General features: G+C 37.4%; 44 protein-coding genes, 1 rRNA gene and 1 riboswitch. Of the genes, 3 read left to right on the top strand and 42 right to left on the bottom strand.

Features of this window, described 5'->3' with window-relative positions; all coding sequences use genetic code 11:
• Positions 1-102 precede the first annotated feature (102 nt).
• The 31 genes from EJN67_RS09615 to xylB form a co-directional block, all read right to left on the bottom strand.
• On the bottom strand, positions 103-2,469 hold the full coding sequence (locus EJN67_RS09615) for a hypothetical protein (protein WP_129724114.1): 2,367 nt from the start codon (positions 2,467-2,469) through the stop codon (positions 103-105).
• Entirely contained in the window at positions 2,462-2,605 is a 144-nt protein-coding gene (locus EJN67_RS14060) for a hypothetical protein (RefSeq protein ID WP_165000830.1), read from the bottom strand. The genes EJN67_RS09615 and EJN67_RS14060 overlap by 8 nt, the downstream gene beginning before the upstream one ends.
• 316 nt (positions 2,606-2,921) lie before the next feature.
• On the bottom strand, positions 2,922-4,001 hold the full coding sequence (locus EJN67_RS09610) for a mannose-1-phosphate guanylyltransferase (RefSeq protein WP_129724113.1): 1,080 nt from the start codon (positions 3,999-4,001) through the stop codon (positions 2,922-2,924).
• Between the two features lie 10 nt (positions 4,002-4,011).
• A complete protein-coding gene (locus EJN67_RS09605) occupies positions 4,012-4,959 on the bottom strand; it encodes a GDP-mannose 4,6-dehydratase (protein ID WP_129724112.1) in 948 nt (315 codons plus the stop codon).
• Positions 4,956-5,939: a GDP-mannose 4,6-dehydratase gene (gene gmd / locus EJN67_RS09600; protein WP_129724111.1), complete on the bottom strand. Its 984-nt coding sequence runs from the start codon at positions 5,937-5,939 to the stop codon at positions 4,956-4,958. Before gmd ends, EJN67_RS09605 begins: the two co-directional genes overlap by 4 nt.
• A 30-nt stretch (positions 5,940-5,969) precedes the next feature.
• Positions 5,970-7,019 carry a DUF3048 domain-containing protein gene (locus EJN67_RS09595; RefSeq protein ID WP_129724110.1) on the bottom strand — a complete coding sequence of 350 codons (1,050 nt, stop codon included), beginning with the start codon at positions 7,017-7,019 and terminating at the stop codon, positions 5,970-5,972.
• Between the two features lie 78 nt (positions 7,020-7,097).
• Positions 7,098-7,997, bottom strand: a complete 900-nt coding sequence (locus EJN67_RS09590; RefSeq protein ID WP_129724109.1) for a lysylphosphatidylglycerol synthase domain-containing protein — start codon at positions 7,995-7,997, stop codon at positions 7,098-7,100.
• Positions 7,998-8,032: 35 nt separating this feature from the next.
• A complete protein-coding gene (locus tag EJN67_RS09585) occupies positions 8,033-9,034 on the bottom strand; it encodes a glycosyltransferase (RefSeq protein ID WP_129724108.1) in 1,002 nt (333 codons plus the stop codon).
• Positions 9,019-9,177: a hypothetical protein gene (locus tag EJN67_RS14055; RefSeq protein WP_165000829.1), complete on the bottom strand. Its 159-nt coding sequence runs from the start codon at positions 9,175-9,177 to the stop codon at positions 9,019-9,021. Before EJN67_RS14055 ends, EJN67_RS09585 begins: the two co-directional genes overlap by 16 nt.
• The gene (locus EJN67_RS09580) at positions 9,152-10,141 is read right to left on the bottom strand and encodes a glycosyltransferase family 2 protein (RefSeq protein ID WP_129724107.1); all 990 of its coding nucleotides are present in this window, start codon (positions 10,139-10,141) and stop codon (positions 9,152-9,154) included. Before EJN67_RS09580 ends, EJN67_RS14055 begins: the two co-directional genes overlap by 26 nt.
• A 32-nt stretch (positions 10,142-10,173) precedes the next feature.
• Positions 10,174-12,222 (bottom strand): glycosyltransferase family 39 protein, encoded by a 2,049-nt coding sequence (locus EJN67_RS09575; RefSeq protein ID WP_129724106.1) that lies wholly within the window; start codon positions 12,220-12,222, stop codon positions 10,174-10,176.
• Positions 12,223-12,250: 28 nt separating this feature from the next.
• Positions 12,251-13,426 carry a glycosyltransferase family 4 protein gene (locus EJN67_RS09570; protein ID WP_129724105.1) on the bottom strand — a complete coding sequence of 392 codons (1,176 nt, stop codon included), beginning with the start codon at positions 13,424-13,426 and terminating at the stop codon, positions 12,251-12,253.
• A 9-nt stretch (positions 13,427-13,435) separates the two neighbouring features.
• Positions 13,436-14,506, bottom strand: a complete 1,071-nt coding sequence (locus tag EJN67_RS09565) for a glycosyltransferase family 4 protein (protein ID WP_129724104.1) — start codon at positions 14,504-14,506, stop codon at positions 13,436-13,438.
• Between the two features lie 23 nt (positions 14,507-14,529).
• Entirely contained in the window at positions 14,530-15,711 is a 1,182-nt protein-coding gene (locus EJN67_RS09560; protein ID WP_129724103.1) for a glycosyltransferase family 4 protein, read from the bottom strand.
• 10 nt (positions 15,712-15,721) lie between these two features.
• A complete protein-coding gene (locus EJN67_RS09555; protein ID WP_165000828.1) occupies positions 15,722-17,014 on the bottom strand; it encodes a class I SAM-dependent methyltransferase in 1,293 nt (430 codons plus the stop codon).
• Between the two features lie 17 nt (positions 17,015-17,031).
• Positions 17,032-18,324 (bottom strand): ABC transporter ATP-binding protein, encoded by a 1,293-nt coding sequence (locus EJN67_RS09550; protein ID WP_129724101.1) that lies wholly within the window; start codon positions 18,322-18,324, stop codon positions 17,032-17,034.
• Positions 18,325-19,101, bottom strand: a complete 777-nt coding sequence (locus tag EJN67_RS09545; protein ID WP_341538803.1) for an ABC transporter permease — start codon at positions 19,099-19,101, stop codon at positions 18,325-18,327. It abuts the gene before it with no gap.
• A 79-nt stretch (positions 19,102-19,180) separates the two neighbouring features.
• On the bottom strand, positions 19,181-20,590 hold the full coding sequence (locus EJN67_RS09540; protein WP_129724100.1) for a sugar transferase: 1,410 nt from the start codon (positions 20,588-20,590) through the stop codon (positions 19,181-19,183).
• Positions 20,591-20,594: 4 nt separating this feature from the next.
• Positions 20,595-21,698, bottom strand: coding sequence for a glycosyltransferase (locus EJN67_RS09535; RefSeq protein WP_129724099.1), 1,104 nt, complete (start codon positions 21,696-21,698; stop codon positions 20,595-20,597).
• On the bottom strand, positions 21,695-22,846 hold the full coding sequence (locus tag EJN67_RS09530; RefSeq protein WP_129724098.1) for a glycosyltransferase family 4 protein: 1,152 nt from the start codon (positions 22,844-22,846) through the stop codon (positions 21,695-21,697). The genes EJN67_RS09535 and EJN67_RS09530 overlap by 4 nt, the downstream gene beginning before the upstream one ends.
• 2 nt (positions 22,847-22,848) lie before the next feature.
• Positions 22,849-23,997, bottom strand: a complete 1,149-nt coding sequence (locus EJN67_RS09525; RefSeq protein ID WP_129724097.1) for a glycosyltransferase family 4 protein — start codon at positions 23,995-23,997, stop codon at positions 22,849-22,851.
• A 178-nt stretch (positions 23,998-24,175) separates the two neighbouring features.
• Positions 24,176-24,349, bottom strand: a complete 174-nt coding sequence (locus EJN67_RS09520; RefSeq protein WP_129724096.1) for a DUF362 domain-containing protein — start codon at positions 24,347-24,349, stop codon at positions 24,176-24,178.
• Positions 24,350-24,418: 69 nt separating this feature from the next.
• On the bottom strand, positions 24,419-25,315 hold the full coding sequence (locus tag EJN67_RS09515; protein ID WP_129724095.1) for a PSP1 domain-containing protein: 897 nt from the start codon (positions 25,313-25,315) through the stop codon (positions 24,419-24,421).
• The gene (gene holB / locus EJN67_RS09510) at positions 25,308-26,306 is read right to left on the bottom strand and encodes a DNA polymerase III subunit delta' (protein WP_165000827.1); all 999 of its coding nucleotides are present in this window, start codon (positions 26,304-26,306) and stop codon (positions 25,308-25,310) included. The genes EJN67_RS09515 and holB overlap by 8 nt, the downstream gene beginning before the upstream one ends.
• Positions 26,307-26,345: 39 nt before the next feature.
• Entirely contained in the window at positions 26,346-26,801 is a 456-nt protein-coding gene (locus EJN67_RS09505) for a YaaR family protein (protein WP_129724093.1), read from the bottom strand.
• Complete coding sequence (locus EJN67_RS09500; RefSeq protein ID WP_129724092.1) at positions 26,798-27,127, bottom strand: cyclic-di-AMP receptor; 330 nt, start codon at positions 27,125-27,127, stop codon at positions 26,798-26,800. The genes EJN67_RS09505 and EJN67_RS09500 overlap by 4 nt, the downstream gene beginning before the upstream one ends.
• Positions 27,128-27,327: 200 nt before the next feature.
• Positions 27,328-28,128: a MetQ/NlpA family ABC transporter substrate-binding protein gene (locus EJN67_RS09495; protein WP_129724091.1), complete on the bottom strand. Its 801-nt coding sequence runs from the start codon at positions 28,126-28,128 to the stop codon at positions 27,328-27,330.
• 23 nt (positions 28,129-28,151) lie between these two features.
• A complete protein-coding gene (locus EJN67_RS09490) occupies positions 28,152-28,793 on the bottom strand; it encodes a methionine ABC transporter permease (RefSeq protein ID WP_129724090.1) in 642 nt (213 codons plus the stop codon).
• Positions 28,794-29,798 carry a methionine ABC transporter ATP-binding protein gene (locus EJN67_RS09485; protein WP_129724089.1) on the bottom strand — a complete coding sequence of 335 codons (1,005 nt, stop codon included), beginning with the start codon at positions 29,796-29,798 and terminating at the stop codon, positions 28,794-28,796.
• 116 nt (positions 29,799-29,914) lie between these two features.
• A riboswitch (SAM riboswitch) is annotated at positions 29,915-30,013 on the bottom strand.
• A gap of 113 nt (positions 30,014-30,126) precedes the next feature.
• Complete coding sequence (gene xylA / locus EJN67_RS09480; RefSeq protein ID WP_129724088.1) at positions 30,127-31,443, bottom strand: xylose isomerase; 1,317 nt, start codon at positions 31,441-31,443, stop codon at positions 30,127-30,129.
• Between the two features lie 12 nt (positions 31,444-31,455).
• Positions 31,456-33,000, bottom strand: coding sequence for a xylulokinase (gene xylB, locus EJN67_RS09475; protein WP_129724087.1), 1,545 nt, complete (start codon positions 32,998-33,000; stop codon positions 31,456-31,458).
• 291 nt (positions 33,001-33,291) lie between these two features.
• On the opposite strand from xylB, the gene EJN67_RS09470 reads away from it, so the two are divergent.
• Positions 33,292-34,452 (top strand): ROK family transcriptional regulator, encoded by a 1,161-nt coding sequence (locus EJN67_RS09470; protein ID WP_129724086.1) that lies wholly within the window; start codon positions 33,292-33,294, stop codon positions 34,450-34,452.
• Positions 34,453-34,488: 36 nt separating this feature from the next.
• Here the strand turns inward: EJN67_RS09470 and EJN67_RS09465 are convergent, their stop codons facing one another.
• The 10 genes from EJN67_RS09465 to EJN67_RS09420 all read right to left on the bottom strand — a co-directional run bounded on the left by EJN67_RS09465 (position 34,489) and on the right by EJN67_RS09420 (position 44,381).
• Positions 34,489-35,322, bottom strand: coding sequence for a sugar phosphate isomerase/epimerase family protein (locus EJN67_RS09465; RefSeq protein ID WP_129724085.1), 834 nt, complete (start codon positions 35,320-35,322; stop codon positions 34,489-34,491).
• Between the two features lie 150 nt (positions 35,323-35,472).
• Positions 35,473-36,474, bottom strand: coding sequence for a GGGtGRT protein (locus EJN67_RS09460; protein WP_129724084.1), 1,002 nt, complete (start codon positions 36,472-36,474; stop codon positions 35,473-35,475).
• A 26-nt stretch (positions 36,475-36,500) separates the two neighbouring features.
• Positions 36,501-37,193 (bottom strand): iron-sulfur cluster assembly scaffold protein, encoded by a 693-nt coding sequence (locus tag EJN67_RS09455; protein WP_129724083.1) that lies wholly within the window; start codon positions 37,191-37,193, stop codon positions 36,501-36,503.
• 76 nt (positions 37,194-37,269) lie between these two features.
• Positions 37,270-37,953, bottom strand: a complete 684-nt coding sequence (locus EJN67_RS09450) for a dTMP kinase (RefSeq protein WP_129724115.1) — start codon at positions 37,951-37,953, stop codon at positions 37,270-37,272.
• 34 nt (positions 37,954-37,987) lie between these two features.
• Positions 37,988-39,421: an aminotransferase class I/II-fold pyridoxal phosphate-dependent enzyme gene (locus tag EJN67_RS09445; protein WP_129724082.1), complete on the bottom strand. Its 1,434-nt coding sequence runs from the start codon at positions 39,419-39,421 to the stop codon at positions 37,988-37,990.
• A gap of 22 nt (positions 39,422-39,443) precedes the next feature.
• The gene (locus EJN67_RS09440; RefSeq protein ID WP_165000825.1) at positions 39,444-39,917 is read right to left on the bottom strand and encodes a hypothetical protein; all 474 of its coding nucleotides are present in this window, start codon (positions 39,915-39,917) and stop codon (positions 39,444-39,446) included.
• 3 nt (positions 39,918-39,920) lie between these two features.
• The gene (locus EJN67_RS09435; protein WP_129724080.1) at positions 39,921-40,874 is read right to left on the bottom strand and encodes an acetylxylan esterase; all 954 of its coding nucleotides are present in this window, start codon (positions 40,872-40,874) and stop codon (positions 39,921-39,923) included.
• A gap of 122 nt (positions 40,875-40,996) precedes the next feature.
• Positions 40,997-42,598 (bottom strand): extracellular solute-binding protein, encoded by a 1,602-nt coding sequence (locus tag EJN67_RS09430; RefSeq protein ID WP_243641277.1) that lies wholly within the window; start codon positions 42,596-42,598, stop codon positions 40,997-40,999.
• A gap of 48 nt (positions 42,599-42,646) precedes the next feature.
• Positions 42,647-43,537 carry a carbohydrate ABC transporter permease gene (locus EJN67_RS09425; RefSeq protein ID WP_129724078.1) on the bottom strand — a complete coding sequence of 297 codons (891 nt, stop codon included), beginning with the start codon at positions 43,535-43,537 and terminating at the stop codon, positions 42,647-42,649.
• A gap of 49 nt (positions 43,538-43,586) precedes the next feature.
• On the bottom strand, positions 43,587-44,381 hold the full coding sequence (locus EJN67_RS09420; RefSeq protein ID WP_243641276.1) for an ABC transporter permease subunit: 795 nt from the start codon (positions 44,379-44,381) through the stop codon (positions 43,587-43,589).
• Between the two features lie 255 nt (positions 44,382-44,636).
• Here EJN67_RS09420 and EJN67_RS09415 point away from each other — a divergent pair, with 255 nt between their 5' ends.
• Entirely contained in the window at positions 44,637-46,448 is a 1,812-nt protein-coding gene (locus EJN67_RS09415; protein ID WP_129724077.1) for a sensor histidine kinase, read from the top strand.
• Positions 46,433-47,821: a response regulator transcription factor gene (locus EJN67_RS09410; protein WP_129724076.1), complete on the top strand. Its 1,389-nt coding sequence runs from the start codon at positions 46,433-46,435 to the stop codon at positions 47,819-47,821. Before EJN67_RS09415 ends, EJN67_RS09410 begins: the two co-directional genes overlap by 16 nt.
• 71 nt (positions 47,822-47,892) lie before the next feature.
• On the opposite strand, the gene rrf is transcribed toward EJN67_RS09410, so the two are convergent.
• A 5S ribosomal RNA gene (gene rrf / locus EJN67_RS09405) occupies positions 47,893-48,009 on the bottom strand.
• Positions 48,010-48,078 lie beyond the last annotated feature (69 nt).

Genomic DNA, 48,078 nt, shown 5'->3' with positions numbered 1-48,078 from the left:
TGTTAGAAGTGAGGGATATCGGCGATATCCCTTTATTAAAGTTACTCTTTTTTAATAATATGAAGGTCAATGATCATGGTTACATATTAGCACAGGGCGACTTCAATGGGAATGCCTGAGTAGTAACGTTACAGATTTAACTGCTGAAGCAGGAAGAGCTACAACATTACCAGAAGCATCTTTAGCAACTACTTCAATAGCTTTTGCATAGCTGCTAGTATAATCAGTACCACCTACTGCAAATAAAGTTGGAATTTCTTTAATTTCATAAGAAGTGACATCAGCTTGAGCTTTAGTAGTTACTTGTACTTCAAAAGAGCCACCAGCAATAGCAGTATTTGATACATCTCCTGTATTAGAAACAAGCTGTAAAACAACAGTTTCAGTACCAGCAGTTGCCTTACCAGTAAGAGTTACAGTACTTGTAGTGCCATCAGCAGTAACTACACCAGCAGATGCAAGAGCAGTACCAGCTACGTCACCAACAGTATGTTGAACATCTACTGAAGTTTCAGAGCCATCTTTTACATAAACAGCAATACCTTCATTATTTTTTAATTTATAATCACGACCATATTGGTCTTTTACAACTACTTTAGAAGGGTCGATTGTTGAAACTGAACCTTCAGTTAATACAGTAGCTAAATCTTTAACTCCTGTAATTTTTGCTGGACGAGCAGCTTCTTGAATATCGATAGAGAATTTAGCTACCTTTGTACCGATAGTTGCAGTAATCTCAGCAGTTCCTGCACCAACGCCAGTAATTTCAATCTCTTTTCCGTTCCAAGCTACAGTTGCAACACTAGTGTTACTAGAAGCTAAAGTAATATTTGATGTATTTAAGTTTGCTGTAGAAATTGTTCCGCCAAATTGGTCATATACAACAAATGGAACTTTTACTTTTTCACCAGCAGCAACTAGTTTTGTAGGAGCCGTTAATACGATTGAATCCTCAGTTGCAGGAGCAGAAACTTGTACATCAACAGACGTAACGTCACCTGTTTTCACGTTAACTGCAGTGATTTTTGTTGTACCTGATCCAGCAGCAACGAATGATGCTTTTCCTTCAGAGTCAATTGTAATTGAATCAACGTCAACTACTGATGGATTTGAAGATGTAAATAAATAGTCACCAATTCTTTCTTGGTTATCGACACTATCAGCGTTAGCAGCTGTAGCAGGTAATTTTACGTCTACACCATATTGGTCTTTAGCTGTGTATGGTAACTCAATTGTTTCACCAACAGTTATACGTTGTTTACCTTGTAGTGGTGAAGGAGCTGCCAATTGTAAAGTTGATAAAGCAGAAGCTTCTTCAACTTTCAATGTTTTAGTAGCTGTTAATCCTTTGTAAGAAAGAGTTAATAGGATTTCATCGCCAACACCAATTGAAGCACCAGTTAAGTCAGCTTGGAATTGAGTCTTACCAGCGACAGGGCTAAATGTTACAGGTCCAGCAGTGTTAGTTGAATCTTTAGCAGTTTTGTCATAACCAGTAGCGACTACGTTACTAGATACTACATTCATTACTTCACCATATTGGTTTCTAACTTCGAACGCTACTTTAGCATCAGCGACTTTTTGAACTGACTCAGTTAAGATTGTTAATGAAGTTTCTTTTTCTGCTTCAACTTTTACAGTTGCAGAATTAGAACCTTCTTCAAATTTCCCACCATTTACAACAACTGTGTATTCACCAGCAACTAGTGGAGTTGGTGATGAAAGTATAGCTGATTTTTTATCTTCACTAAATGTAACATCTAAAACAACTACCGCAGAGCCACGTTTTACAGAGAAAGTAACTCCTTCTGTATCAATAGCACGGTTAAATTCTACTTTTAAGCTTTTAGAGGTAATAGCACTTACTGACTTAACTTTTAGTTCGTCTTCCTTCTTAATTCTTACACGAACAGCTTCTAGACGTTTTGATAGACCTTTTGTTCCTGCGAACTCACCGTCTTTTGCCCAAACGTCACCTTTATCAGTCTTGTTAACACCCCAACCGAAGGATTGCATATGAACCTGATACTCTACTGAGTAACCTTCGTATGCTTTACCAGTCTCGGTATTAACTAAACGAATCTGAATACCTTCGATTCTCTTAGCTTTACCTCTGCTGCCAATTTCTTTGTCGCCTCTTATCCACTTGTCAGCCTCAGCAGGCATATCACCATAAGATTGACCATGAACTCTATACTCGATAGCCATATCTTTAGGAGCACCTTCTAATTTAAGTGCAAATTCTTCTAGCCTCTTTGCTTTACCGGTAGTACCGAATTCTAAAACACCCTTGTCATCGGTTTCAAATTCTCTATCACCAAATGACTGGATATGTGCTTTAGTTGAAATCTTGATATCCTTGTCGATAACATAATCTTTGGTGTCAGCAGCAAATGCTACACTGCTCAATAATGTGCCTATCAAAAGCACGAATACTAACACTTTGGAAACGCGTTTCTTGTTAACCAAGTAAATTCACTCCTTTTTTAGTAGTTTGTAGTTTAATTGATTGTGCATATAGATTGGAACTCTTCCTTTGAATTACCAAATAGGCTTTGTGTGCCTCAGCCTCTTTGTAATCACCACCCCTTTCACAAACTATCAAGTTTGCGACTCCTCTTACCCCGCCATATTTTAAGCCGCCAATGTGTTCCGTTGTATGTAGTTTCTACCTACAAGGCCAAGCATTGCACATATAACCATGCTTTACTATTTATTATACACTATCTAGCTTTTGCGTCAATAGTTTTTTGGCCAAAATCTTCCTCATTTTCATTGTGCAATATGCACTATTCAAACTTATTCCATAATGCCTGACATTTCCCTTTGGTGTCTTTCCAATTCTCGTCCATGTCATATACTGCCAAAAAAAATGGATATAATGTACAATACAGTATCATTATATCCAACACATAGAAAAATTACAATACCCTTTGGAAACTTTCATCATTTTGTAACTTTTGTACCAGATCCTTTATATCCTGCACCCTGTCCTTCTTGCATACCAGTATGCTATCCTTAGTACTCACTATTACCACATCCTCCAGCCCTATAGTGGCAATTAGCTGGCCTTCACTGTATACCACAGAGTTCTTTGTATCTATCCCCACATGATCTCCATGTACCACATTGCCATCTTCATTGGCTTCTAATATATCCTCTAGGGAGTCCCATGTGCCTACATCACTCCAGCCAAAGTCCCCGGGGATAACGGCTACATTATCTGCCTTTTCCATTATACCAAAGTCTATGGATATCTTTTCGAGTTTGGGGAATACATCTTTTAGATATTTATCTTCATCTCCCGCCCCCATATGGTCATATATCTTCATCATCTCTCCATACATCTCAGGGAGATATTTTTGAAAATTATCAAGCATTGTGGATATCTTAAATACAAACATACCGCTATTCCATAGATATTCACCTGAATCCATATATGTCTTTGCCAGCTCTTCATTGGGCTTTTCAACGAACTTATCCACATGATAGATGCTGCTTGATTCAAATTCAGCCCTTTGACCCTTCTTTATGTATCCATATCCCGTACTTGGAAATGTGGGAACTATCCCCATAGTAACTATCTTTTTATTTTCATATGCATACTCCGATGCATACCTAAGTATCTCACGAAATCTTTTTTCATCCTTTATATAGTGGTCAGATGAGAGCACGCACACCACCACATCACCATATATCTTTTTTATCTTTAATATAGAATAGAGTATGCATGGTGCGGTATTCCTTGGGCATGGCTCTGCAAATATATTCTCCTTATTAAGTCTCCCCTTTACCAGATCTGTAAGGAGAGGCCTCTGCTCTTCATTGGTTATTATGTGCATATCTTTATTCTCAATAAACGGTACACAACGATCTATTGTAAGGTTTATCATTTCACGATCATCTATTAGCTTTAAAGCCTGCTTTGGATAAAGTCTCCTTGAAATAGGCCAAAACCGCGTCCCACTCCCGCCTGCCATTATAAGTCCTACTGCTTTCATTTCTATCACCTCACGCTATATTTTGTCTGAAGTATTCAAGTACATCAGACAAAGTCTTATCTAACTGTATCCTAGGTTGCCATCCTACCTGCGTTTTTATCTTAGTATTATCACATATGAGAATAGGCGTGTCCGACGGTCTCAAACGATTTTGGTCCATAACAACCTCTATATCCACGCTGGACATCTCAAGAAGCTTTTTTAATATCTCCCTTATTGAAAACCCCTTGCCCGATCCTATATTGTATGCCTCTCCCCTTTTACCTTTGGTTATAAGACAAAAATAACCTTCCACCACATCCCGCACATCGGAAAAATCCCGTATTGCATCTAAGTTGCCTACCATCAATACCGGATCCATAGTCTTATTTTCCATAAGTGCTATACGATGAGCAAAATCAGGTATTACAAATATGGGCTGCTGTCTTGGGCCTGTATGATTAAACGGTCTTGCCATTACTATGTCCATATCATAGGCATCTGCATATACCTTCCCTAGCATCTCCTGGGATGCCTTGCTTACAGCATAGGGATTTACAGGATTTTGAGGCATATCCTCTCCTATTGGTACATCTCCAGCCCTTATCCGCCCATACTGCTCGCTAGAGCCTATTATAAGTACCCGGGCAGCAGGATTTACTGCTCTCGTGGCATCTAAAAGGTTTATAGTGCCCCCCATATTTATCTCCATTGTAATATCCGGCCTTTTCCATGAAGCTGAAACAGAACTTTGGGCAGCCAAATGAAATACCAAATCAGGCCTTGCATCCTCTATAATGCTATATACTCTATCCTTATCCCGAAGATCCACATCCATAATATTGGCATACTTATTGATATGGGGGAGCACTTGCTCCCCCTCTAATTTTGTCCCATATAGTTCTATATTCCTGTCGAGAAGCATTTCACCTAAATATCCGCCTACAAAACCTGAAATACCGGTTACAAGGGCCTTCATTTTGATAGGCCTCCGTCTATCTCGGCTTGTACACGTTTTAGATCTTCATCTACCATCATGTGTATCATCTGTTCAAATGATACCTTTGGCTTCCAACCAAGCTTCTCCTTTGCCTTTGTAGCATCGCCTAAGAGTATCTTTACCTCTGCAGGGCGGAAAAACTTTGGATCCACAACTACGTGATCTTTATAGTCAAGATCTACATAACTAAATGCAGTCTCCAAAAGTTCCCGTACAGTACGGGTCTCTCCTGTAGCTATTACATAATCATCAGGCGCATCCTGCTGTAACATCAGCCACATAGCATATACATAATCCCCTGCAAAACCCCAATCCCTCTTGGAATCTAGGTTGCCCATGCGGATCTCATCCATGAGCCCCAGCTTTATGCGTGCTACACCATCGGTTACCTTTCTGGTAACAAACTCAAGTCCCCTTCTAGGTGATTCATGGTTAAAGAGTATGCCAGAGCATGCAAACAGATCATAGCTCTCCCTATAGTTTATAGTTATCCAATGACCATATACCTTAGCAACTGCATATGGGCTTCTGGGATAAAAAGGGGTAGTCTCCCTTTGAGGCATCTCCTGTACCTTACCAAACATCTCACTGGTAGATGCCTGATAATATCTTGCATCGGGCTTTACCATACGAATGGCTTCAAGTATATTGGTAACCCCAAGGGCATCTATATCAGCAGTAAGTATGGGCTGCTCCCATGATGTCTGAACAAATGACTGGGCAGCCAAATTATATACCTCATCGGGCTGTGCAATCTCCACTGCCTTGATAAGGGATGGTAGATCCGTCATATCTGCATATATAAACTCTATCTTATCCTTCAAATGTGCTACAGTACCATAATGATTATCACTGGATCTGCGCCTTATACCATATACCTTGTAGCCCTTTGATAGTAAAAGTTCTGCAAGATATGAACCATCCTGTCCGGTTATACCAGTTATTAACGCACTTTTCATATTCATCTACTCCTTTTTTTCTTAAATTTGTTATTTAAGTTGTATAGAGACTTCCATATCGTCAGGTACTATCTCTATCCATGTATTACCCGGTTTTAGTGTAATGGGGATATTCTCTTCATTATAATATACAGTAGGTTTCTCCGCATTTTTGCGGGACCATGTACCTTCATAGTACCTGCCATCTATAAAATAGGCAGCCCGCCCCTTGCCAAACACCTTAACATCCCTATATCCAGCACCTGGTTCCAATATGGAATGCTCTGCATACTGCACTATTATATTTTTATTGGAGAGCTGCTTGCCCGTCTCCTGGTCTATACTAGCCCTGCCTCCGTTATATCTCATATTCTGGCCTTTTTCATCATCATATATATACTCTACCTTCGAATAGGAATCATTAAATGGCAAGACAATCTTTTCATATGCTAGTCCACCATCTGGATAATCATCAGAAAAGCTAAAGCCCCTTGCCGTTTGGTCAAAGTCTATTTTGTCCTGGCATTTTAGTGCATCTATATATACATTGTGTGGTGCCTTCCTGGATTTGTCCCTCCAGAAGGGCTTGTTCGTATTAAGGCCATTTAAACGTTTTACATTTATTTTATCAAACTGTTCCTCTGCTATAAAGGACTGACCATAATGCACGAGATATGCGTCCCATTCCTGCGCCAGTTGCATGTAATAGTGACGTACACTCCTTATAGGGCCTACCTTGTTCGGCATATTTGACAGAAATAGTGCCATAAATCTTGTAATTCCACCTTCTGCATGTACTTCATACACTATATCCGCCTTTGAAAGCCCCGATTGTGGTCTAGCCTTTGGTGAATTCTCTATCATGATGGCAACCGGCTTATATGTACCCTCATATGGAATACCTGTTAAAGGACATATATTACCACCCTTTATATCCACAGTTTCCACTACCTTGTCCCCATCATCCTGCGAAATACTATCCTCTATTGTGTCAGTGTTATCTATATCCATCATATCCTTATCAGCCTCTACATATGGCCTGCTGCATGCAGCAAGCATTATGGATAGACTGAGTATTACCCCTAATTTCATATACTTCATGTCTACGCCCTATCCCCTCCCTTAAAAATAGTATAATCATCTGGCAAGTTTCTTTAATTATACCCTATATATAGATACCTATTCAACCTGATTTTTTCGCTTGTCCACAACAATGCCAACTACAAATGCCAAAAGATCCCCAATTATAGATGCCAATCTGTGGATAAGTGCAGCCATCAAGGTGGCCTCACGACCATAGGCAGGTGATAGCATGAGTATCATTATGGATTCCTTTACACCCAATCCCCCTGGAGCCCCCGGGGTTATGAATCCCGCAAACCATGATAAAACCGATGCCGTAAATATGGTCATCGCATTTTTTAATGTCATTTCATAACCCAATACTCCCTTGTATATACCGATTAGTATGGCACCCATTATGATGAATGTAGCAGTATATATAAAGAAGGTCTTTAGAAACAGCTTTAGAAAATCAAGTGTAAAATATCTCTTTATCTTATCTGCATATTTTGGCTTGGTAAGAATGTATATTATAATACCTACCAGTAAAATTATTAATATGGGGATCAAAATACCTAGACCCTTTTTGTTTAAAGCATCATACGCCTTTTTAACCACATCAATAAATGCCTGATGTGCAAATATGGCAGAAAATATTGCAGCACTTAAGAATATAAGTATTACCTCCAATATACTGCTTAAAAGGATATTCCCATGTTTCCAGCCCAGCTTGTTTCCCAATACATTACGACTTGCATAATGCATCACATTTCCAGGCAGGTATTTTGCCACATTGGCCTTTGTGTATACCGGCATTGTTATATGATAATCTATATGGCTACCATTTATAAACTGCAGTATAAGCCCCCAGCCATAGGCACCTATACATACCGATACTACAAATGCAATTGAAAATAAAAATACATAAAAAAATGACTTAGCAGGATCCTCAAAATGTATATTTGTAATATCAAGCTTTGTTATCTCCCGGGCTATAAATATAAAAGAAATGATCATTAGTATTAGCCCTATAAGCTTGCTCTTTTTTATCTTTATGGTCTACACCCCCTGTACACTTTAAGTATTTTGTCCCTAAGGGCTACAGGACTCCCCATCTCTACAAAGTATACCCCTTCCATATTTTCATTAAATAGTTCACGATTTGCTGCATTTTCTCCCAGCACCACCGGCTTTTCCATAGCCCTGTATATATATGTCTTACCCGCTATGGTACGCCTTGCCTTGTCTATATCCTTATTAAAGTGGCCGGATAGGCACAAATCTGCCATGGCTATATGCTGTGCCAATTCCTCCTGGGATAGCCAGTTTATAAACTCTATATTCTTTAAATGGCTATATTTTTTATAGGTATCGTCATTTATGGGACCTATCATTATAAAATATATATCATTAATATCCTCCATCATGGATGCACACTCTAGTATAACCTCTACACCCTGAAGCGGTAATATGCTGCCAAAGTATAATACTATATACTTGTCTTTAAGCTCCTCAGGGCGTTTAACCTCCATGGGATAATATATGGAAGTATCAGCCTTTAGATATAAAACCTCCATCTTTTCCATGGGGGCATTATGTATCTTTGCAAAATATTTGGCATCAGCCTTTGTATCAACTATTATATGATCTGCCTTTTTGATGGTACGATCATCGTACCATTTTACGATTTTGGCCCTAAGGCTATTTTCACCGAATTTTTTTCTATCAAATACCAATGTATCATAAAGTGATATGAAAAAATCCACTATCAATGTTTTGTCCTTAAAGAGGGAATGAAAAAATGGCACTATGGTCTGGGGCAAAAAGCCTACAAATACCACATCAAAATCATCTTTGTCAATATGCCATATATCCCATACCGCCTTCATTATGCGCCTTCCATAGCCCTTATGGGTGCTGCCGATTACAGTTACATCGGCAGCATATTCCCTTATTATGTCTATCTCCTGCTGTAGCCTGAGATAGTCCATATTTTTTGTAGCTATATATAATACCCTCTTGCCCTTTACAATATCTACTAAGCTATTTGCCATATTATCTGCTCCCTATATCCCATCTCAGCAGGCTTATATTTTCTATACGCTAGCCTGCCATTTAAAAGCAATAGAGCTATTATGGCAACTGGTATTATTACAAATATAAAGATATTTTTAAGCGTCTTCTTTTCGTTCTTCATCTTTTCCTTGACTCCTTAATACTACTCCGTCGTATTCCATCTTTTTTAACCTGTATAATAGTTCATCATTTATACGTCTGTTGGCAGCAATACCATCTGCTAATAGCCCAAGTACCCCTAGTTGAAATCCGGTAATGATATTTATAGCAGCCAGTATGAGGGATTGAACATGTCCTGCCCCTTCACCGTTAAAAAAGAAATATAGATATCTACAGCCTATTATAAAACCTATTAAAAACATTATAAATCCTAAGTTTAGGAATATCTTCAGAGGCTTGTACATGGTATAGGTCCTTATAATCGTAGAACCGGATTTTCTCACATACTGCCACATGCTCTTAAACAGCCTTGATTCCCTAAGTTTTTCGTTTGTACCTATAGGCACATTGGCAATGGCTTCCTTACGCCTGCCAGCTTCTATCAATGTTTCCAAAGTATATGAGTATTCTGATATTACATTTAATTTTAAGGCAGCCTCCCTACTATATGCCCTAAAACCACTGGGGGCATCTGCTACATTGGTCTTTGACGCCCTTCTAACCACGCCACTGCCCCATCTTTGCAACTTTTTCTTGGTAGGTGAAAAATGTTCTATGGTATCTGTCTGCCTATCCCCTACCACCACTTCAGCCTTGCCGTCAAGTATTGGCTTTATAAGCTTGGGTATATCATGGCCATTGTATTGATTATCACCATCGGTATTTACTATTATATCGGCTCCTACACGAAGGCAAGCATCTATTCCCGCCATAAAACCCTTTGCAAGTCCTCTATTATTGGGAAATCTCACTATATGGTGTACTCCCAATTTCCTTGCCACCTCTACAGTTCGATCACTGCTCCCGTCATCTATTATTAAATACTCTATCTCGTCCACCCCTGGAATGGAAGTGGGCAAATCGCCTATGGTCATAGGCAAAGTCTTTTCTTCATTATAACATGGTATCTGAATAATCAGCTTCATGGATAACCTCCTCCTTAGTGTATTTAAAATAATTATTTAGCAGTTAATATATAAAGATCTCCATTGTATTTCCTATCTATAATTTGTTTAGGGTATGCCCCCCTCACCTTTTGTAGATACTTTCCGTTAAATTCTAAATGATAGACCTTTTGTATATCAAGTCTGTCCTCCATATTTTCGGGCAGCCACCCTATAGTATACACCTTGCCAAAATGCTTTACCATATCATATAGTGCATCCTGATTGTAATCTCCCCTTACCTCATACACAGGCTTATCATATACTATCCTAAGGGGTGTTGCCAGTTGACCTGAATTGGTTATAAAGACTTCATCCCCGGGAATATGCTCTGCCAAATCATCAAATTGTCCCTTGTAATCCCGAAGCATGGGAGTTTTTATAAATATGACGGATTGATACAAAAAAAATGTCAACATAAAGGATGTAAATACCCATAAAAGCACCCTTCTATGGGAAGTAGATGACCTACTTATCCTCTCCATCCCTGCCATTGCAAATATTATTATGGAAGGTATACTTACTGCTATCCACCTACGTGAAGCCCATATGTGATCAGGTGTAATACTGGGCTTATATATATATCCCACTATATTTGCCATGGCAATAACTATAAATACCACATAGGCATTTATATTAGTTTCCTTTATAAGAAGTATTACCCCTAATATGGCCATAAGTGTGATAGCCTCAGGTATATACCAGCCAAATTCCACCATGGCATTGGCAGTAAAATGCTCTTCTGAATTTATATCCGTACCAATCGGTAGAATATACGGTCTAACAAAATATGCATATAGAAATAATCCTATTAGCAGAACCACTAAAATAGCAGCGATATGATGTCGTTTTATATATAAAAATCTTTTATATCTATTTCTTATCTCATGCTTATCCCCTTTGTCCTGTTTTTTGAATATATAGGCAATAATCACAACCAAAGCAGCTACTATGAATAATAAAACATTTATCATTACAAGGGGTTTTAGCGATGCCCTATGCCACAAATCATCAAAATATGGATAGCTATAAAAATACGCATATGTCAAAGACAATAGGGCTGCCAAAGCGTATGACAAGCCAAATTCAAAGGCAAACCGGAGCTTTTCCCTACTTATTATGGCCATATATATGACAAATACAAATACCCCTATGCCAAAAACATGGCAATCTATACGATTTAGGCAGTTAAGCCCCAATATTATACCACTTAGCCATGTAAAACTCCGTCTATCTTTTTTATAGGCAAATACCAGCAAAAACAGAGCGAAAAAGAGTAAAAACTGGGATAATACCTCTGTTTGAGTTATCCTTGCATTCCAAATCTGAGATGGGTTAAACGCCAGTGCAACTGTCGCTAAAAATGCCACTTTTTTATCCAGTAACTGCGTACAGAAAAAATATATCGCTAAAAGTGATATTATTCCTATGGCACCATTCATTCTAAACATCACAGGCATACCGCCTATATCATAGCCTATGGCCAACACAGTAGGAAAAAGGTGCATAAACTGCGGTATCAATCGCCCCGGCTGACTAGAAAGACTATATTCATATCCTGAATAATAACCTGGATAACCCAACCTTAGCACATCACCTACAACATCATAATTATCAGTTAAAAAATCATCATGTATATGTAGTCCTCCAGTCCGTGATATGTATACCCCTAAGGAACTATATACTCCCTGATCCCGCCCACCTATAATATAATAAGTGGGATAAGCAAGATATAAATAGGATATAAGTACAAAAAAGATCAGTATAATAATATTGAACTTATCATGCCTTATAAAACCTGATGGTACTTGCCACCTCCCGCCTTTTCGGGACATAATAATAACAAAAATCGCTGTAATTATTAGTAAGATATCTAACCTTAAAAGGGAGTACTTATTAAATAAAACTAACAAAAAAGCCTCAACCCATACTATAATAACCGCAAATGATAAGGCAGAAAACAGTACCTGCCCCATATCTTTGAATATTTGTTTTTTCCCTATAATGGGTATTAAAAACAAAAACAATATAACACATAATACCAAAAATAAAACTACATCCATGATATCCCTCTCCTATGTTTATGTATTTCTACAACTCATCTATAAGAGCTTTATACTTATCCATCACCCTGTCCCATGTATAATGGAATGATACATAAAAGAGTCCATTTTTACTCATCTTATTGTATATATCAGTCTTTTTTAAAAGCACATTTATGCACTCTGCAAACTCATAATAGCCCCTATAATAAAACCCGGCGTTGCTCCTTATACAATGCCCTTTTAAGACATCACACCTGCCATTTACCAGTATCGGCACTCCAAGTCCTAGGCTCTCTAGCACTGACATAGATAAGCTCTCAAAATAAGACGGAAGCACCAATAATTTAGCTCCCGCCATACCATCATACTTGTCCTCTTCGCTTACAAAGCCCAAAGGCAGTATATCCTTATGCTTCGGTATATCCATGGCAGGCTTACCCATCATGACCAGCTTTAAATTTGATTGATGCTCCCTTTTATACCGTATGAAATATTCAAAAAGCTCGTCACATCCTTTTGACTGATCTATCCTACCTGCATATACTATATAATCATCATCTATTCCATGTTTTTCCCTAAATCTTTGAGGGTTTACATCCTGTGGCACATCTATGCCTATTCCCACCACATCAGAAGGTTTGTAGTCATTGTTAAACTTTTTGTTTACAAATGCCTTTTCTTCCTCTGTAAGATACACCATTGCCCGAGGAAGATGAAATAGTGGATAAAAAATATCCAGATATATAGGCGGTTCATCATGTGCAGTGGATATTAACATGGACTTCTCCGGTACCTGCTGCAATCCAAAAAAAGTCGTATAGTAAAGATAAGTCATAAATATAAATACATCATATTTATCCCTATTATACTTTATGTAATCTATAAGTCTTGGACAATGAGGACCTTGCAGCTCCATCCACCTAATCTCATCACCTACATTATCAAAACTCCTATGACCATATACTTTTGCTGATAAAGCGTCAAATGCCCTCCGTTCCCTCTTTTTATCTACTGCAAACCTTCTGACCCTTATACCGTTTACACTATATAAACCTTCCTTGTATTTATTTTTCCACTCGTTATAGTCTACAACACAGGTGGTCAAGACCTCTACATCATAAAAGCTTGATAATTTCTCAGCTACTTGCCTACAATATTGTTCCGATCCACCGTTTACCTCTTCTCCATACCTTTGAACCACAAACGCTAATTTTTTTCTCATATTATACACCTAGTTCCCAAGTATACTCTGTATATGTCTTTTGAACATATCTGAAATATTATCGTATGAAAAATACTCCAATCTACGTCGTCCATTATGAACAAGCCTATCTTTAAGAGTCTTATCATTTACAAGCCTATTGATCAGTTCAGCAGTCATTATATAATCCTTTTTATTTATAAGTATGCCCGCTCCATCTAGGGTGTACGGTATGGCTGCTGCATTATAGGCTATTATGGGCACATTAAAATACATACTCTCTATAAGGGGTACACAAAACCCTTCATGTTCACTCATACATAAAAACACATTCGCTACCCTGTAATATGCTAATATATGGCTAAATGGTACCTTCCCGGTAAAATACACATCTTCAATATCGAGGGCATTTACAAGGTCTAAAAGGGCATTATAATACCTCTCCATTCCCTCATATGAACCTACCAGAAACAATCTTGCCCCTGGATTTATATATTTCTTATAGTAATAAAAAGTTTTTATTATATCTTCCTGCCTTTTATTAGGCGCAATACGCCCTACAAATAGTATGTTTACGTTACCGTCTGTATATTTCTCCATAATATCCTTATCAGCCTGTCTTTCATAGTCACTATATGGAATAAGTATGGGTAAATGCTCTACTTTTTCATATCCCAGATCCAAAAGCTCTTTGCAATTGTACTCCGAATCTCCAAATACATAATCAAAAGAATCATTCAAAATATTCAGCTGTTCTCGCCCAGCCTTTACAATTTTGTAATCCCTCAAACTATAGTGCATCATATATTCTGGAGGTGTTATATTATGATATATCATAATCTTCTTATCTACCTTTAAATCCCTTATCTTATAGTTAAGATCAGTACCAGTAGACATGTGGTATATAACTGCATTTTTTTCGCCAGTCGCCTTATAATCATCTACATTATACACACTGTGGCGCAAAGATTCACCAATATTCTGGGCATATATCTCCGACTTATACCCCATACTATGCAGTATCTCCTTAAGGGCCAATGCATGATTACTTACTGCATCTCCATATACAATTGTTGGCATTATTTGGTCTACTCGCCACATATAAATTCCTCCACCTATCTATTTTACAGTCCTTCTATAAAAGTCTTATATTTTGCTGTTACTACATCCCATGATAGATTTTTTTCTACAAAGCCCTTGCCCTGCTTTCCCAGCCTCGCGGCTATATGTGTATTTTTTATAAAAAAATTTACACATGCTTCAAACTCATAGTAATTCTTAAAATACAGTCCGCCATTCGATTGTATACAAAAATCCTTAGTAACATCACATTTTGCACTTACCAAAACGGGGGTCCCCTCTATCCAACTCTCCATAATTACTATGGAAAAGCTTTCGTTATGGGATGGCTGGCACAACAGGGTTGCTGCCCCATATGCATCATACTTGTCCTCTATTGGCACAAACCCCAGATCCCATACCCTATCTTTTATAGCCTCAGGTATATCTATGCTCCCGCCTCCTATAAGCACTAAATCAAGATTTGCCCCTGGATTCATGGCCAAAAACGCCTGAAAATACTGTAAAAGGGTATCTACGTTTTTCCCAGCATCCTTCCTACCAGCATATAGTATAAAGGGATTTTTTATCCCATATTTCTTTATAAATCGCTCCCTATTACCCTTTGTTTTGGTATCAATCCCTACACCTATTACCTGCCTTTTTTTATCACCTATATCATAGAGCCTTTCAGCCAGTTCCATCTCAGGTCGGGATAAAAATACCATTCCCTGTGAACATTTAAATATTTCTTCGATACCTTTCAAATGGGCATAGCTCTCATCATGCAGACAGGGAATAAGGATACTCTTTTCCGGACAGGCCTTTACCCCATAATACGTAGTACCAAACATATATGGTATAAATATAAATGCGTCATAGTCTCCCTGCATTTCTCTTATGTATTTATAGAGGGCCTCACTATTTACCATCTCACGGAAGAATATCTCCTCTTCTTCCAATGTAACCGGCATACCCTTTATGAGTTTTGCATTTACCCTATCAAATGCCTTTGTATCCCTTTTTGTTACCTTAAATCTCTTAATAGGGATCCCTTCTATAATCTCAACCCCTGGTCTATAGTAATTTACATTCCAATCACTTGCAAACTTCTCAACACAAGTAGTCAGTATTTCTACCTCTACCCCCGCATCCTTCAAATGAAATGCTATATCCCGGCAGGCAGCCTCTGCTCCCCCAGGAATTTTTAATCCAAACCACGGAGGTACAAATGCTATCTTCTTCATATCATCATCCCTATTTCCAACCTATTATAGCATAGTCCTGATTGCTAAATAAAAGGTTATTTAGTCTATCTATACCCTTATTAAATTCATCTGCGTTACTTATTCCATTTCCCTTAATCTGCGGAAGTTTTTCCTTTATCTCTGAGAGATATATAGTTTCAACATTTCTAAACCCTTGAGTCTGCATTATAAATTCCAAAGTCAAAGGATGAACAGGTTTTACATGGGAAGGATCTACATAAAACGCATTGGCAAATACGGATAAACACATGGGATTTACTGTCTCTGCTATAAATACCCCACCTTTTGCTAATTTTTCATAGGCCATACGTATTATGCGTACCATATCAGCAGGAGATAGGTGTTCTACCACCTGTCCCATGTATATACCCTCCACTTCCCCTTGCTGTATTTCCTTTAAATAACTTAAAGCATCTATCTTTTCCACTGGTAAGCCCTGTTCTTTGCAATAGATTACCATATCATCATTTAAGTCTATTCCCTTTACGTCAGTCTTACCTTCATCCATGAGAAGTTCTATGAATTCACCTCGTCCACAACCAATATCCAATATATGCTCTTTATCTTCAAAATATTTAAGGTATACCCTTTGTCGATCCTTTATCTCCTCACGACTGCCCCTATGCATCTGTTCAAATAGAAAATAGTCTATATCTGCATCCTCATATTGCACCTCAGGAATTGACGATGTCCCATTCTCTATACGCCCTTCTCTCTTTAAGGCACCTTCTATGCGCCTTACCCGCTCTGAAGTTATAAGGGATATTTCCTTTTGCTTTTGCATGCCTTTATTTATTCCGCGTATATTATCCTCTACAGCCTGCATACGCCTAATAGTATCCCCTGCATTTAGTTCCTGCTGCAACCTGCCTATTTCCCCTTCCAGCTGGGCTATTCTAGCCTGAGTTTCATCTTGACTGCCTTTTATACTATTTATAACCCGTACAATAGCAGCATTAAATGTTCGCTGTTTATCAACAATGGGGTTTATGTACCATCTAAGACACTTTCTAATCGCCTTTTTAAAGAACACTATAATAGGCCCCAAAACCTTTCTATGGGACGTAATAGGCCTATCTGCCACTACCTCCCATTCACTATTTATCGTCAGCATATCATCCTGTATACTTTCACCAGGCATACCGCCCTGACCTACAAAGGATAGTACATTAGGAAAGTCCTCTTCATGTATACCCCGTTCTTTAAGGCTCTTTCTTATGTCCGCCATTATCTCCTGAACATCTACGGTATCATCCCTTATTTCCAAAAAATCATCACTCATTTTATCACCCCGCATGTTTATTTTAATATCCATTCATGCCCTAGCCTTGCTACTCCTACATCCTTTATGGGAGACACCACCATAAATTCATAAATACCCCTTCTATAGTCATACGCCCTCCCATCTTTTGCATGAGCAGCAACATCTATGAAATATCTACCTTCAACTAAAGTCATCTTATCAATTACAAAATCTATAATACCCTCGTCCTCTATCTCTTCTATCTCTATACCGTCTATATCTGTATTAGTCCCATAGCAATGTATATCATCTTGATTTGTTATACCTATACCAAATACGTGCTCATCTACTGGTCTGTGGCGTTTATAGGATATACGTATACACACCCTATCACCCCAGTTTACACTGTGTCTTTCTGTTCCCCCATCATCTACCATCGTTACATTAATTATCTCTATATCACGACTACCCCAACGCTTCGCATTGTCTACCCATTTTACCCCATCGTCTTCGTTAGATTTGGCTTCAGCACTCTTAAGAGGCTGCTTACCCTCATCATTCTTCTGTTGTTTCCCCTGATCTTCATGCTGTCCATGCTCCTTTTCTATGGCAATCTCCCGTTTTCTATTCATGTACTGCATATAATCATCTATTACCTGCTTGGTATTACCTATAGCCTTTACCTCGCCCTTATTGAGCCATACTGCCATATCACACATATTTTCTATGCTAGATAGATCATGGGATACTATTACTATTGTAGTACCTTCCCTTTTTAGCTCCTTCAGCTTGTTAAAACATTTTTTCTGAAAATTCACATCACCAACTGCCAATATCTCATCTATTAGGAGTATGTCGGCCTTTACGTTTATAGCCACTGCAAAGGCTAGGCGCATATACATACCTGAGGAGTATGTACGCACAGGATTGTCTATAAACTCTTCAAGCTCTGAAAATGCTATTATATCATCCAGCTGTGCATCTATCTCTTCCTTTGTAAGTCCAAATATAGAGGCATTGGTATATATATTCTCCCGCCCTGTCATATCCGGGTGAAACCCGGCTCCCAGTTCCAAGAGACTCGCCACCTTGCCTGTCATCTCTATAGCACCTTTATTGGGATATATTATTCTGGTAAACAATTTAAGCAGGGTACTTTTCCCTGAGCCGTTTTCACCTATAAGACCTACAGCCCAACCCTTTTCTATATCCAGCGTTACGCCTTTTAATACCCATCTGTCCTCATATCTATTCCTCTTCCTGAATAATACCTTCTCCTTTAAGGTAGTACCCCTATCGTAATATATCCTGTACTTTTTCCATACATCTTTCGCTTTTATGACTACCATCTAGATCTCCTCCGCAAAATTCTTCTGTAATCTATCAAATACTTCAAAACTGAATATAAGAAGCAATAAGCCTATGAGTATACTAATCCCTATCATCTTAATATCAGGTGCCACTCCGTAATAGAGTATATCCCTGTAGGGCAATATTACATGGGTTACTGGGTTTAGCATAAACAGCTTAAAATATTTTGCAGGTATCATCTCAACCGGAAATACTATGGGCGTAAAATAAAACCACGCCATAAGTATTATACCTAGGAGATGTTCAAGATCTCTAAAATATACATTAAGGGCAGAGAAGAGTATGGAAAAACCCAATGTAAGTATGTACTCAGCCAACATTACAAGGGGTAAATATATTATAGTCCAGTTTATGCCAATACCAGATATTAAAACGGCAATTAGTACTATTACAAAAGAAAAAAGCATGTTCATAAATCCGGAATTAACCACTGCCATAGGCAGCACTACCCTAGGAAAATATATCTTCTTTACCAGTTCCTTGTTCCCAACTATACTGCTTGTGCTAAGCTGTACCGATGTAGAAAAAAATATCCAAGGTACTAATGCCACAAACAAAAACATATAGAATTTATCTATATTCATACGCATTATGGTAGAAAATATCACCGTATAAACCACAAGCTGCAATAGGGGATTTACAAATGTCCATAGAAAACCTAAAAAGGAGCCCTTGTATCTAGTACGCAAATCCTTTTTAACCAGGCTTCTAAGCATCTCCCTGTAACTATATACATCCTTTATATCCTTTATCATATAAAAAGTTTCGCCACCTTTACTTAAACAACTTATAATTTTATCATATAGCCATATAAAAGTAAACAAATGTAAAATATTACATGCCCGTCTTATTAAACACCGCACCTATGGTCTTGAATATTATCTTTAGATCAAGGGCTATGGACCAGTTGTCTATATACTTTACATCCAAAGCTACTATTTCATCAAAATCCTCTATTTCATTGCGTCCACTTACCTGCCACATCCCCGTTATGCCGGGTTTTATGCTAAGACGCCTCCTATGCCAATTTTCATAATGCTCCACCTCTTCAAGGGTGGGGGGACGTGTCCCTACCAGGCTCATATCGCCCTTTAGTACATTATAGAACTGGGGAAATTCATCTAAGCTATATTTACGCATGAACTTACCTATCTTGGTTATCCTTGGATCATCCTCTATCTTAAATATGGCACCCTTCATCATATTAAGATGCTCCAGTTCCTTCTTGCGTTCATCGGCATCCTGGTACATAGATCTAAATTTATAGAGCTTAAATACCCTGCCATTTTTGCCCACCCTGGGTTGGGAATAAAATACCGGACCCGGAGATTCCTTTTTTATAATGGGTGCAAATATTACAAACAATATACCTGTTATTATAAGTCCTACTATAGCCCCTATAATATCGAGTATCCGTTTCAATAAAAGGGCGCCCTCATCTAGTGTCACCGTATAAAATGTAAGCAGGGGTATATGACCTAAATAGCTCACCTTGGTTTTTGATATCTTGAGATTGTATAGATCCAAAAGCATATGCACCGTTATGCCCATCTCTTCACAATCTGCAATATATGGTTCTATCTCGCTTATATAATCCTTTGGCAGTATAAATATAACCTCATCTATGGGCTGATTCTTTATATAATTCCCCAGCCAGTCAATTGGCCCTAAACACTGTATACCTTCAATGGTGTCCCTACCATTATCTATGCTAAAATACCCTGCTATGCTTACCCTTATATCCTCTTCCAGCTCCATAAGGCGCAAAAATTTTACTACACCTTCATCAGTGGAAACGAGGGCTAATCTGCTTCCACGCACCTTGTCCCGCTTTTTCATATAAAGGTGCCTTAAAGTTAATTTTTCTACTAATAGGAATGTAAAATTATATACTATAAAAAAACCTACAAATAAACGACTAAAAAGGGCGTGTTTGGTTATAAATATTGCAGATGCTAATATGAGAGAACCTACTATAACGGTCTTCATAAGGGCACCTATTAGTTTTTTTATATCACCGTGTATAACCCCATTATATAGTCCAAACTGCTTTAGTATTATGGGCCAAGTGGGTATTATCACCCACAATAACCATGTGTACTGTTCAAAATCATATAGCTTTCCGTGTTTATGAAATATATCAAAAGTCCTGGTATAATACGCAAGTATAAACGATATTATGGTCAAAATAACATCCAGGAGCATTATCCATCGCTTTCGTATAGAATGTTTTGGTGCTAACATAATTTCACCACTCTTCTGTATTAAAAATACGATACTTGTCCATCACAAAATCCTCCAATTGCTTTTTAAATGCCCCTTTATCAAATTTAAGGGCATTTTCCCTTATTGCCTCTGGGTTAAACTCCAGCCCCTCCAGCCTGTCCACCGCATCAGCTAGATTATCTGCATCCTGATCGTAGAAGAACACACCGGTTTTACCGTCTATTACCGTTTCCAGTGCACCACCCTTACCATAGGCTATAACCGGCTTTCCAAAGGCCTGGGCTTCTACTGGAGTTATACCAAAATCCTCTTCACCAGGAAATACAAAAGCCCGACACCTTCTAAAATAATCTATCTTTTCCTCATCTGATATCCTACCTACAAACTTTATATTAGGATTAGCCATAGCCTTTAGATTGTCAAGCTCCGGCCCTTCTCCCGCCACCACCAATGGTTTGTTCAGCTTATTAAATGCCAAAACTGCTAAGTCTATCCTTTTATATTTTACCAACCTAGATAATACTAGATAATAACCTTCATCTGATATCCCTTTCTCCATACCTATACTGGTATCCACCGGTGGGTATATCACATAAGACCCCCGCCTATAGTGTTTTTTTATCCGCCTTGCTATATTATGGGAATTAGCTATAAAATAATCCACCCTGTTTGCCGATACTACGTCCCATATGCGAATTTTATGTAGGGATCTCTTTATATACCCCTTAGCTATTGGATTGACCCCTGCCATATAGTCAAAATACATATCCCAGGCGTAGCGCATGGGCGTATTGCAGTAACATATATGAAGGGTATTGGCATCGGTGATTACACCCTTTGCACAGCTAGTCGACGAAGATATCACCACGTCATACCCATTTAAATCAAAGCTCTCAAACGCCTTTGGCATATAGTTTAAGTATATGGAATGTTTCCGTTTTGCAAAGGGCTTTTTGTTTATAAATGATGTATATATGGGGGTATCTCCGAAATACCCGCCCATAACATCCTCATTATATATGGATGTATATATATGTGCCTGGGGAAAGACTTCAAGCATCTCCTTTATAACTGTCTCTGCCCCCCCAGGACAGGTTATCCAGTCATGAACAATCGCTACTTTCAACTGTAATTATCCTCCATAAGTATTTTTTTATATATCTCTACAGTCTCATTTGCAGTAGTGTACCAGCTAAACCCCGCTGCCCTACCCTTACCCTTTTCAGCCAGCATACTAGCTTTATGAGGATCTTTTAATACATCTGTAATTGCCAGGGCAATCTCCCCTTCATCGTATGGATTAACGGTAATAGCCCCATCTCCCACCACTTCAGGAAGTGAAGATGTATTAGATGTTATGGTTGGCACACCAAAGGACATTGCCTCTAGGGGCGGTAGGCCAAACCCTTCATATATGGAGGGGTATACAAACATATCTGCGGCATTATAAAAATATGGTAATTCATCATCTGATACATACCCTGTTATTATTATGCGATCCTCTAATCCGCTATCCTCTATAGCCTTAAATATCCCTTCGGCCTTCCATCCCTCTTTACCGCAAAGCACTAATTTTTGAGGGATGCCTCCCTGCCTTACTGCTATCCCATAGGCCTTAACTATTCTCTCCACATTTTTTCTAGGCTCCAATGTGCCTACATACAATATAAACCTATCATCTATTCCGAATTTATGCAATATATTTTTCTTTTTTTTGTCATCTTTAGTAAACTTTATATTCCTATTTACCCCAAGGTTTATCACATATACATCCTTTTCCTTGATAAATGGGTATCTATCTAACAGGTCATCCTTGGTATTTTGTGATACACATATTATACCACTGGCCCTTTTTACTCCCCAATCGGTAAAAAACTGCTTTATATGCCTACTACCTGCTGTAAAGCATTCGGGAAGCTTAAAAAATGATAAATCATGTAAAGTAAATAACCGCTTTGCACGGATGGGCAAAGCGGGAGATAGATAATCTACAAAATGCACCAGTGCATAACCTTCATTATTATATACATGCGGCATCCTTAGCTGCTCGTATAGAATTCTCCTTTTACTGGATGAAAAATCTCCATGGGAAACAAAGGTAATATTAGGTGTATCATCAAAATATTGCTTCATATGTTGTTGTATATGCACATCTATAGAAAAATCAATGGGTATATTTTTTATTTCATTTAAAAGCTCAAATACATAACTCCCAATACCTGCTTTTTTCTCATCCATTATAAGGGCATTTATGGCCATTTTATATTTTTCCATATCTATCTCCCCATGAGGCTATAGAGGGATAAAAGCTCTTTTACAGACTTGTCCCAGCTAAACATATCAGCCTGCCTTAGTCCCTTTTGCCTTAAATCGCTATAATTTTCATAATCTTGTGCAATATTATACATGCTATCACTCATTTTTTCAATATCGTTGGGGGGTATCATGATCCCTGCGTCCCCAACTACCTCTGGCAGAGACGATGTATTCGATACAATAACAGGGGTACCACATGCCATTGCCTCAAGGGGTGGCATGCCAAAGCCTTCATATAATGAAGGGAATAAAAATGCCCTTGCACCAGCATATAAATATGGCTTATCACTATCATCTATATATCCTGGAAAAAATACACTATCCTCAAGCTCCAGCCTCTTTACCATCTCAAATATGCTATCGTACATCCATCCCTTTTTTCCTGCTAGGACAAGTCCATAATCTGAATTATGCCTGTCCTTCAGTATCTTAAATGCCTCTATTATGGATTTTATGTTTTTCCTAGGCTCCAATGTCCCAAGGTATAGAAAATATTTATCCGGCAGATTGTATTTATCTATTACCCGCCCAACTTCATCCATATCATCTATGGGTCTATATATATAATGGTCAACAGCAGGATTTATGATAAATACCTTTTCCTCCGGTACGTTTAAAAACCTTACTATCTCCCTTTTGCTGTTCTCTGATATGGTAAGTATGGCATCTGCCCTATCGCATGAGCTTTTAAGATTCCTATCTAGCTTTTTATAATTGGCCTTTTCCATAGTATCGGGAAACATCTTATATACCATATCATATACCGTAACTATGGTCTTACCCTTTACATAGGGTGGGGATACAAAATTAAAAAAATGAAATATATCGGCCTCAGTACCAAAAAATTTGCCATAATCTAAAAATGGCATTAGATGCCATATACGTCTGTATATGCCATAGTGCATCATGCCATTTGTCCTAAGCTCTACCTTTTTATCAAGATATGGATCCAATCTATTGGCATTATTAAAAAAATCCATACCCAAAAGATAGTACTCATCTTCTAAAGCTTTTAAATCCCTTAACCTTTTCACCATCTCGTAGGTATAAAAGCCTACTCCAGTCATATGTTTTTCTAAAATGGGCTGTATCTCTATAGCAATTCTCATAATATACACCTTTATATCCTTATATATTGACTATTATAATAGCCTGTTTTTTTACCCCGTATATTATACCATACTCCTTGCGGACCTAGTATCTTAATATTTGTAACCTTTACCTTGAAATGTGACGCTATAACAAAAAAAGAACCCAATCGCATATAAACGATCAGGTCCCTTTTTATTATTCTTCGGGCTGTGGAGCACCTACCGGACAAACATCTGCACAAGCACCACAATCAATGCAAGTGTCAGCATCTATTACATAAATACCATCACCTTCAGAGATTGCATCTACAGGGCATTCTGCCTGACATGCTCCGCAAGCAATACATTCCTCGCTAATCTTGTGAGCCATTTAGACCTCACCTCCTTACATTGGATCCCCAAAACATCGACATCATTTTATCATTGTTTATACAATGTTTCAATCATCTAATAAAGATTTTATTTCTTCATCTAATTCCTCGTCGATTTCAATATCTATATCCTCAGAAGCAGCCTGGTTTTTCAGTACTTCTATATCATCTACTTTAAATTCCAATACTTCATAGGTACCATCCTCTAAGAGGACTTTTACCTTGGCAGTCTCAAGTAGTACATTGGTTTCTACTACAGTCCCATGACCATAGCTTGTAATGACCCCTGCATTCACGCGGGGCATTTTTCTCCTAGCCTTTTCATAGGTACATTGCTCATATCTCAAGCAGCACATAAGTCTTCCACATACACCGGAAATCTTGGCGGGATTAAGGGAAAGACCCTGTTCCTTTGCCATCTTTATAGATACGGGATCAAATTCTCCCAAGAATGCACAGCAACACATATTATGACCGCATATTCCAAGACCGCCTACCATCTTGGCCTCATCCCTTACGCCTATCTGTCTAAGCTCTATCCTGGTGCGGAATATGGATGCTAAATCCCTTACTAGCTCTCTAAAATCCACCCTGCCCTCTGCAGTGAAATAGAATATTATCTTATTATTGTCAAATGTATATTCCACATCTATAAGTTTCATTGGCAAATCATGCTCTTCTATCTTCTTTATACATATATCAAAGGCATCTTTTGCCTTATTTAAATTGTCCTGAACCTTATCTTCGTCCTCTTGAGTAGCTTTACGAATAACATTTTTTAGTGGAGATACTATATCATCTTCAGAAACATATTTAGGCGCTACCACTACCTCACCATATTCTATACCCCTTGCAGTCTCCACTATTACATGGTCGCCTGCACAAAGTTCTATATCATTGGGAGCAAAATAATAGATTTTTCCTGCTTTTTTAAAACGTACGCCTGCAACTAGCTGCTTAAGCATATTGCCCCTTCTCCCTTCTAAAAGCCATAAGTAGGTTTTCTATTGTAAGTTGATAGTTTGTATTACTATCTAACATTTTTTTAGTTTTTTCCACTTCTTCTATCATACATTGTATACCGTTTATTGTAAAGAGTTTTGCCTCCTGCCTTATGGAAGATATTTTATCCATATTTAGAATGAGTCTATCATCGCCAGTCTCTTTATATACCATTATATCCCTTAGCCAAAGCAATAATATATCCAAAATAGTTCCCATATCTTCCTTGTTCTCTATAAAGAAACTGGTATGCTCAAAGACTTCCCACATAGGTATATTAAACATCTTTACCATAATATCAAGTACCCCATTCCGAAGATTACGAAAATCAGAAGATCCGGCTAATTTAATACCCCTCCCCGGTATCCCTTCTGATAATTTGGCATATACAAAGGCGTCTTCCTCTGATATTTCAACATTTTCCTTTATTATCTGGCATATCTCACTATCAGATAAAGGCGGGATAGGAATCCTCTGGCACCTTGACAGCACCGTTTGAAGCATACTGTTATCATTATCCGACATCATCATTATAATAACAAAGTCCGGGGGTTCTTCTAATGTTTTCAAAAGGGCATTCTGGGCATTAACATTCATAGTGTGGGCATCATCTATCATAAATATCTTATATCTGCTTTGATAGGGCTTCACATGGGCGGCAGTTATCACATTATCCCGTATAGAATCTACTTTTATCTTATTGCCTTCCGGCTCTACATATACTACATCAGGATGGTTTCCCGACTGGTACTGTATACATGAATGACATACCCCGCAAGGCTTGTCTGTTTGGCCTGTGCATAGAATCGTCTGGGCAAACCAATCGGCTATAGTCCTTTTACCTATACCTTCAGGTCCTGTAAATAAATATGCATGGGCAATCCTCCCGCTGGATACTATTCCCGATAGCTTATCAACCAACACGGATTGCCCATGTATCTTAAATGAATTCATATTGTTTTGTACCTCCAAGAAAAACTTACACATATTCTATCACGTAAAAACATCCATTAAAAGTCCTCTAATATCATCAATAATACTTACAATATCTATTCTATCTTGCTCCTTGTCTAATATCTGCCTTGTAAGTTCCCCAAGCTTTTCATCTACCAGCTTTGCTATGGTGTGTATATTGTGCCCGCCCCATCTATCAAAGCTGGTATCCCTCTTCAGCTCAAACATATTCTCCATAGCAGTATCCAGAAACCTTGCCACCGCCCTTTTATAATGCACAAGATCCTCTAGCCGTCTATTTTTTGACAAGCGTCTACCTTGTTCATCTATATCCGCTATAATTTCAGCAAGCTGCTCACTTACCACCTTGTAGTGGCTGCCATGGAGGGCATCTTCAAAGGAAATAGCACTATTGCTGCCAGCCGACATAGCTAATGCACGATCCTGTATCTGGGAGAAATTTTCTCTCCTATAGTTTATACCGTCTATTTTCATAGTTTAACGAACTTCTCCACATCAACTACAAATACCGTAGCACCGCCTATTGTAACCTCTACGGGATAGGGCACATATACTCCCGCCGTACCTGCAATAGGTGATGGGGAAGTTGCAACCTGTTTCCTGCTCTTGCATATCTTCTCTATTATAGAAATGACCTCATCCATCTTATCATTGTCTATACCTATGAGCAGTGTGGTATTCCCTGCCTTCAAAAAGCCCCCTGTAGTTGCCAATTTGGTAACACCATATCCTTCCCCCATAAGCGTAGATATGAGCTTATGAGCATCTTCATCCTGTACCACCGCAATGACAAGCTTCATAATACCCCTCCTCTTAATTCTTGATTCCCACAATTTAGTATTTATATTAATATTATATCGTAATTTTACTGTTTAAGCAATCATTTTGCTAATGCCGATAGCATCAATTTATAATTCAATTTACAAATTAAAGTAAAACAGAGTCTAATATTTATATTAGACTCTGTCAAATTCACCCATTATATGATTTTAACTGAGGATTAAAATGCCGGTATAACCCCTTCATTATAGTTTTCCTCTATATATTTCTTGATTTTTTCGCTTCTTAGGGCTTCCATCAGTTTAACAAACTTTTCTTCATCCTTCTCTTCGGTCCTTACTGCTATTATATTGGCATATGGAGAATCCTTTTCCTCAAGTATAACAGCATCCTTAGTAGGTATTAATCCAGCTTGTAGAGCAAAGTTGCCATTTATAACCGCCCCATCTACATCCTTTAATATCCTTGGCAGTTGGGCAGCCTCTAATGGTGTAATCTTTAAATTTTTAGGATTTTCCTCAATATCATTTTCAGTTGCCAAAACTCCTACACCTTCCTTAAGCTTTATAAGTCCGAATTTTTCAAGGAGCAAAAGGGCCCTTCCACCATTTGTGGGGTCATTTGGTATAGCAATTTCAGCATTTTCCTCTAATTCATCTATGGAATCAATCTTTGAAGAATAGAGTCCCATTGGCTCAATATGAACTCCACCGATGGATACTATATCTATCTTTTTCTTTTCCTTAAACTCATTCATATATGGTTCATGCTGAAAGAAGTTTGCATCTAATTCCCCTTCAGCCAAGGCAAGATTTGGCTTTATATAGTCTGTAAATTCAATTATCTTCAGCTTTATACCTTCCTTTTCCAAATCTTCTTTGACGAGCTCTACCATTTTCCCATGGGGTTCAGGTGATACACCTATTCTAATAAGATTGTCATCTTTTCCTTTTTCACTGCATCCTACAAACAAGGAAATGGAAATTACTAAAACCAATATACTAGTTATAAATTTTTTCATATTTATTCCTCCTCAAACCACTTCTATTTTTTATTAACTCTGTTTGCCAGCATGGTGCCTAAATACTGTATACCTTGAACCAATAATATTATTACAATCACTGAAACTATCATTATATCCTTCTCAAATCTATATAAACCATATCTAATGGCTAGATCTCCTAGTCCACCGCCTCCAATGGCACCGGCCATGGCGGAATATCCGATAAGATTTATTATGGTCAGAGTTATACCCATAATCAAAGAAGGCATTGCCTCCGGTATAAGTATTTTGAATATTATCTTAGGAATGGTTGCCCCCATAGACAGGCCTAATTCTATTACTCCCCTGTCCACCTCTTTTAATGAGCTCTCTATAACCCTTGCAACAAAAGGCGCTGCCGCAATAGCTAACGGTATTATAGTGGCTGTAGTACCAATGGTTTTGCCAACAATAACCTTAGATAATGGGAAAAGCAATATCATGAGTATTAAAAACGGGAATGAACGGAGTACATTTATCACTCCACTTAATATCCTATTTAGAGTAGGTTTTTCCCATATATTGCCCTTCTCAGTTATTACCAACAATACTCCCAATGGAAATCCTATCACCAGAGAAAAAATAGTGGAGAAAAATACCATATATAGGGTTTCGAGCAGGGAAGAAATGATCAAATCGGCCATTTACATCACCTCCACATCTACATTTTGATCTTTTAGATACTCTATTGCAGTTTCTATTTCTGCACCTTCTCCTATGAGTTCAAGGATCAAATGTCCTGCACTGGTAGTCAATATCTCATTGATATTTCCAGATAATATATTTACATCTATATCAAATCTTTTAACCATCTGAGAAATAATAGGCTTTTTCGCATTTTCACCGAGATAATTAAGCCTGATTATCCTGCCTTTGCAACCATCCGGTTTTATAAATTCGTCTTCAGTGCTAAACTTTAAGTCACTAATAAATTCCTTAGCAGTTTTGGACTGGGGATGCCTAAATATTTCTTCAACAGTATTTATCTCTATTATCTCCCCATTTTCGATTATGGCCACCCGATCACATATGTCCTTTACCACTTCCATCTGGTGTGTAATCATCACTATAGTCAATCCAAATTCATGGCGTATCTTGTTAAGGAGCTCTAAAATAGACTTCGTAGTCTTAGGATCCAATGCTGATGTGGCTTCATCACTTAATAATACCTTTGGATTGTTGGCCAAAGCCCTTGCAATAGCAACCCTTTGCTTTTGTCCTCCGCTTAACTGAGAGGGGTAGGCATTTTTTTTATCGGTTAATTCAACATATTTTAAAAGTTCATCCACCCTTGAGTCAATCTTATTACGGGCCATGCCAGACAGTTCAAGGGGCAAGGCTATATTTTCAGCTACCGTCTTCTGTAACAATAGGTTGAAATGCTGAAATATCATACCTATTTCTTTGCGCTTTGCCCTCAATTCCTTTTTTGAAAGGGATGTCATATCTACCCCGTCAATAATAATCTGCCCTTCCGTCGGTTCCTCCAGCCTGTTTAGGCATCTTATAAAAGTAGATTTGCCAGCACCACTTAAACCGATTACCCCTAGTATTTCCCCCCTATTTACATGGAGATCTACATTCTTTACCGCCCATATCTTATTGGTATCCGTTTCAAAATATTTCGATAAATTATTTATTGTAATCATCACTATACCCCTTTATAATTGCACTTAAAATACAGTTTATTAATAAAAAAACCTCTTCTGAAATGATAGAGGTTTAAACTAAAAAAACCTCTTCACAAGAAAGAGGCATTTTCCCTTTCTCATCTCCCGGTATCATATACCGCTGGATTTAGCACCTTGTGTTTACAGGTTGCCGGGCTTCACTGGGCCAGTCCCTCCGCCACTCTCGATAAGAGTTTTTCTATTCATTTTTATGTTAGTATTTATTGTATTATGATTGTTTCTATTTGTCAAGCAGATTTTTTAGATAAATTTTAGGGGAACCTATATAGGTTCCCCTAATTTATATTTATTTTACAATATATTGATTCAATAGAGCCTCTAAAACTTCCTGTCTACCAGATGTATTGGTTATACTATTATTATTCAGGGCATACTTTTCAAGCTCTTTAAACCCTACCTTGCCAGATACTATATCTGCCCCTATACCTTCCCTATAGCTACCATACCTATCCTCTATAAACTTATCGAATTTACCGTCTTCAATCATGTTATATGCAATCTTTAGCCCCTTTGCAAATGCATCCATGCCTGCTATATGCGCATAGAATAGGTCAGCTGGCTCAAATGACGGTCTTCTAACCTTTGCATCAAAGTTAAGACCACCTGTGGTAAAGCCACCGGATTTTAGTATTTCATACATAGCCAAGGTGGTCATATATATATCAGTGGGGAATTGATCCGTATCCCAGCCGAGATGTAGGTCCCCTTGGTTGGCGTCTACACTGCCTAGCATATTGTTTATTCTGGCATATCTTAGTTCATGCTCCATTGTATGACCTGCCAAAGTAGCATGGTTTGTTTCTATATTCAATTTAAAATGCTCATCAAGATCATAGGTTTTTAAAAATGCCAATACATTAGCTGCATCAAAATCATATTGATGTTTTGTAGGCTCTTTTGGCTTTGGCTCTATATAAAACTGACCTTCAAAGCCTATCTCCTTTGCATAATCTACTGCCATATGCAAAAATCTTGCAAAATTATCAAGTTCCAACTTCATATCGGTGTTTAAGAGGGTCTCATATCCTTCACGACCACCCCAAAATGTATATCCGCTCCCGCCTAGATCATTGGTTACCTCAAGTGCCTTCTTTACCTGAGCGGCAGCATAGGCAAATACATCGGCATTGCAGGATGTAGCCGCACCATGAACAAACCTTGGGTTATTGAACATATTTGCAGTACCCCAAAGCAGCTTAATATCGGTATCCTTCATAAAGCCCTTGGCGAATTGTGCTATCTCGTCAAGATTTTTATTTGTCTCCTCCAATGTCTCTCCCTCAGGGGCAATATCCCTATCATGGAAGCAGAAGTAATCTACCCCAAGTTTTTGAAAAAACTCAAAAGCAGCCTCCATCCTAGCCTTTGCCTTGCCCATGGGATCCTTTATATCATTCCATGGTCTTATCATAGTACCTGAGCCAAAAGGATCTACACCTTCTGCAACAAAGGTGTGCCAATATGCCACAGAAAACTTCAGATGTTCTCTCATGGTCTTATTCCCTACCATTTCATCGGGATTGTAATACTTAAAAGCAAGTGGATTATCAGAATTTGGTCCTTCATATTCTATCTTGGAAATTCCCTTAAAATATTCACTCATGTTTTTTACCTCCTATTTTTTTAAATCCTTTTCTATATCTGCTATAGCCCTGTAATTGTCCTTTAGTGCAAAATACAGAGACCTATAGACTTCATAATACCTATCATATATGGGGGTATTATATTCTATTGGATATATTGTATCCTTTGTATTTATTGCTGCCTTACATGCCTCAGGCACATCCTTATACACGCCTGTACCTACTCCCGCCAACAGGGCCACCCCTAGGGCAGGACCTTCTCCTATATCTATAGTACTTAGGGGTCTATTAAATATATCTGACTGTATCTGCCTCCACAGGCTGCTCCTTGCACCACCGCCAGATGCCCGTATTATATCTACCTCAGTACCCATATCCTGTATGATCTCCAAACAGTCCCTAAGGCTATATGCCACACCTTCCATTATGGAACGTATCATATCGTTTCTAGTATGCTTTGCCGATATGCCAAAGAATACTCCCTTTGCTGAAGGGTCAAGATGTGGTGTACGCTCACCCATCAAATATGGGAGGTATATAAGGCCATTACAACCTGCATCCGCCTTTTGCGCCTCTTCTGTCATGAGTTCATAGGGATCTTTTTTAAGGAAGGTAGCAAGTTCCTTTTCTAGTGACCCAAAGTTGTTTCTAAACCATTGCAGGGATAGACCTGCCCCTTGGGTAACCCCCATTACATGCCATGTATCTGGCATGGCATGACAAAAGGTATGCACACGTCCCTTAGGATCTATTGAAACCTTGTCAGTATAGGCAAAAACCACTCCGGAAGTACCAATAGTAGACGATACCATGCCACTCTCTACTATGCCGTTACCTACAGCTCCCGCCGCCTGATCCCCGGCCCCTCCTACTACCGGTGTACCAACATTTAATCCTGTAAGATTTGCAACCTTTTCTGTAACACATCCACTTACCTCATGGGATTCATATACCTTCGGCATCCAGTCAAATGGTATATCAAGCTTATCAAGTACATATCTGCTCCATGTCCTATTCGGTACATCTAACAACTGTGTGCCACTCGCATCGGATACCTCACTTGCAAACTCTCCTGTAAGCTTAAACCTTATGAAATCCTTAGGTAAAAGCACCTTATGTATCCTTTCAAAAATTTCAGGCTGATGCCTCTTTACCCATAATATCTTTGTAGCAGTAAAATTGGTAAGGGCAGGATTTGCAGTAATACTTATGAGTTTTTCCCTGCCTATTATGGATGTAATATCCTTGCATTCTTCCTCAGTCCTTTGGTCACACCATATGATAGCCGGCCTTAAGACATTACCATCCTTATCTAAAAGTACCATGCCATGCATTTGGCCTGACAAACCTATTCCCAGTACATCCTGAGGATGTATTAGACCTTTTTTTAGCACTTCCTGTATGCTAGATACTGTAGCCCTCCACCAATCATCCGGATCTTGCTCAGCCCATCCTATATATGGCTGATATAGCGGATATTCGCTACTTGCTGATGCCTTTATCTTTTTAGTTTCCGTATCAAATAATATGGTCTTTGTAGCTGATGTGCCAATATCAATTCCTAATAGATAGCCCATGTCTTTCCACTCCCTTTACTAAGCACTTGAAAATATTCTCCCCCATATCTAATTTTTCTATTTTAAACTTGTCAGACTACAATAAAAATGTTATAGTTTGTTTATTAAACTTAGTATAATTCTATTTTACCAATCTAAGAATGGGTTGTCAATTACATTATTTTATCTATTTTTAACTTGTAATTTAGCGAATCAAATTTCTATTTTATAAATTAGCGCTTTTTAAAGAATATTTGTAAATTAGAAAAAGAATTGATATAATTATTAAAAAGTATAGTTAGAGGGAATGGAATGAAGGTAGGAAGTAAGGAACTTATAAGGGATATAAACAACAATATAGTATTGGAAAATATCATAGAACACGAGCCCCTGTCCCGTGCCGATCTGTCAAAGATGCTAGGACTTACAAAGGCCACCATATCCTCCATTGTAAAGGATCTTTTATCCAGTAACCTTATAATCGAAATTGGGAGCGGACCATCGGATGGCGGGAGGAAGCCGGTACTGTTAAAATTCAATAACAACGCCGGATGCTCCATATGTGTTGATCTTGGAGTAGATGAAATATCCGTAATGCTTACCGATCTTGGAGGTAAAAACCTCTTATTTAAAGAAGTAGAAGTATGTGATATAAATAGGGAAAATATTTTAGATATACTAATCCCCATTATAGACGAAATGATTAAAAAAAGTCCCAACACCACCTATGGCATAGTAGGCATTACCATAGGCATCCACGGTGTAGTATATGAAAACAATATAGCGTTTACCCCCTACTACGACCTGCAGGATTTTGACCTAGCAGATCGCTTAAAGAGGCATTATAATATACCGATATATCTTTTGAATGAAGCCAATCTATCTGTTTTAGGCGAAAAGACATTTGCCATAAACGGTGAAAATATGGCTAATATAAGCATACATTCAGGTATTGGCCTAGGATTAGTCATAAATAATAAACTATATGAAGGATATACTGGATTTGCAGGAGAATTTGGCCATACCATAATCGAAATAGATGGCAGGGCCTGTCCCTGCGGAAATAAAGGTTGTCTAGAACAATATGCCTCTGAAAGGGCACTCCTTAGGAGTCTAGCTGCCAAGAAAAATAGAGCAAGAATTTCCTTTGATGAATTTCAAAGGCTTTATAAGAATAACGATAGAGACGCAATTGGAATCATGGATAATTTTATAAAATATCTGTCCATAGGCATAAACAATATACTAACCGCCTTTAATCCAGAGATAATAATAATAAACAGTAGATTTACCAGGGCATTTCCCCATATCCTAAAGGATATAAAAGAAGCCCTAAATCCGCAGTCCATAAAGTGTAGAGATATAGTATTATCCACTCTTGAGGATAAATCCATACTATATGGTGCCGCCTATATAAATATTATAAATTTTCTCGGAGTAAAATATTATAATCCATCTTCCAATAAAAAATAGCAGCATATGCTGCTATTTTTTTTTAGCTATGTATCACTATACCCAAATTCTATCTAGTGAGTCCCTAACCTCCCTTAGTATGGAATGCACATCCATGTTTTTAAGTCTAGTACTAAATGGCTCCACCATAACCGGTCCATCATACCCCAAATCCTTTATTGCCTTTAAAAAGCCCTTTAAATCTATAACACCCGTTTCTGCCGGAATACATCTTACGTTATCCAGCTGTTCATCTATCAAAACCCCTCTTGGTGCATCATTTACATGCACATCTATTATCATCTCTCCACCGCCTAAATCCTTAATATCTTCGATGGTATGATGAGCAGTATACCAATGATAGCTATCCATTAGTAAGCCCGTATTATCCGTACCTATGGCATGGCACAGCTCCAACATTCCTTTCATATCATGTATAAATTCGTATTTATGCCCGTCCCTTAATGTCTTTGGACCTACAAATTCCAAACCAATATTTATATTATAATCTATTAATATCTTTGCTATCTCCCTAAGTCTTTTACTATGTAAATCAAAATTTTGATCAAAATCAAGTTCATCGCTAAATGGCAATATATAAGTGCTGCAACGCTCCATTCCTATCATAGATGCTGCCTTTGCCATCTGCTCGAATTTTTCCATATCTTTTTTGTATTCCCCTTCATTTCCCCTAAAATTTACAGGAAGGCCAAAACCAGCTGCTTTTAAATCCAATTGCTCAAGCATATCTATTATCCGATTTTCACCAAATTGCATTACCTGCATTATATCCAGATATACACCTTCAAAATCGTACGTCACCGCTAAGGACAATGTTTCCTCAATTGGTAAGTTAATACCCACCGCATTCATGCCTATGGCTTTATACATGTCTAATCCCTCCTGAAAGTATTAATATTATTAGATATATTCTATACATAATACTTTTTTCCTTTAATTTTTAGCATATCAAATAATAAAATAAAAAACCTCGTATATTCAGCCTATCAAGGCAAATATACGAGGTTCCTATAATACATATTACTTATTGAGGGCTTGCTCCAATGCAACGGCTACTGCCACACTGGCTCCTACCATGGGGTTGTTACCCATACCTATGAGCCCCATCATCTCAACGTGTGCAGGAACTGAAGAAGATCCTGCAAACTGAGCATCAGAGTGCATTCTACCTAAGGTATCTGTCATACCATAGGAAGCAGGACCTGCTGCCATGTTGTCAGGATGAAGTGTCCTGCCTGTGCCGCCGCCAGATGCTACTGAAAAGTACTTTTTACCTTGCTCGTAGCATTCCTTTTTATATGTCCCAGCAACAGGATGCTGGAATCTTGTGGGGTTTGTAGAGTTTCCAGTTATGGATACATCCACTTTTTCATGATGCATTATGGCTACGCCTTCACGTACATCATCTGCACCATAGCATTTTACCTTTGCCCTATCCCCATCGGAATATTTTGTTTCTTTTACTATTTCAAGTTTACCTGTAGCATAATCAAATTTAGTCTCTACATAGGTAAAACCATTTATCCTGGATATTATCTGAGCTGCATCCTTGCCAAGGCCGTTTAAAATAACCCTTAGGGGTTCCTTCCTTACCTTGTTTGCTGAATTTGCAATACCTATAGCCCCTTCAGCTGCAGCAAAAGACTCGTGTCCTGCTAAAAACGCAAAACATTTCGTCTCTTCTCTCAAAAGCATGGCTGCAAGATTTCCATGCCCCAAACCAACTTTTCTGTCGTCGGCAACTGAACCGGGGATACAAAATGATTGCAGACCTTCACCAAGGGCCTCTGCTATATCACTAGCCTTTGTGCAGCCCTTCTTTATAGCAATAGCAGAGCCTACTATGTATGCCCAGCATGCATTTTCAAAACATATGGGCTGAATGCCCTTTACTATATTATATACATCAACGCCCTTTTCATCGCACAGCTTTTTTGCATCTTCTATAGATGCGATACCGTATTTATTTAAAACAGCGTTTATCCCGTCTACTCTTCTCTCATAACTTTCAAACAAAGCCATATCTACTCATCCTCCCTAATACCCTATTATTCATGACGTGGGTCGATATATTTTTTGGCTTCAGCATATCTGCCATATGTGCCAGTAGCTTTTTTAAGGGCCTCATTGGCATCCATACCCTTCTTTATCATATCCATCATCTTACCGAGATGCACGTATTTATATCCTATTATCTCATCATTAGCATCCAAAGCCAACTCCGATATATACCCCTCTGCCATCTCCAGGTATCTAGGTCCCTTTTTCAAAGTCCCATACATAGTACCTACCTGACTGCGAAGGCCTTTACCTAAGTCCTCCAAGCCAGCGCCTATTGGCAATCCACCTTCTGAAAATGCAGTCTGGGATCTACCATATGCTATCTGCAGGAATAATTCTCTCATTGCAGTATTTATAGCATCACATACCAAATCTGTATTAAGCGCCTCAAGTATAGTCTTTCCTGGTAATATCTCAGACGCCATGGCAGCAGAATGGGTCATGCCTGAGCAGCCCAAGGTTTCTACTAGAGCCTCCTGGATAATACCGTCTTTAATATTTAATGATAGCTTACATGCCCCCTGCTGAGGTGCACACCAGCCTACACCATGGGTAAACCCGGAAATATCTTTAATCTCTTTTGCCTTTACCCATTTTCCTTCCTCCGGAATAGGTGCTGATCCATGGTTTGGGCCTTTTGCTACGCATACCATTTCTTCTACTTCCTTTGAATAAATCATAGCCATTTCTCCTTCCCATAAGGTTTATATATTTGAAAAATTTTATAGATATTTGTTATCTATATATTCCATGTTATTATTTTAACAACTTTTGTCGTATAATGCTATATATTTGTTTATGAATATCATCTATAGACAGCATATGGCCATCCTCTATGCAACAAATCCTATGCCATCCATATCTATTAGCTATGGTCAATGATGCTTCATATACCTTCTTCATGTACTCCCTATCTCGCTCATGTATATCCTTATTTTTGCGTCCCGTATATTTGTTATGTCGATTTTTTATAATTTTTTGGGTATATACAGGTGGTACATCAAGGAATATCACACAGTCAGGAACCGGCAGTCCAAACATATTGAATTCAAAATCCCACAGCCAGTTCAAATATTTCTCCCTCTCAGCCTTATCCTCTATCTTGGCTCCTTGATGGATCATATTTGATGTGGTATACCTATCGGCTATTATTATACCACCATTAGCATAAAAGTCACCCCAGTACTTTTTATATGATGCATAACGATCCACCGCATAAAAGGTAGATGCTACATAAGGACTTACATCATCAGGGGTTGTCCCAAATTCCCCATTTAGATACATCTTTATAAGACCGGAAGATGGGCTTTTGTAATCGGGAAATTCTATCTTACGGACCACCTTACCGTCATCCTTTAGTCTGCCATATAGCTTTTTAGCCTGGGTAGCCTTGCCGCTCCCGTCTCCCCCTTCTATAACTATAAAAGAACCTTTCATAATATTCGCTCCCACTTTCACAAGAATAAAAACGCCTTCAAAGTTTTAGATCCTTTACCACCGGAATGGTATCATCCCCATTATCCAATCCAAAGAGATTGCCACCTTGAGACTTTATACTGAATATCTCTGCTATTCCCTGTCCGTCTATGCGCTCACCTGGACAAAATTTTGGTATACCTGGCGGATACGCCCCTATCATACCTGCACATACCCTACCTTCAGATTGTGATAATGGCACTTTTTCAATTATACTATAAAAAGCCTCTCTTGGCGACAATATTTGCTCAGGGATATTAAATGAAATAGGAAATTCTCCTATCGTATGCCCTTTTTTATCCCTTTCATTATACATGACTGTCAATGCATCGCCCAAACTATTTAGCATATATTCATCATCGCTTACAGAACATATTAAAATTAGCCTATAAAGATCCGACATCTCCACCTGTATGCCTAAACGCCTAAGCCGTCCCTCAGCCTCATATCCGGTCATCCCCATTGAAGCAGTATCTATGACCAGGCGGGAGGGATCTAAGTACTTAACCCCATCCCAAATATTTTGGTCTAAAAATTTGAGTCCTAAAGCCTTAAGCCTTCCCTTTACTAAAAGCAATCTGTCTAAAAGATCATCTATACCCTTTGCACCTTCATTCTCCATATATGCCCGGGCATAGTCCAAGGATGCCATAAGCATATATGATGGACTACTGCTCTGCACAATGCGCATAATTTCTATTATCCGAGATATCTCTATCCTCTTGCTACCTACATGGAGGTATGCCGATTGTGTAAATGCAGGCAATGTCTTATGGGCACTCTGCACCCATATATCAGCTCCCGCCTCTGCACTCGACGGCGGCATCTTGGAACTAAAATAAAAATGGGCACCATGTGCTTCGTCCACCATCAGTATCTTATCTTGTTCATGGAGTATACGGGCTATCTCCCCTATATCGCTGCACATGCCATAATAGTTTGGATGGGTTAGTATCATACCTACCACATCTGGATGTAGGGAGAGGGCAGCCTCAACGGAGGCAGGAGTTATTTGGGTTACCAAATGATTTTCATAATCATATTCAGGTTGTATATATACAGGCCGTATATCCCCTAGCACCATGGCACCCCACACCGATTTATGGCAATTGCGGGGCACAATTACCTTATCCCCAGGCTTACATGCGCCCATCAGCATAGTATATATACCGCTAGTTGATCCATTCACCAAAAAAAAGCTCCTCATGGCCCCAAAGGCTCTGGATGCCAATCTTTCTGCCTCCAGTATAGGGCCTTGAGGTGCGTGAAGATCATCTACACCTGGTATCTCCGTCACATCCATCTCTACGATATGGTCTCTAAACGCTTTTGTAAATCCTCTCCCCATCTTATGCCCTGGCATATGAAAAGGTAAAACATCCTCATCTATATATCCTTCAAGTGCCTCCACAAGGGGCATGGGATATCTCATATATTAAAACCTCCTGAATTTTTTATCTAAGCTTTTCCATTATTAAATCAACAAACTTAGCCGTAGGCTCAAAAACTACCCTATATATTTTATCATCATATTTTGCCACCAATACATATGCATCTTTGGAGTTTTTATCAAAGAGTGCATATATGGACTTGTCCACCTTATCATAATCCCGTTCCGTAGGCAAAGCTGTGAAATATATTATATCCTTAAATGAAATGGAAAACATGGGTACTACCCTTTTCCCTGCTACTTTTTGAAATATAATAGAGCCATCGTTTATTATATATCTATAATTCGTTATCTTTTTCCTGTATACATATATTGCAACCAGCACAAACACAATAAATGTCGTATATGTAATATATACAAGATGAAATTTTTCATATAAATAATTAGAAAAAACAGTTAAAAGCACCAGTGCTAAAAACAAGATAATTATAAACTTAAAGGTATTTTTATTCTCATGTTTGAGTATTTCAGAATACATCATCTATCTCCTTATATCATCCACTAATCTTAATTTTATTTCATTATGTATGGCCCCTCCACCTTCATGACCATTGAAGGGATATATCTTTACATCCTTCTCCCCTTTTATCCTATTGTATGTGGCAAAATAACATTTAGCTGGGCATACATTATCTTTAAGACCAACAGATGCCAATACCCTGCATTTTATTCTATCTGCCATATTCATTGTATCAAAATAACTGAGGGTTTCAAATACCCTATCCACCTTATCAGAATGAACCTTGAGATAGTCAGTTACACTGGAAAAAGAACCATGACTCCCCTTTATCCGCTCTTCTATGTTGCTATTACTAGGTACATCACATAAAGCCATATATACCCTGTCATCTAAAGCAGCCATAGCAGTAGCTAGTGCTCCACCCTGACTCCCGCCTTCTACTATTATTCTGTTTACATCCACCTCATCCTGTATGCATGCAAAGTCTATGGCCTTAAGACAATCCATATACACCGCTCTAAAATAGTATTCTTCTTTATTTAACACGCCCTTACATATAACGCTTTGGGTATTGCCATGGCTATATTTTGCAGCATCTCCTGTATCACCATTCTGCCCCCTACAATCAACGGACAACACAGCTACACCTAGCATAGCCCATTGCATAAAATCTGCAGGTCTTCCCCTATTTCCACAAAATCCATGGTAGTGAATTATACATGGCATTTTATCATCTCGACCAAATTTAGGTACTATATACCAGCCATGTATCCTAGTTTCATCAAATCCATTAAAGGATATATCAAAAACATCTACATAAGAACCGGGATAATTATATAGTTTTTTTTCTGGACATAGGGGCGTTTTTCTAGCTTCAGATATGGTATATTGCCAAAACTTATCAAAATCACCCCTTTTAGTAAGTGGCGGATAATAATCAAATAATTCCTTTGAAGCATCTTCAATATAAGACATATATAATCCCATCCTATCTCATAAAATTAACTATATTTTAACAATAAAACTTAAACTAATCAACTAAATAAAAAAAGTACTATGACAATATATAATGCCATAGCACTTTTTTCGAACCTATTTTATTTTAAGTTTTTTGCCGCTTCATTTACTTCCTTTAACATATCAGAAAGACCCTTTGACTCATATTCTGCCATAAGATCATCAAGCATCTTATCAACAGGCTGTGATCCCATCATAATTTTCATAAGGTCATCATTAGGATTCATAACAAATTTATCTTTCAACGGAGTAGATAGGAATAGTACAGCATCACTATATTCCTGTAAAGTACCATTATCTGCTGCATCTTGATGACGTGAAACATTTAATTCTCGATATTCCGTAGGTATATCAGATGGGAAAGTCATATCCCAGCTAGATGGATTCCACGTAGCTAAATTACATATGCCACGGGTACTAGGATATTTATCATTTAGATTTATACCTTCACGCATTATAACTTTGTCATCTTTTAGATCATAATCTTCGCCTTCAATACCGCAGAACACCAAACGCCTGCCATCTTCAGAATATAGATAATCATAAAGACCAAGTATACGTTCCATTTTTTCATCATCTACTTTAGAAGAAAAATAACTCTCTGACCAAGCTTCAGTATCTACAAAATAATGACGTTTACCATCTTTACATGGAAACAGCTTACAGATCTTTACGTCGTCTAAAAATTTATGTCCTTCATACAGCTCTTCATAATCTTGCGCTACAGTATTGTATAGAGAAGCAGGACCTGCACCTGCAATCAATATGGCAGCACTCTTCCCCTGTAAGAATTTTTCAGTTGAAGTATTGATTTTAGCAAGGGAAATATCTTTTTCAATTGTACCCTCTTGATACATGTCTCGTGCCAGTTGGAAAGCTGCTTCCATATCACCAGCAAAGTATCCCGGCATCCACTGACCATCTTTTTCGATCCATTTTTTCTCTAAGATCGTACCATATGGAAGAATAAAACCTGTTAAAAGTGCTGGCTGTGTTGCTGTTAAACCAGTAATCTTTTTACCTTCAGGATCAGCCTCAATAATTTTTTTGATCATGTCACGAAATTCGTCATAAGTTTCAGGCTCTTTAGTTACCCCTGCCTTTTGTGCAAGATCCCAACGATATGCTACAGAACGGTCTAATACACTATAGCTGATATCCCCATATGTTTGACGTGGTATCATATAAAATTTCCCATCTTGTTTTGCAGCTTGAGCACGTTCAATCTTTAAATATTCCTGTAAGTTGGGATAATCAGATAAATCATCTGGTAATGCCCGTATAACCCCTTGATCAATCCAATCATAGAAAAAAGATTTTCCTACAAAGTCCCCTGCAAAAATATCCGGTAAACCATCAGATGCTGCCCACAATTTGATTTTTTGATCAGCATCATCCCAAGTAATATTTTGGGATACAATATTAATTTTTGTCTCTTTCTGAAGAGTTTGAAGAATTTTGTCACTTTCTCCTCCAGACAAACTATCCTCAATATCCCAAATAGCGATTGAGATATCCATAGGTTTTTGTTCTGTATCTTTTTTAGGTTGTTCTTTCTTTTCAGAATTTGAAGCAGTATCAGAATTTTTGTTATCCACATCGCCGTCTTGTTTACAACCTGTAAATACACTAACGATCATAACAATCATTAACAAAAAAGCTGTTATTTTTCTCTTTTTCATTATTTCATTTCCTCCTTAATTGAGATTACCCCCTAGGTTATAATCTATTTACTCCTTAATGGAACCTACCATTACCCCCTTTACAAAATATTTTTGTAAAAATGGATATACACAAAGGATTGGCACCGTTGCAATAACAATAGTTGCCATTTGAATAGATTGCACATGTACTTTTCCTTGTGATCCAAGCATAGACTGTGCTTGTGTAGCAAGTTGATTGTTAAAGCTTACTAAAACATCACGCAGATAGATCTGCAGTGGTGCTAAAGACTTTTGATTGATATAGAGTAGGGCATTCCACCATTCATTCCAGCGCTCCACTGCATAAAATAGACTAAATGTTGCAATAAAAGGAGCAGATATAGGCACATATATACGGAATAAAATAGTAAATTCATTTGCCCCATCAATTTTTGCCGCTTCCTCTAAACTGATAGGAAATGTCGTAAAATAATTTTTCATAATAATAAGGTAATACGTATTTAGAGCACAGGGTAATATCATTGCCCATACGTTATTTGTAAGCCCAAAGTTTTTTACTACTAAATACGTAGGTATCATTCCACCACTAAATAACATAGTAAATAATATCATTCCGAGAAAAAAATTTCTGCCTAATAATCGTTTTTTTGAAAGTACATAAGAAGCTGTTACAGATAAAAACATATTCACCGCAGTACCCACAACGGTTACAAAGACAGTCGTATTTAATGATTTGAAAAAATATGGATCCTGCATTATAGTTTTGTATCCCGTCAGATCAAACACATGGGGATAAAAATAAGGTGAATAGGTAGCACTAGCCTGGGTATTAGACAACGAAACAATAACAACATTATAAAATGGATAAATTGTAATTAAGGCAAGTATTGCCAGAACTATAATCAAAATAATTTCAAAAGGCGAACTTTTTTTGAGTTTACTTTTTTTGTTTTGCATATTAGCCTCCTGTTAAAATAATCCTTGTTCACCAGACTTGGTAATCACCTTATTGGCTAAGATTAACATAATCATCCCTAGGAGAATATAAATTGAAAACTTGGTCAAAACTTGCACCATTCATAATACCACCGATTTGTAGGATTAACATGATAGCCACAGTACTTTTCAGCCCTGGCCATGTTACATGGACCATCTTACGGAATCGTCCCGCTCCATCAATACTAGCGGCTTCGTATAACTCTGGCGAAATTCCCGAAAGGGCTGCCATATAAATAATGGAATCCCATCCAAATTCCTTCCAGATATTTGACACCCAAATAAATGATCTAAACGAATCTTCTGAAACTAGAGGAGAAACTTCTGGTAAGCCAAACATTGCGAGTATCTGGTTTACAATACCGCTGGAAGAAAAAAGATTTATTAAAATTCCTGATAATACAACCCATGAAATAAAATGTGGAAAAGTAAATACCGTTTGAAAAAACTTTTTCACCCGCGGATGCGTCAATTCATTTAATAAAATAGCTATTATAATCGGAATAGGAAAGTGAAAGACTAATTTTCCTAGACTAAAAATTAAAGTATTTTTAAATGCCCTCCAAAATTCAGCATCTTTAAACATTGTTTGAAAATGTTTCATACCCACCCATGGACTGCCCCACATACCTACATCGTATCTAAAATTTTTGAAAGCGAGGGTTATCCCTCCCATGGGTAAATAACAGAAAGCAATATACCATAATAAAGTTGGAAGTAATAGTACATATAACATCCAATCATTTTTTAATTGTTTTAATATAGCTTTATTTGATTTATTAATTACTGTATTACTATCCTTCATATAATTTCACCTCCATTACTACATCAGAAATCATTTTTATTGTCTAAAGTATATAATAAATTATTTATTTTGAGTATGCAATTTAGTTATCAGTTTTTTAGATTTATGAAAAAATATTAGATTTTTTATTAAGAAATTTATAACACTATGGATAATTGTTAGATTTACATAACTTTTTTCCATAACGATATTAATTTCATTATGATATAATAATTAAAGAACAGAAATTTAGCTATTATAAAAAGGATAATATATATGAATCAATTTACAAATTTAAAAATAAAAGCACAGTTTAAAATTATTCTTATATGCATAATTATAGCTTGTTTAGGCATAGGAATGTTTACTTTTTTTGCAGTTAAAAATCTTCTTGTAAAAAATGCTGCAACATATTCTCAGAATATCTCGCAGAAATTTAATAGTGAAATTGATTATCTTTTTAGCAAAGTAAATTCCATTTATGATTATCTACAATTTAATCAGAATATTGAACAAATATTTCTTAAGCCGTATACAGAAAATACACCAACAAACATTCGAAATATACTTGTACAATTTACATCCTATTCCATGATGAATAAGGATATTAGCGATATTGCAATGGTCAATAAAGATATACACTGGTCTTCCCTGTATAGTGCTGAAACTTTAAATAGCATGACAACAGAATTAGGTAAATCATACCACATGAAAAGCCTTGGTATAAAAAATACAGAATTGAAAAACAACAATGCCCCTGAAGGCCCATATTTAGTATTTGCAAAGAATATTTTTGGTGTCCATGATAATGCAAATTACGGCAAACTATTAGGTAGTATTATTCTTTCAATAGACCCTAAAAAATCTTCGATTAATCTCCCAAACTCGGAGGATAGCCAGGCTTATTTTATCTTGGTGGATAAAGGGGCACATACTTACCCCTTTAACTGTTCCGATACATTCTGCAAAGAAATTTTGTCCCAGTGTGGTAACCTTAAAAAATTTATTTCTCCTGCTCCTACACAGGAGGATACAAAGGATTATCTCTTGTTTGTGTCATATGTACCGTCGGCAGAATACTATGTCATTTGTGCCCTTGATAAGCATGAATTAAACTCTGATTTGGTTAAAGTTACCTCTATGGTACTCTTAATCGTATTGGTTGTGCTATTTTTTATCTTATTCCTTATGTGGAATATCCAGCATAATATGGTCGATCCCATTAATGAACTATACCTTCATATAAAAAGAATAAGAAAAATTACTCCAGATGAACCTAAACCAGTAATAAATCTTTATGGCTGTGAAGAAATTCATAGTTTAAGCCAGGAATTTAATAATATGGTACAGGAAACTGATCGTTTAAATAATGAATTATATGAGGCCACAGTCAATCTTTATGAAGCAAAACTTGGCAAAAAGCAGGCGGAACTTGACTATTTAAGGAGTCAAATCAATCCACATTTTTTATATAATACACTGGAATCCATAAAAAATATTGGTTTGGAACAAAATGTACCTGAAATTGCATCAATTGCTACTGCATTGGCAAAAATGTTTAGATACAATGTAAAAGAAGAATCTACTGTTTTATTTGCTGAAGAATTAGAAATAACTCAAGCATATTTAGATATACAACTTGCCCGATTTCCAGATAAATTTGATGTAATATATAGTATAAGGGAAAATACACTTAATGTTCCTGTGATGAAACTGCTTCTTCAACCTCTAGTAGAAAATGCTGTCTCCCATGGAATAGAGTCAATGACAAGAAGAGGTACCATTTATATAGGTGCACGACTAGATCAAAATGATCTTGTGATCACCATTCAAGATGATGGTATAGGAATAGATAGTAAAACATTAGAAGATATTAAAACGCATCTAGAAAATCCTGATATGTCTCAAAAAAACAAAGAACATATTGGCATAATTAATGTGCATTACCGTATTCAATTACATTATGGTAAAGCTTATGGATTATCTATAGAGAGCAGCAAAGATAGTGGAACTAAAGTTGTACTAAAGTTTCCTAAGACGATTAGTAATACGCATAATATGGAGGAAATAAAATGTTTAAGGTACTGATTGCAGATGATGAGCGTCGAGTAGTAAAAATGCTTAAAGCATCTATCCCCTGGGAAAAGTTAGATATGGAATTAGTAGAACCTGCATATAATGGGATTGATGCTCTTGATATTACACAAAAAAATAATGTAGATATTGTAATCACAGATATCCGTATGCCTGGGATGAGTGGACTTGATTTATGCATGGAGCTGCAAAATCTTAATCCCAATATTCAAATTATCATAATTAGCGGATTTGCGGATTTTGCCTATGCACAAAAGGCTATCCAATATCGTGTACTGGGATATTGTCTCAAACCAATTAACTATACCGAAGTTATTAATTTCTTGAAAATAGCAGCTAACAATTTAAAAAAGGATATTCCCATAAACTATGATTCATTGTTAGAAAGCATAGAAAATGAAGATAATGAGCTCACATATACATTAATTGAAAAGATGCAATTAGATCCTAAAATAATTTATGTAGCTTCTTCAGTGGGATGTAATAATATAATAGATAAAATAGATGCTTCACTTGCATTAAAAATCGGAAATCGTAAATACATCTATCTTTCCTCCAATCCAATCGATAAACAAGCAGCCTATAAGATAGTTACTTCTAAAAAAAGTAAAACAGGAATAGGCATATATCCATATGCTGTTGACGCCTCTGAATTAAAAAGCACTATCTCAGATACGGTCATTATGTCGTATCATTTTTTTCTTACAGGAAAATCTGATATTTGTGAACGAATAATAAAATCATCTGCTACAAAAAAATTATTTACTCGCTTAAATCGAGCTCTAACTCTAAATAACAAAGAAGAATTAAAAAACATTCTAGAGGAAATGATGCAAATAGATTGTTCTACAATCTTTAATATCAGTACTGCATTTAAATTTTATAATTTTGTCTACTCCAGCAATTTATTAGGGCAAATTATAGATAAGGAAGATAGATATCTCTATAGCTGTGAACAACTTGTCACTGAGTATAGTTCATTCTCAAATATGCTTAATGAAATGTACTCTCAACTTACACAAAAAAACGGCACAGATTATAGTATGATAAAATCATGTAATTCCAATTTTATGAGCATTATCAAGTATATTAATGCAAATTATGAAAAAGATATATCCCTTAAAAGCATAGCAGATACCCTGCACATGAATCCTAATTATATCAGTCAACTTTTTAAAAAGGAAACAGGTATCACCTATACCCAATATCTAACAGATCTGCGTATTAATAAAGCCAAACATCTATTACAAACAACAGATTTAAGTATCAATGAAGTAAGCGAAGCTGTTGGATTTAATGATTATTTTTATTTTCTAAAAACCTTTAAAAAAATAGTAGGCATAACACCAGGAAAATTTATAAATTAAATTAAATAAATTAAAACAAAAAAGGAGACTCAGCACAAATTTCTGCACCAAGTCTCCTTTTAATATGTAGAATCCGGCAGCGTCCTACTCTCCCAGGGAGTCTCCTCCCAAGTACCATCGGCGCTGAAGAGCTTAACTGCTGTGTTCGGAATGGGTACAGGTGTTTCCCCTTCGCCATCGCCACCGAAAATTTATTAACTTTTTTACTCAGGTTCTTACACCCTCAAAACTACACAATGCCTTTTCCTTTTTCCTTG

Origin of the sequence: Xylanivirga thermophila (assembly GCF_004138105.1) — a bacterium.
In the GTDB taxonomy this organism is placed as follows: Bacteria; Bacillota; Clostridia; order Caldicoprobacterales; family Xylanivirgaceae; genus Xylanivirga; species Xylanivirga thermophila.
Note: the sequence above shows the minus strand (reverse complement) of the source record. Positions and strands in the feature narration are given on the sequence as shown.

Excerpts from the sequence above, each read along its gene's own strand:
- EJN67_RS09610 (WP_129724113.1), bottom strand. The coding sequence starts at position 4,001 with ATGAAAGCAGTAGGACTTATAATGGCAGGCGGGAGTGGGACGCGGTTT.
- EJN67_RS09605 (WP_129724112.1), bottom strand. The coding sequence starts at position 4,959 with ATGAAGGCCCTTGTAACCGGTATTTCAGGTTTTGTAGGCGGATATTTA.
- gmd (WP_129724111.1), bottom strand. The coding sequence starts at position 5,939 with ATGAAAAGTGCGTTAATAACTGGTATAACCGGACAGGATGGTTCATAT.
- EJN67_RS09595 (WP_129724110.1), bottom strand. The coding sequence starts at position 7,019 with ATGAAGTATATGAAATTAGGGGTAATACTCAGTCTATCCATAATGCTT.
- EJN67_RS09590 (WP_129724109.1), bottom strand. The coding sequence starts at position 7,997 with ATGATCATTTCTTTTATATTTATAGCCCGGGAGATAACAAAGCTTGAT.
- EJN67_RS09585 (WP_129724108.1), bottom strand. The coding sequence starts at position 9,034 with ATGGCAAATAGCTTAGTAGATATTGTAAAGGGCAAGAGGGTATTATAT.
- EJN67_RS14055 (WP_165000829.1), bottom strand. The coding sequence starts at position 9,177 with ATGAAGAACGAAAAGAAGACGCTTAAAAATATCTTTATATTTGTAATA.
- EJN67_RS09580 (WP_129724107.1), bottom strand. The coding sequence starts at position 10,141 with ATGAAGCTGATTATTCAGATACCATGTTATAATGAAGAAAAGACTTTG.
- EJN67_RS09575 (WP_129724106.1), bottom strand. The coding sequence starts at position 12,222 with ATGGATGTAGTTTTATTTTTGGTATTATGTGTTATATTGTTTTTGTTT.
- EJN67_RS09570 (WP_129724105.1), bottom strand. The coding sequence starts at position 13,426 with ATGAGAAAAAAATTAGCGTTTGTGGTTCAAAGGTATGGAGAAGAGGTA.
- EJN67_RS09565 (WP_129724104.1), bottom strand. The coding sequence starts at position 14,506 with ATGTGGCGAGTAGACCAAATAATGCCAACAATTGTATATGGAGATGCA.
- EJN67_RS09560 (WP_129724103.1), bottom strand. The coding sequence starts at position 15,711 with ATGAAGAAGATAGCATTTGTACCTCCGTGGTTTGGATTAAAAATTCCT.
- EJN67_RS09555 (WP_165000828.1), bottom strand. The coding sequence starts at position 17,014 with ATGAGTGATGATTTTTTGGAAATAAGGGATGATACCGTAGATGTTCAG.
- EJN67_RS09550 (WP_129724101.1), bottom strand. The coding sequence starts at position 18,324 with ATGGTAGTCATAAAAGCGAAAGATGTATGGAAAAAGTACAGGATATAT.
- EJN67_RS09545 (WP_341538803.1), bottom strand. The coding sequence starts at position 19,101 with ATGATAAAGGATATAAAGGATGTATATAGTTACAGGGAGATGCTTAGA.
- EJN67_RS09540 (WP_129724100.1), bottom strand. The coding sequence starts at position 20,590 with ATGTTAGCACCAAAACATTCTATACGAAAGCGATGGATAATGCTCCTG.
- EJN67_RS09530 (WP_129724098.1), bottom strand. The coding sequence starts at position 22,846 with ATGGAAAAATATAAAATGGCCATAAATGCCCTTATAATGGATGAGAAA.
- EJN67_RS09525 (WP_129724097.1), bottom strand. The coding sequence starts at position 23,997 with ATGAGAATTGCTATAGAGATACAGCCCATTTTAGAAAAACATATGACT.
- EJN67_RS09520 (WP_129724096.1), bottom strand. The coding sequence starts at position 24,349 with ATGGCTCACAAGATTAGCGAGGAATGTATTGCTTGCGGAGCATGTCAG.
- EJN67_RS09515 (WP_129724095.1), bottom strand. The coding sequence starts at position 25,315 with ATGCTTAAGCAGCTAGTTGCAGGCGTACGTTTTAAAAAAGCAGGAAAA.
- holB (WP_165000827.1), bottom strand. The coding sequence starts at position 26,306 with ATGAATTCATTTAAGATACATGGGCAATCCGTGTTGGTTGATAAGCTA.
- EJN67_RS09505 (WP_129724093.1), bottom strand. The coding sequence starts at position 26,801 with ATGAAAATAGACGGTATAAACTATAGGAGAGAAAATTTCTCCCAGATA.
- EJN67_RS09500 (WP_129724092.1), bottom strand. The coding sequence starts at position 27,127 with ATGAAGCTTGTCATTGCGGTGGTACAGGATGAAGATGCTCATAAGCTC.
- EJN67_RS09495 (WP_129724091.1), bottom strand. The coding sequence starts at position 28,128 with ATGAAAAAATTTATAACTAGTATATTGGTTTTAGTAATTTCCATTTCC.
- EJN67_RS09490 (WP_129724090.1), bottom strand. The coding sequence starts at position 28,793 with ATGGCCGATTTGATCATTTCTTCCCTGCTCGAAACCCTATATATGGTA.
- EJN67_RS09485 (WP_129724089.1), bottom strand. The coding sequence starts at position 29,798 with ATGATTACAATAAATAATTTATCGAAATATTTTGAAACGGATACCAAT.
- xylA (WP_129724088.1), bottom strand. The coding sequence starts at position 31,443 with ATGAGTGAATATTTTAAGGGAATTTCCAAGATAGAATATGAAGGACCA.
- xylB (WP_129724087.1), bottom strand. The coding sequence starts at position 33,000 with ATGGGCTATCTATTAGGAATTGATATTGGCACATCAGCTACAAAGACC.
- EJN67_RS09470 (WP_129724086.1), top strand. The coding sequence starts at position 33,292 with ATGAAGGTAGGAAGTAAGGAACTTATAAGGGATATAAACAACAATATA.
- EJN67_RS09465 (WP_129724085.1), bottom strand. The coding sequence starts at position 35,322 with ATGTATAAAGCCATAGGCATGAATGCGGTGGGTATTAACTTACCAATT.
- EJN67_RS09460 (WP_129724084.1), bottom strand. The coding sequence starts at position 36,474 with ATGGCTTTGTTTGAAAGTTATGAGAGAAGAGTAGACGGGATAAACGCT.
- EJN67_RS09455 (WP_129724083.1), bottom strand. The coding sequence starts at position 37,193 with ATGATTTATTCAAAGGAAGTAGAAGAAATGGTATGCGTAGCAAAAGGC.
- EJN67_RS09445 (WP_129724082.1), bottom strand. The coding sequence starts at position 39,421 with ATGAGATATCCCATGCCCCTTGTGGAGGCACTTGAAGGATATATAGAT.
- EJN67_RS09440 (WP_165000825.1), bottom strand. The coding sequence starts at position 39,917 with ATGTATTCTGAAATACTCAAACATGAGAATAAAAATACCTTTAAGTTT.
- EJN67_RS09435 (WP_129724080.1), bottom strand. The coding sequence starts at position 40,874 with ATGTCTTATATTGAAGATGCTTCAAAGGAATTATTTGATTATTATCCG.
- EJN67_RS09430 (WP_243641277.1), bottom strand. The coding sequence starts at position 42,598 with ATGAAAAAGAGAAAAATAACAGCTTTTTTGTTAATGATTGTTATGATC.
- EJN67_RS09425 (WP_129724078.1), bottom strand. The coding sequence starts at position 43,537 with ATGCAAAACAAAAAAAGTAAACTCAAAAAAAGTTCGCCTTTTGAAATT.
- EJN67_RS09420 (WP_243641276.1), bottom strand. The coding sequence starts at position 44,381 with ATGAAGGATAGTAATACAGTAATTAATAAATCAAATAAAGCTATATTA.
- EJN67_RS09415 (WP_129724077.1), top strand. The coding sequence starts at position 44,637 with ATGAATCAATTTACAAATTTAAAAATAAAAGCACAGTTTAAAATTATT.
- EJN67_RS09410 (WP_129724076.1), top strand. The coding sequence starts at position 46,433 with ATGTTTAAGGTACTGATTGCAGATGATGAGCGTCGAGTAGTAAAAATG.